At 69.7% G+C, this 56,810-nt stretch carries 47 protein-coding genes and 2 pseudogenes; 30 read left to right on the plus strand and 19 right to left on the minus strand.

The window, feature by feature from the left end; genetic code table 11:
* Positions 1 to 172: 172 nt before the first annotated feature.
* Positions 173 to 457 carry a hypothetical protein gene (locus tag ACIBVQ_RS17075; RefSeq protein ID WP_352010557.1) on the minus strand — a complete coding sequence of 95 codons (285 nt, stop codon included), beginning with the start codon at positions 455 to 457 and terminating at the stop codon, positions 173 to 175.
* Positions 458 to 685: 228 nt separating this feature from the next.
* On the opposite strand from ACIBVQ_RS17075, the gene ACIBVQ_RS17080 reads away from it, so the two are divergent.
* From ACIBVQ_RS17080 to ACIBVQ_RS17090, 3 genes are read left to right on the plus strand one after another with little or no spacing between them, the layout of a single operon-like run.
* Entirely contained in the window at positions 686 to 2,143 is a 1,458-nt protein-coding gene (locus ACIBVQ_RS17080) for an XRE family transcriptional regulator (RefSeq protein WP_352010558.1), read from the plus strand.
* Positions 2,143 to 3,048: an aminoglycoside phosphotransferase family protein gene (locus tag ACIBVQ_RS17085; protein ID WP_352010559.1), complete on the plus strand. Its 906-nt coding sequence runs from the start codon at positions 2,143 to 2,145 to the stop codon at positions 3,046 to 3,048. The genes ACIBVQ_RS17080 and ACIBVQ_RS17085 overlap by 1 nt, the downstream gene beginning before the upstream one ends.
* 24 nt (positions 3,049 to 3,072) lie before the next feature.
* Positions 3,073 to 3,507, plus strand: coding sequence for an SRPBCC family protein (locus ACIBVQ_RS17090; protein WP_399178401.1), 435 nt, complete (start codon positions 3,073 to 3,075; stop codon positions 3,505 to 3,507).
* A 127-nt stretch (positions 3,508 to 3,634) separates the two neighbouring features.
* On the opposite strand, the gene ACIBVQ_RS17095 is transcribed toward ACIBVQ_RS17090, so the two are convergent.
* Entirely contained in the window at positions 3,635 to 3,886 is a 252-nt protein-coding gene (locus ACIBVQ_RS17095) for a hypothetical protein (protein ID WP_399178403.1), read from the minus strand.
* Between the two features lie 447 nt (positions 3,887 to 4,333).
* On the opposite strand from ACIBVQ_RS17095, the gene ACIBVQ_RS17100 reads away from it, so the two are divergent.
* From ACIBVQ_RS17100 to ACIBVQ_RS17110, 3 genes are all read left to right on the plus strand, one after another.
* Positions 4,334 to 5,167, plus strand: a complete 834-nt coding sequence (locus ACIBVQ_RS17100; protein ID WP_399178405.1) for an SDR family oxidoreductase — start codon at positions 4,334 to 4,336, stop codon at positions 5,165 to 5,167.
* A gap of 82 nt (positions 5,168 to 5,249) precedes the next feature.
* Entirely contained in the window at positions 5,250 to 5,729 is a 480-nt protein-coding gene (locus ACIBVQ_RS17105) for a MarR family transcriptional regulator (RefSeq protein WP_352010563.1), read from the plus strand.
* A gap of 10 nt (positions 5,730 to 5,739) precedes the next feature.
* On the plus strand, positions 5,740 to 6,954 hold the full coding sequence (locus tag ACIBVQ_RS17110) for an alpha/beta fold hydrolase (RefSeq protein WP_362773621.1): 1,215 nt from the start codon (positions 5,740 to 5,742) through the stop codon (positions 6,952 to 6,954).
* 43 nt (positions 6,955 to 6,997) lie between these two features.
* On the opposite strand, the gene ACIBVQ_RS17115 is transcribed toward ACIBVQ_RS17110, so the two are convergent.
* Positions 6,998 to 7,972 carry an aldo/keto reductase gene (locus tag ACIBVQ_RS17115; protein WP_386186852.1) on the minus strand — a complete coding sequence of 325 codons (975 nt, stop codon included), beginning with the start codon at positions 7,970 to 7,972 and terminating at the stop codon, positions 6,998 to 7,000.
* Between the two features lie 346 nt (positions 7,973 to 8,318).
* On the opposite strand from ACIBVQ_RS17115, the gene ACIBVQ_RS17120 reads away from it, so the two are divergent.
* On the plus strand, positions 8,319 to 9,047 hold the full coding sequence (locus tag ACIBVQ_RS17120) for a DUF998 domain-containing protein (protein WP_399178408.1): 729 nt from the start codon (positions 8,319 to 8,321) through the stop codon (positions 9,045 to 9,047).
* A 109-nt stretch (positions 9,048 to 9,156) separates the two neighbouring features.
* On the plus strand, positions 9,157 to 10,599 hold the full coding sequence (locus tag ACIBVQ_RS17125) for a WGR domain-containing protein (protein WP_399178410.1): 1,443 nt from the start codon (positions 9,157 to 9,159) through the stop codon (positions 10,597 to 10,599).
* Positions 10,600 to 10,723: 124 nt separating this feature from the next.
* On the opposite strand, the gene ACIBVQ_RS17130 is transcribed toward ACIBVQ_RS17125, so the two are convergent.
* Positions 10,724 to 13,060, minus strand: coding sequence for a Tex family protein (locus ACIBVQ_RS17130; RefSeq protein WP_399178412.1), 2,337 nt, complete (start codon positions 13,058 to 13,060; stop codon positions 10,724 to 10,726).
* Positions 13,061 to 13,146: 86 nt separating this feature from the next.
* A complete protein-coding gene (locus ACIBVQ_RS17135) occupies positions 13,147 to 14,865 on the minus strand; it encodes a sialidase family protein (RefSeq protein ID WP_399178414.1) in 1,719 nt (572 codons plus the stop codon).
* Between the two features lie 155 nt (positions 14,866 to 15,020).
* On the opposite strand from ACIBVQ_RS17135, the gene ACIBVQ_RS17140 reads away from it, so the two are divergent.
* Positions 15,021 to 16,634, plus strand: a complete 1,614-nt coding sequence (locus tag ACIBVQ_RS17140) for a beta-N-acetylhexosaminidase (RefSeq protein ID WP_399178416.1) — start codon at positions 15,021 to 15,023, stop codon at positions 16,632 to 16,634.
* A 47-nt stretch (positions 16,635 to 16,681) separates the two neighbouring features.
* On the opposite strand, the gene ACIBVQ_RS17145 is transcribed toward ACIBVQ_RS17140, so the two are convergent.
* On the minus strand, positions 16,682 to 17,158 hold the full coding sequence (locus ACIBVQ_RS17145) for a GNAT family N-acetyltransferase (RefSeq protein ID WP_362909130.1): 477 nt from the start codon (positions 17,156 to 17,158) through the stop codon (positions 16,682 to 16,684).
* Positions 17,159 to 17,273: 115 nt separating this feature from the next.
* Here ACIBVQ_RS17145 and ACIBVQ_RS17150 point away from each other — a divergent pair, with 115 nt between their 5' ends.
* Positions 17,274 to 17,492, plus strand: a complete 219-nt coding sequence (locus tag ACIBVQ_RS17150) for an EF-hand domain-containing protein (protein WP_362773604.1) — start codon at positions 17,274 to 17,276, stop codon at positions 17,490 to 17,492.
* 185 nt (positions 17,493 to 17,677) lie between these two features.
* A complete protein-coding gene (locus ACIBVQ_RS17155; protein WP_362773601.1) occupies positions 17,678 to 18,079 on the plus strand; it encodes an ATP-binding protein in 402 nt (133 codons plus the stop codon).
* A 35-nt stretch (positions 18,080 to 18,114) separates the two neighbouring features.
* Here ACIBVQ_RS17155 and ACIBVQ_RS17160 read toward each other — a convergent pair whose 3' ends face one another.
* The 4 genes from ACIBVQ_RS17160 to ACIBVQ_RS17175 all read right to left on the minus strand — a co-directional run bounded on the left by ACIBVQ_RS17160 (position 18,115) and on the right by ACIBVQ_RS17175 (position 20,236).
* The gene (locus ACIBVQ_RS17160; protein ID WP_352010574.1) at positions 18,115 to 18,384 is read right to left on the minus strand and encodes a hypothetical protein; all 270 of its coding nucleotides are present in this window, start codon (positions 18,382 to 18,384) and stop codon (positions 18,115 to 18,117) included.
* Positions 18,385 to 18,501: 117 nt separating this feature from the next.
* Entirely contained in the window at positions 18,502 to 18,870 is a 369-nt protein-coding gene (locus ACIBVQ_RS17165; protein ID WP_399178419.1) for an STAS domain-containing protein, read from the minus strand.
* Between the two features lie 128 nt (positions 18,871 to 18,998).
* Positions 18,999 to 19,799 carry a hypothetical protein gene (locus ACIBVQ_RS17170; RefSeq protein ID WP_399178421.1) on the minus strand — a complete coding sequence of 267 codons (801 nt, stop codon included), beginning with the start codon at positions 19,797 to 19,799 and terminating at the stop codon, positions 18,999 to 19,001.
* Positions 19,800 to 19,933: 134 nt separating this feature from the next.
* On the minus strand, positions 19,934 to 20,236 hold the full coding sequence (locus ACIBVQ_RS17175) for an isoamylase early set domain-containing protein (protein ID WP_362909126.1): 303 nt from the start codon (positions 20,234 to 20,236) through the stop codon (positions 19,934 to 19,936).
* Between the two features lie 310 nt (positions 20,237 to 20,546).
* Between ACIBVQ_RS17175 and ACIBVQ_RS17180 the strand changes: the two genes are divergently transcribed.
* On the plus strand, positions 20,547 to 21,176 hold the full coding sequence (locus ACIBVQ_RS17180) for a uridine kinase (protein WP_399178423.1): 630 nt from the start codon (positions 20,547 to 20,549) through the stop codon (positions 21,174 to 21,176).
* Positions 21,177 to 21,238: 62 nt separating this feature from the next.
* On the opposite strand, the gene ACIBVQ_RS17185 is transcribed toward ACIBVQ_RS17180, so the two are convergent.
* Both ACIBVQ_RS17185 and ACIBVQ_RS17190 read right to left on the minus strand, forming a co-directional pair.
* Positions 21,239 to 21,550: a hypothetical protein gene (locus tag ACIBVQ_RS17185; protein WP_399178425.1), complete on the minus strand. Its 312-nt coding sequence runs from the start codon at positions 21,548 to 21,550 to the stop codon at positions 21,239 to 21,241.
* 82 nt (positions 21,551 to 21,632) lie between these two features.
* Positions 21,633 to 21,845 carry a hypothetical protein gene (locus ACIBVQ_RS17190; RefSeq protein ID WP_352010580.1) on the minus strand — a complete coding sequence of 71 codons (213 nt, stop codon included), beginning with the start codon at positions 21,843 to 21,845 and terminating at the stop codon, positions 21,633 to 21,635.
* Positions 21,846 to 21,960: 115 nt separating this feature from the next.
* On the opposite strand from ACIBVQ_RS17190, the gene ACIBVQ_RS17195 reads away from it, so the two are divergent.
* Complete coding sequence (locus ACIBVQ_RS17195) at positions 21,961 to 22,866, plus strand: hypothetical protein (protein ID WP_399178427.1); 906 nt, start codon at positions 21,961 to 21,963, stop codon at positions 22,864 to 22,866.
* A 210-nt stretch (positions 22,867 to 23,076) separates the two neighbouring features.
* Positions 23,077 to 23,988 (plus strand): helix-turn-helix domain-containing protein, encoded by a 912-nt coding sequence (locus ACIBVQ_RS17200; RefSeq protein ID WP_386186827.1) that lies wholly within the window; start codon positions 23,077 to 23,079, stop codon positions 23,986 to 23,988.
* On the opposite strand, the gene ACIBVQ_RS17205 is transcribed toward ACIBVQ_RS17200, so the two are convergent.
* A complete protein-coding gene (locus ACIBVQ_RS17205; protein ID WP_386186825.1) occupies positions 23,989 to 24,795 on the minus strand; it encodes an SAM-dependent methyltransferase in 807 nt (268 codons plus the stop codon).
* 209 nt (positions 24,796 to 25,004) lie between these two features.
* Between ACIBVQ_RS17205 and ACIBVQ_RS17210 the strand changes: the two genes are divergently transcribed.
* The 7 genes and pseudogenes from ACIBVQ_RS17210 to ACIBVQ_RS17240 all read left to right on the plus strand — a co-directional run bounded on the left by ACIBVQ_RS17210 (position 25,005) and on the right by ACIBVQ_RS17240 (position 37,544).
* The gene (locus ACIBVQ_RS17210) at positions 25,005 to 25,784 is read left to right on the plus strand and encodes an SGNH/GDSL hydrolase family protein (RefSeq protein ID WP_399178429.1); all 780 of its coding nucleotides are present in this window, start codon (positions 25,005 to 25,007) and stop codon (positions 25,782 to 25,784) included.
* Positions 25,785 to 26,084: 300 nt separating this feature from the next.
* Positions 26,085 to 32,108 carry an amino acid adenylation domain-containing protein gene (locus tag ACIBVQ_RS17215; protein WP_399178431.1) on the plus strand — a complete coding sequence of 2,008 codons (6,024 nt, stop codon included), beginning with the start codon at positions 26,085 to 26,087 and terminating at the stop codon, positions 32,106 to 32,108.
* 72 nt (positions 32,109 to 32,180) lie between these two features.
* Positions 32,181 to 32,360: pseudogene (locus ACIBVQ_RS17220) on the plus strand (MbtH family protein); the annotation flags it as partial.
* Positions 32,357 to 34,027, plus strand: a complete 1,671-nt coding sequence (locus ACIBVQ_RS17225; RefSeq protein WP_399178433.1) for a condensation domain-containing protein — start codon at positions 32,357 to 32,359, stop codon at positions 34,025 to 34,027. The pseudogene ACIBVQ_RS17220 and the gene ACIBVQ_RS17225, both read left to right, overlap by 4 nt.
* Before the next feature lie 256 nt (positions 34,028 to 34,283).
* Positions 34,284 to 35,792 carry an MFS transporter gene (locus ACIBVQ_RS17230; RefSeq protein WP_362773574.1) on the plus strand — a complete coding sequence of 503 codons (1,509 nt, stop codon included), beginning with the start codon at positions 34,284 to 34,286 and terminating at the stop codon, positions 35,790 to 35,792.
* A 313-nt stretch (positions 35,793 to 36,105) separates the two neighbouring features.
* A complete protein-coding gene (locus ACIBVQ_RS17235) occupies positions 36,106 to 37,239 on the plus strand; it encodes an esterase-like activity of phytase family protein (RefSeq protein WP_362909110.1) in 1,134 nt (377 codons plus the stop codon).
* Positions 37,240 to 37,301: 62 nt separating this feature from the next.
* Entirely contained in the window at positions 37,302 to 37,544 is a 243-nt protein-coding gene (locus ACIBVQ_RS17240) for a hypothetical protein (protein ID WP_352010588.1), read from the plus strand.
* Between the two features lie 39 nt (positions 37,545 to 37,583).
* Here the strand turns inward: ACIBVQ_RS17240 and ACIBVQ_RS17245 are convergent, their stop codons facing one another.
* Complete coding sequence (locus tag ACIBVQ_RS17245) at positions 37,584 to 39,092, minus strand: GMC family oxidoreductase (protein WP_399178436.1); 1,509 nt, start codon at positions 39,090 to 39,092, stop codon at positions 37,584 to 37,586.
* Positions 39,089 to 39,928 carry an SDR family NAD(P)-dependent oxidoreductase gene (locus ACIBVQ_RS17250; RefSeq protein WP_399178438.1) on the minus strand — a complete coding sequence of 280 codons (840 nt, stop codon included), beginning with the start codon at positions 39,926 to 39,928 and terminating at the stop codon, positions 39,089 to 39,091. Before ACIBVQ_RS17250 ends, ACIBVQ_RS17245 begins: the two co-directional genes overlap by 4 nt.
* A 193-nt stretch (positions 39,929 to 40,121) precedes the next feature.
* Here ACIBVQ_RS17250 and ACIBVQ_RS17255 point away from each other — a divergent pair, with 193 nt between their 5' ends.
* From ACIBVQ_RS17255 to ACIBVQ_RS17280, 6 genes and pseudogenes are all read left to right on the plus strand, one after another.
* Positions 40,122 to 41,180: an ABC transporter permease gene (locus ACIBVQ_RS17255; protein WP_352010591.1), complete on the plus strand. Its 1,059-nt coding sequence runs from the start codon at positions 40,122 to 40,124 to the stop codon at positions 41,178 to 41,180.
* Between the two features lie 143 nt (positions 41,181 to 41,323).
* Complete coding sequence (locus ACIBVQ_RS17260) at positions 41,324 to 42,442, plus strand: sugar ABC transporter substrate-binding protein (RefSeq protein WP_399178441.1); 1,119 nt, start codon at positions 41,324 to 41,326, stop codon at positions 42,440 to 42,442.
* 106 nt (positions 42,443 to 42,548) lie between these two features.
* Positions 42,549 to 44,051, plus strand: coding sequence for a sugar ABC transporter ATP-binding protein (locus tag ACIBVQ_RS17265; protein ID WP_399178443.1), 1,503 nt, complete (start codon positions 42,549 to 42,551; stop codon positions 44,049 to 44,051).
* 371 nt (positions 44,052 to 44,422) lie between these two features.
* Positions 44,423 to 45,607, plus strand: coding sequence for a hypothetical protein (locus ACIBVQ_RS17270; RefSeq protein ID WP_399178445.1), 1,185 nt, complete (start codon positions 44,423 to 44,425; stop codon positions 45,605 to 45,607).
* Between the two features lie 150 nt (positions 45,608 to 45,757).
* Positions 45,758 to 45,811: pseudogene (locus ACIBVQ_RS17275) on the plus strand (hypothetical protein); the annotation flags it as partial.
* A gap of 223 nt (positions 45,812 to 46,034) precedes the next feature.
* Positions 46,035 to 46,940: a methyltransferase domain-containing protein gene (locus ACIBVQ_RS17280; protein WP_399178447.1), complete on the plus strand. Its 906-nt coding sequence runs from the start codon at positions 46,035 to 46,037 to the stop codon at positions 46,938 to 46,940.
* Positions 46,941 to 47,089: 149 nt separating this feature from the next.
* On the opposite strand, the gene ACIBVQ_RS17285 is transcribed toward ACIBVQ_RS17280, so the two are convergent.
* Positions 47,090 to 48,343, minus strand: coding sequence for a transcriptional regulator (locus ACIBVQ_RS17285; RefSeq protein ID WP_399178449.1), 1,254 nt, complete (start codon positions 48,341 to 48,343; stop codon positions 47,090 to 47,092).
* Between the two features lie 833 nt (positions 48,344 to 49,176).
* On the opposite strand from ACIBVQ_RS17285, the gene ACIBVQ_RS17290 reads away from it, so the two are divergent.
* Positions 49,177 to 49,401 carry a hypothetical protein gene (locus ACIBVQ_RS17290; RefSeq protein ID WP_399178451.1) on the plus strand — a complete coding sequence of 75 codons (225 nt, stop codon included), beginning with the start codon at positions 49,177 to 49,179 and terminating at the stop codon, positions 49,399 to 49,401.
* Between the two features lie 31 nt (positions 49,402 to 49,432).
* On the opposite strand, the gene ACIBVQ_RS17295 is transcribed toward ACIBVQ_RS17290, so the two are convergent.
* Positions 49,433 to 50,386: a tyrosine-type recombinase/integrase gene (locus ACIBVQ_RS17295; RefSeq protein WP_399178453.1), complete on the minus strand. Its 954-nt coding sequence runs from the start codon at positions 50,384 to 50,386 to the stop codon at positions 49,433 to 49,435.
* 157 nt (positions 50,387 to 50,543) lie between these two features.
* Between ACIBVQ_RS17295 and ACIBVQ_RS17300 the strand changes: the two genes are divergently transcribed.
* Together ACIBVQ_RS17300 and ACIBVQ_RS17305 are read left to right on the plus strand one after the other, a co-directional pair.
* Positions 50,544 to 50,936 (plus strand): hypothetical protein, encoded by a 393-nt coding sequence (locus tag ACIBVQ_RS17300; RefSeq protein ID WP_399178455.1) that lies wholly within the window; start codon positions 50,544 to 50,546, stop codon positions 50,934 to 50,936.
* Positions 50,937 to 51,071: 135 nt separating this feature from the next.
* On the plus strand, positions 51,072 to 51,413 hold the full coding sequence (locus ACIBVQ_RS17305; protein WP_399178456.1) for a hypothetical protein: 342 nt from the start codon (positions 51,072 to 51,074) through the stop codon (positions 51,411 to 51,413).
* A 14-nt stretch (positions 51,414 to 51,427) separates the two neighbouring features.
* On the opposite strand, the gene ACIBVQ_RS17310 is transcribed toward ACIBVQ_RS17305, so the two are convergent.
* Positions 51,428 to 54,469, minus strand: a complete 3,042-nt coding sequence (locus ACIBVQ_RS17310; RefSeq protein ID WP_399178458.1) for a Tn3 family transposase — start codon at positions 54,467 to 54,469, stop codon at positions 51,428 to 51,430.
* Between the two features lie 252 nt (positions 54,470 to 54,721).
* On the minus strand, positions 54,722 to 56,326 hold the full coding sequence (locus tag ACIBVQ_RS17315) for a hypothetical protein (RefSeq protein ID WP_399178460.1): 1,605 nt from the start codon (positions 56,324 to 56,326) through the stop codon (positions 54,722 to 54,724).
* Between the last annotated feature and the right edge of the window lie 484 nt (positions 56,327 to 56,810).

Raw genomic sequence — 56,810 nt, forward strand, 5'->3', positions numbered from 1 at the left:
ATGGCACTGAAAGGGGTCAAAAAGGGAGGGCTCTGCCCGAGGGGGTGCGCAGGTCGAGCGGAACCGGCTCACGCGGGGGCCGGGGGCGCTGGATGAGGTGGATCCTTTTCACGTTCCCGCTCCTTTCTGGGCTTGATCATCGGGTGTTACCCATGTGGAGCCCAAGAATCACCTATCGACGTATCACATGAAGCACACTGGCCACACGCTCCGCAGCCGTCGCGACGTCCTCGGCCTGACCGATACGCCCCGCCCACGAGAGCCAGAACCACCATTCGCCGTCCTCGTCGTGGGAGGCGAGGACGTCCTCCGTCATGGTGGGGGCCATCGGGTTGACCACGTGGAGGCGGGGATAAGGTCCGTGGGACGACCTCAGGTGCACCTGGAAGGAATGGGCCTCCAGCTGGGAGGCGAGCCGGCGCAGATGGTCGACGGCCTCGCCGCGCTTTGCCGTCATGTGGATCACTCCTGGCGGACGGTGTTGGCTTTAATGTGCAGAGTGCGGTTCGGGGGCATGTGAGGCAATCGGCCTTCGGGCCGGATCGGCGCCGGATCAGTGGAATACCTGGGAAAGTTGTCGCCGTTCCGTGCGTAAACCGCGAATAAAGGGAAAGCAATGCATGAGCATGCTTACGCTGTGCTTCGCTCTCGTTAATCTTGTGTAAACAGCGACGGGGAGGGCGCCGTGGCCCGAGGTGAACATTCTCCCGCGTGTGCGCGCCGCTGGCGTGAGCAGGCCGGTTCCGAGCAGTGGACGCCATGGCAGACGGCGCAGGCCATCCACGGTTGCTGCGGGGTCAGCCTCCTGAAGGCCCACCGGCTGGCCAGGGGGTGGTCGGCCAGGCAGGCCGTACAGGAACTTGAGGAGATGTGCCTGCGCCAGGACCTGGGGGAGGCCCGGGCCAACATCGACCTCCTCAACGCCTGGGAGAACAAGCGCGCCCGTCCCCGCCCGCAGACCATCGACCTGTTGGCCCGGCTCTACCGGGCCAACGCCGTACGGCTCGGCCTGGCGGGTGACTACTGCGACGACGAGAGCGAGGCCAGGGTCGTCGTGCTCTCCGGGGGTGAGGGGCGCCAGCCGTACCGGGCCGAGGAACGGCGCGAGGGCGACGGCGCGGCTGACGGCAGGAACGACATGGAACGGCGGGCGCTGTTCCACCACGCGCTGCTCGGCTCCCGCTTCGTGATGAACGGGCGGCTGCTGGCCGAGGTCGAACGGACCCGCCAGGAGCTCGACCGCACCCTCGCCCGCGCCACCGTCACCGAGGACCAGCTCGACGCGCTCGACGAGCAGGTGCTCCGCTACCGCCGCGAGTACATCACCAGTGCCCCGCTGCCGATGCTCTACCGGCTGATGCTCGAACTGTGCGACGTGCGCGCGCTCGTCACCGCCCGCCAGCCCGCGATGGCCCAGCGCCGCCTGCTGAGCGCGACCGTGATGCTGGCGTTGCTCTCCGCGGACGCGCTGATGAAGCTCGGCGACACCCGCCAGGCCCACGCCTGGTACGGCACGGCGCGCACCGCCTCCGACGACATGGGTGACCTGCGGCTGCGAGCCCTGGTCAGGGCGCAACAGGCGATGCTGCCCTACTACTACGGGGACCTCGCCGAGACCGTACGGCTCGCCAGGGAGGCAAGGACACTCGCGGGGAACGCGCCCAGCTCTCCGGCGGCCCTCGGGGCGGCGGCCGAGGCGCGGGCACTGGCCAGGCTCGGCGAGCACAAGGCCGCCAGGGCGGCGCTGGCCGAGGCGGAGCGGATCTTCGCCAGGATGCCTCCCGAGGGGCACGACCACCTGGCCTTCCGCTTCTCCGAACGCCGCCTGCAGTTCTACCGGATCGGCACGCTGATCGAGCTGGGGGAGGAGGTCGACTGGACGCCGGGTCCCTCCGGGGCCTACACCATCGACCCGGTGCTGCTCCTGCTCGACCAGGCCGCGCACATGGCCCGCGGGGGCAAGGCCGACGACGCCTGCCACCTGGCCGAGAAGGCCCTGCTCCAGGTGCCGCCGGAGCACCGCACCTCCATCGTGCTCAGCCGCGCCAGGGTGGTGCTGTCGGAGGTGCCGGAGGGCAGGCGCAGAGCCGCGGCGGTGCGCCGCCTGACTGACCTGGTCGTCGATGCCCTGCCGGTGAGCTGATGGGCCCGCTCGCGGAGGGGGCGTTCCGGGTCCTGCGCGAGGTCTGCGAGGATCTCGGGATCGATCACCGGGACGCCGAACTCCTTCGTGTGCGAAGCAACGCCGTCTTCAAGCTGCGCGGCGGGATCGTGGTCAGGATCGCCACCGCGCCGAACGCGCGGACCAGGCTTCCACTGGTGCTCGCGGTCGCCCGCTGGCTCGCCCAGCAGGGCTTTCCCGCGGTGCGTCCCGCCGACGAGATCTCCGAGCAGCCGGTGACCCACGAGGGCGGCGTCGTGACCTTCTGGCACTACGTGCCCGCGAGCGGCCGTCCGACGACCACCGAGCTGGGAGAGATCCTGCGCAGCCTGCACCTGCTGCCGGTGCCCCCGGTGGCGTTGAAGCGCTTCGCCGATCCGCTGGCCGAACTGCGGGTGACGGTCGACGGGTCGGCGGTGCTCACCCCCTGCCAGCGGGCCTGGCTGCGCGACCGCATCGCCGAGCTCTCCGAGCGCTGGGCGGGGCTGGACATGGACGGCTCGCCGGTGCTGCTGCACGGGGACGCCTGGATCGACAACCTGCTGCGCTGCACGGACGGTCACGTGGTGCTGTGCGACTGGGACGGCGTCGCGGTCGGACCCCGTGAGTGGGACCTGGTGCACACCTACCACGGTCAGCGCCGGTTCGGGCTGAGCGCGGCCGAGGTGGACGCCTTCGCCGACGCCTACGGCAGTGACCTGCGCTCCTGGCCGGGCTACTCGACGCTCATGGAGATCCGGGACATGTACGCCGTGGGCATCCACATCCGCAACGCCGGGGCCGACCCGTTCTCCCGCAGCGAGCTGCCCCGCAGGCTCGACTCCCTCACCCGAGGTGAGCAACACACCCGGTGGTACATGTCGGAACCGGCTACTGTCTCCCCCTAAAGATCATGATTTGGGGGACATGTCATGCCGAAAGTCACGCTGCACAACACCTTCCATGTGCGTAACACCCCGGCGGCGCTCCGGGCGCACCTGAGCCAGCCGCAGAGCTACGTGGGGCTCTCGCCGCTGGTGGTCGCGGTCAGGGACGTCAGCACGGTGGACGGGGAGACGCGCTACGTCTCGGTCGAGCGGCTCAGGCTGCTCGGTCTCGTCAGGTACGAGAGCCTGGTGAAGGTGACGCTCAGGAGCACTCCGGAGACCGTCGAGGGGGAGGCCGCGGGTCCCGGCGGGGTCAAACTCGGCTACCGGTTCACCCTGCGAGACCGGGACGGCGGGACCGAGGTCGAGGACAGGCTCGTGGTGCAGGCCTGGAACCGTACGCTGCTGGGCCGGGCGGCGCGGAGGGCGCGCGAGGCGCAGCTCGCGCGTGCCGGGGTCCTCGTCTCACGCCTGGGCTGAGCCGGTCTCCGGGATCCTCACCGGGTCCTCATAGGGTCCTATGAGGACCTTCGTGGAGTCGTGGGTACTCATGGGTCTCATGCGGTCCTCGCGGGGTCTTTTGTGGGGGCGGAGCCGGGGTGCGGGATCAGTGCGTTCCGCGCCTGCCCAGGCCCGAGGGCTTCAGGGTGTTCGTCCATGAGATGCCCGGCTCGACCTCGCCGGGATCCACCGGTTCTCCCATGCCGGAGCCGGGCCCGGTGGCGGGGGCGGCGGTGGAGACAGGGGCGGAGGCGGCGGGGACGGCGGCGAGGGCGGGCAGGGGCGCGAGCGCCGCGAGGGCGACTCCCAGGGCGGTGACGGACAGGGCGCGGGCGGGTCTGTTCCCAGGGCGCATCATCACTCCATGAAAAATAGTCCGAAGGTGGAAAAACGCCGCGACATGCTTCCGGGCGCGAGTTCAATACTCCCCTGGTGCTCTTCTTGGTAAACGACACGCAGCCCGTATCAATGTTCGAGTAAAGTGCCACAATTGGCGTGAAAAATAATGATATTTCGTGAATTTTCGTGATGATGCGGCCTTTTCTGGGCGGTCCTCCGAGTTCGTCGGCCATGACCCTCGCGCCCATCGGTGTGACACCGCGGCCCGGAAGGATCGGGATGTCCCCGGGGGAGGGCGGGCTCGGGAAGGCCGGAGTTGACAGCGGTATACGGCCACCCGTCAAGTGATTCGGGTGGGCGATCTAATGTCTTATGGGGCATGCCGCCGGGGATTTGTCGCTTTCCGCTGAGTCGTCCGGGGGCATGCCTGCCCGGTGGCCGTGAGGGGCGCCAGTACCTTTCAAGCATGACCACCATCGCTGTCACAGGAGTAACCGGCAGGCTCGGCGGGCGTGTCGCCGCCAGGCTCGCCGCCGCGGGGACCGGCCAGAGGCTCGTCGTCCGCGATCCCGCCCGCGCGCCCCGGTTGGACGGGGCCCAGGTCGCGCGGGCGGACTTCGCCGACGGGGAGGCCGCGCGCCAGGCCCTCGACGGGATCGAGACCCTGCTCATGGTCTCGGCCTCCGAGGCCCCCGACCGCGTCGCCCAGCACCGGGCCTTCGTGGACGCCGCGGTCGCCGCGGGCGTCGGCCACCTGGTGTACGTCTCCTTCTACGGAGCCGCCCCCGACGCCACGTTCACCCTCGCCCGCGACCACTGGGCGACCGAGGAGCACATCCGGGCCACGGGGGTGCCGTTCACGTTCCTGCGGGACAACATGTACGCCGACCTGCTGCCCCTGATGGCCGGTCAGGACGGTGTGCTGCGCGGTCCCGCGGAGGACGGGCGGGTGTCGGTCGTGGCCCTCGACGACATCGCCGACGCCGCCGTCGCGGTCCTGGGCTCACCCGGCGAACACGCGGGCGCGACGTACGACCTGACCGGCCCCGAGGCGATCACCCTTGAGGAGGCCGCCGCGATCATCACCGAGGTCACCGGGCGTCCCGTCACCTACCACCGGGAGACCGTCGAGGAGGCCTACCGTTCCAGGGCGCACTACGGCGCCCCCGACTGGGAGGTCGACGCGTGGGTCTCGACCTACACGGCCATCGCCAAGGGTGAGCTGGCCGGGGTCGGCGACGCCGTACCGCGGCTGACGGGGCATCCGGCGACCCCGCTGGCCACCGCGCTGGCCCGCTGAGTCCCGTGGTTCCCTCGGGAGGGGGTTCGCCCCCTCCCGAAATAGATAAGCAACTTATATAAGTCGGTGATACAGTCCTGCCGTGTCGCCGCACGAGTCATCGGACGGCCTCGACGTCGAGGCCCTCGCCCTCGCCGTGGAGAGGTTCACGGGAGTCTTCATCCGCCTCGCCTCCGTTGAGCGGATGAGCTTCACCACGCTGGGGGTGCTGCACACCCTGGCCGGCAGAGGGCCGTTGCGCCTGTCGGAGCTGAAGGAGAGCGAACAGGTCACCCAACCTGCGATCACCCAGCTCGTCACCCGTCTCGAACGCGACGGCCTGGTCAGGCGGCGGCCCGACCCGACCGACGGCCGGGCCGTGCTCGTGCACATCACCCCCGCGGGCGCCGAGATCGTCCACAGCCGCCGCGAGAACCGGATCGCCAGGCTCGCCGAACTGGCCCGGCACCTGGACGCCGGGCAGCGACGGGCGATCGCCGAGGCGCTGCCCGCGCTGTCGGAGATGTCCGCCCTCGCCGTACGGCCGCCGGACGAACCGCCGCCCGCCGCCGGTGACCGGTGAAAGGAACCGCATGATTCCCCTCGAACCGACCCCGATCCACGTGCCCGACCAGGTCCTGGACGACCTGAGGGTACGGCTGAGCCTGACCCGCCCACCGCTGGAGGAGGACGGCGACTGGTCCTACGGCGTCCCCCGCGGCTACCTGAACGAGCTGGTCACCTACTGGCGCGAGGAGTACGACTGGCGGGAGGCCGAGGCCGCGATCAACGCCTACGAGCACTACCGGGTGACCGTGGACGGCACCCCGGTGCACTTCATGTACAAGGCGGGGGCAGGACCCCGGCCGGTTCCGCTGATCCTCACCCACGGCTGGCCGTGGACGTTCTGGCACTGGTCGAAGGTCGTCGACCGGCTCGCCGACCCCGCGGCCTTCGGCGGCGACCCGGAGGACGCCTTCGACGTCATCGTGCCCTCCCTGCCCGGGTTCGGGTTCTCCGGTCCGCTCCCAGGGAGCCACGACGTCAACTTCTGGAAGGTCGCCGACCTGTGGCACAGCCTCATGACCGGTGTCCTCGGCCACTCCAGATACGCCGCAGGCGGGTGCGACATCGGCGCCCTGGTCTGCGGTCAGCTCGGCCACAAGTACGCCGCCGAGCTGTACGGCATCCACATCGGCTCCGGCCAGAAGCTCACCCTCTTCAACGGCGACCGGGCCTGGGACCTCGCCCAGGGCGCGCCCATCCCCGAAGGGGCGCCCGACTCCGTCCGCGAGCGGATCCTCGCCCTCGACCGGCGCTTCGCGGTGCACCTGGCCGTGCACATGCTCGACTCAGGCACCCTCGCCCACGCGCTGAGCGACTCACCCGCGGGCCTGCTGGCCTGGCTCCTGGAACGCTGGACGGCCTGGAGCGACAACGGCGGCGACGTCGAGACCGTCTTCGACCGGGACGACCTGATCACGCACACGATGATCTACTGGGTCAACAACGCGATCGGCGCCTCGATGCGCTACTACGCCAACGCCAACCGTCACCCCTGGGCGCCCTCCCACGACCGAGAACCCGTCGTCGAGGCCCCGACCGGCATCACCTTCGTCGGCTTCGAGAACCCGCCCGGTGTCACCACCGACCGGCGGGTGCGCTCCTTCCTCGACGGCGACAGGGCGGGCTGGTACAACCACGTCAACCTCACCGTCCACGACCGGGGCGGTCACTTCATCCCCTGGGAGATCCCCGGCGCCTGGGTCGACGACCTGCGCCGCACCTTCCGCGACCGCAGGCCCTGAGGCCCGTGCCCGGCACGGGCCCGGGACCGTGCGACGGTACGGCTCAGCCCTCGATCAGTGCCATGCTCGGGTAACGATCACCCTTGACGCTGTCCGGGGGCACGGCCGCGTCGAGCGCGGCGAGCTGGTCGGCGGTCAGGGTGACGTCAACCGACGCCGCGTTCTCCTCCAGATAACGCAGCCGCTTGGTGCCGGGGATGGGGATGACGTCCTCACCCCGGCCCAGCAGCCACGCCAGGGAGAGCTGGGCCGGAGTGCAACCGGCCTCCTCAGCGATCTTGCGGACCTCGGCGGCGAGCTCCTCGTTGCGCGAGCCGTTCTCCCCGGCGAAGCGGGGGAGATACCTGCGGAAGTCGTCGTCGGGAAGCCGGTCGCCCGTGCCGAGGCCGCCGAGCAGTCCCCTGCTGATCGGAGAGTAGGCGACGAGCGCGACGCCGAGCTCCCTGGCCGCGGGCAGGATCTCCGTCTCAAGGCCCCGGGTGAACAGCGAGTACTCACTCTGCAGCGCGGCGATCGGGTGCGTGGCGTGGGCCCTCCTCAGGGTGTCCGCGCTCACCTCCGACAGGCCGATCCGGCCGACCTTGCCCTGCGCGACCAGCTCGGCCATCGCCCCGACGGTGTCCTCGATCGGCACCTGCGGGTCACGGCGGTGCAGGTAGTACAGGTCGATGTGGTCCACGCCGAGCCTCCTGAGCGAGGCCTCGGCCGCCTGCCTGACGTAGGCGGGGCTGCCGTCGACCCCGCGCTCCTCGCCCTCCCCTCTGACGACGCCGAACTTGGTGGCCAGCACCACCTCGTCCCTGCGGCCCCTGATCGCCCGGCCGACCAGTTCCTCGTTGTGGCCCCTGCCGTACATGTCGGCGGTGTCGAGGAAGTCGATCCCCAAATCGAGCGCGCGACGGATGACCGCGACCGACTCGGACTCGTCGGCCTGACCGTAGAATTCCGACATCCCCATGCAGCCGAGTCCGATGGCCGAGACCTCCGGGCCGTTCTGACCAAGACGACGCCTGTTCATGTGAACTCCTGTGCCCTGTAGAAGTCGATCAAGTGATCGAGGCCCCTGTGTTCGGGGCGGCCCCGGTGTCCCACGATGTCTCTTCGAGCGCGCTCAAGGTCAAGTCCCGGGTGGCCCCGACCCCACCCTGAGGAGGGCTACCCTGATGAGGTCTGCCCTACCCTGGGTGGTCTTCTCCCAGTTCAGCGCCCTGGGGTGACGAACGGCCCCCTGAAGGTAACCCCACCCCGCCCCGGGGTTCCTCCGGGAAGGCTCAGGGATCACTGGGGACCGTCTCCGGTACTGCGGAACGAGGCCGCTCGCCAAGGTTGAACCCATGGCACGTCAGGCTTTTGCGGGATCGAAGATGCTTGTGGGCGGTTACGTGGCGATCGGCGCCGGGACCGTGACGATGACGGGACTCCACCTGGTCACCGGGCTCGACCCGGTGCACACGGTGATCAGTGAATACGCCTTCCAGACCGACGGCTGGCTGCTGCCCGTCTCCCTGGGCCTCTTCGCCGCGGCCGCGACCACGTTCGGCGTCCTGCTCGCCCGGCGCGGTGAGGACCGGGGGGCCGCGACGCTGATCGCCGTCTGGGGGCTGTGCATGCTGCTGATCGGCGCCTTCCCCACGGACAAGCCCGGTGTGCCGCTGTCGATGTCCGGCGGCATCCACAGGTACGCGGCGTTCGTGGCCTTCCTGGCGATGCCGCTGGCGGGCCTGATCCTGGCCAGGAGGTACGCGAGCAGCCCGTACTCCCGCCCGGTCCGGCTGCTGAGCCTGGCCTCCCTGGGCGTGCTGGTCCTGGTGGTCGCCCCCTACGTCGTACGGATGCTCGGCATCGACCTGACCAACGACGACATCCCGGCCGGGGTGACCCAGCGGCTGGTCGTGCTCTTCGAGGTCGGGGTGCTCGTGATGCTCGGCCCGGTGCTGCGGGCCTGCCACAGCCGGGAGCGGGCCACCGCCAGGGACGCAGTCAGGGCCACCGTCCAGGCCACCGTTCCGGCCACGGTCCCGGCCTCTCCGGCGGGCGTGGCCGTACGGGGTGGCAGGGGGCAGGGCGCGCCCGCTTCCATGGTGCTTCGATAGGCGGTTCTTGAGTGGGTGACCTGCGGTTCAGCGGAAAACATCTGTTTTGTCGCCCATCTGCCGTACGCTCCCGGAAAATCGATCGACCGAATCGACCGAGAGGTGTGGCATGGCGGCGCGGAGCACGTACCTGGAGCTGTCCGAGGACGGCGGAGGCTCCCACAAGTTCTACGAGGTCGTGCACGACGGGCTGCAGGTGACCATCAGCTACGGCCGCATCGGCGACTCGGGCCAGACCAAGATCTCCTCGTTCACGACCGAGGAGAAGGCCGCGGCCGCGGCCGCCAAGAAGATCGCGGAGAAGGTCAGGAAGGGCTACGCCCCGGCCGTGCGCGGGGTGCGGCAGCGCCGCTCGGTCACCCGGCGCAGCGTGGAGAGCGTCCGCTCGACCGCCTCCCAGGCCCCGGTGCTGTGGCGCTTCGCCAGTGGAGCCGCGGCCTTCGGCATCTTCGTCGACTCGGAGCGCTGCTGGGTCGGCAACCAGAACGGCGACGTCTACACCGTCACCCACGGCGGCACCGTCACCGGCCGTTTCCGGCTGCCCGACGGGGTGAAGTGCATCGTCGCCGACGACTTCTGGATCTACGCGGGCGCCGACGACGGCAAGGTCTACGACCTCAGCGGGAAGGTGCCCAGGGTCGCCTACGAGATCGCCGACGACGTCGACATCTACTGGCTGGACATCCACGACGGCGTGCTCGGCGTGTCGGACAGGGCGGGCCGGATCACCACGATCGACCACGAGGACGAGTTCCAGTGGGCACGCAAGGGGCGGGGCGAGTACGCCTGGATGGTCCGCTGCGACGACGACGCCGTCTACCACGGTCACTCCACCGGCGTGGCACGCTACGACGCCGCCGACGGCAAGCCGGTCTGGGAGACCGGTGTCGCGGGCGCGGTGCTGTTCGGCTGGCAGGAGGCCGACTCGGTCTACGCGGGCACCGGCCGGGGCGCCGTGCACAGGCTCGCCAAGTCGGACGGCAGGACCGAGGCGGTCTACCGCTGTGACGCCACCGTCTTCTCCTGCGCGACCGCCCCCGGCGGCCGGTACGTCTTCGCCGGCGACAACCACTCCTCGATCTACTGCTTCGACCAGAGCGGCGAACGCCTGTGGAAGCTGGGTACGGGCTGCGGCTCGGCCTTCTCCATGCAGTACCTCGACGACCGCCTCTACATCGTGACCACCGACGGCACCCTGGCCTGCATCGACGCCACCGAGGAGGCGATCAGGGCGGCCCAGGCGGGCACCATCCCCCAGGCGGTCGACGTCAAGGCCGCCGCGAGCCTGGCCGCGGTCGAGCCGGTCGCGACGCTGGAGACCGTGGTGTTCGACGCCGTCACGGACGCCGCGGGCGGCGTGGTCGTCGAGTGCTTCAGGGAGGGCGACCGGCTGCGGGTGCGGGTCGTCAGCGAGGGCTACGACCCGCGCTGGAACGTGCAGTTCCCCAAGGAGGTGCGCGAGGCGGGTGCCCGCTACCTCGTCGAGGGCGTCCGCCAGTCGGCGCGGGGTGGCTTCTACCGTGCCTACGGCGACATCAGGCGCCTGCTCTGACCTCACCGCCCGCGGGCCCGGCGGGGAGACGCAGCGGGCCCGCGGGAACCAAACAGCCGCGGACTCGGCGGGAAGGGCACAACGGGCCCGGCGGAAGAGCCGCCGGGCCCGCGTGGCCGTACGGCTAACGCCCTGAGTCGGAGCCGCCGAGACCGGCCCGGCGCAGGGCGTCGGCCATCGCGCCGCCCGGCGCGCTCCGCCGGTCGCCGCCGCGCTCCTGCCGCTGTCGGCCGCCGCCGTTCTCCCTGCCGCCACGCTGACGGTCGCCACCCTGCCCCCTGGGGGCGCCGCCCTTCGCGGTCCCCTGGGCGGGCTCGTCCTCAAGGCGGAGGGTGAGCGAGACGCGCTTGCGCGGGATGTCGACGTCGAGCACCTTCACCCTGACGATGTCGCCGGGCTTGACCACCTCGCGCGGGTCCTTGACGAAGTTGCGCGACAGCGCGGAGACGTGCACCAGGCCGTCCTGGTGCACGCCGACGTCGACGAACGCCCCGAAGGCCGCCACGTTGGTGACGACGCCCTCCAGCAGCATGCCGGGCTTGAGGTCCGACAGCTTCTCCACGCCCTCCTTGAACGTCGCGGTCTTGAAGGCCGGACGCGGGTCACGGCCCGGTTTCTCAAGCTCGGACAGGATGTCGGTGACGGTCGGCAGACCGAAGGTCTCGTCAACGAAGTCCTGCGGCCGCAGCGAACGCAGCACGGTGCCGTTGCCGATCAGCCGGGTGATGTCGCCACCGGTCGCCGACAGGATGCGCCGTACGACCGGGTAGGCCTCCGGGTGCACGCTTGAGGCGTCGAGCGGGTCGTCGCCACCGGGGATGCGCAGGAAGCCCGCGCACTGCTCGAAGGCCTTGGGGCCGAGCCTGGCGACGTCCTTGAGCGCCTTGCGGGAGCGGAAGGGGCCGTTGGCGTCGCGGTGCTGGACGATGTTGTCCGCCAGCGTCGAGCCGATGCCGGAGACCCGGGTCAGCAGCGGGGCCGAGGCGGTGTTGACGTCGACGCCGACCGCGTTCACGCAGTCTTCGACCACCGCGTCGAGCGAGCGGGACAGCTTGGTCTCCGCGAGGTCGTGCTGGTACTGCCCGACGCCGATCGACTTGGGGTCGATCTTGACCAGCTCGGCCAGGGGGTCCTGCAGGCGGCGCGCGATCGAGACGGCGCCGCGCAGTGAGACGTCCAGCCCGGGAAGCTCCTGGGAGGCGAAGGCGGAGGCGGAGTAGACCGAGGCCCCGGCCTCGGAGACCACGATCTTGGTGAGTCCCGGGACCAGCTTGACCAGCTCGCCGGCGAGCTTGTCGGTCTCCCGCGAGGCGGTGCCGTTGCCGATGGCGACCAGCTCGACGTCGTGCCGCTTGGCCAGTGCGGCCAGCGTGGCCAGTGACTCGTCCCAGCGCCTGCGCGGCTCGTGGGGGTAGATCGTGTCGGTGTCCAGCACCTTGCCGGTCGCGTCGACGACCGCGACCTTGACGCCGGTGCGCAGCCCCGGGTCCAGGCCCATGGTGGCGCGGCTGCCCGCGGGGGCGGCCAGCAGCAGGTCGCGCAGGTTGGCGGCGAAGACGCGCACCGCCTCGTCCTCGGCCGCCTGCCACAGGCGCATCCGCAGGTCGATGCCCAGGTGCACGAGGATGCGGGTGCGCCAGGCCCAGCGGACGGTGTCGGCAAGCCACTTGTCGGCGGGCCTGCCCTGGTCGGAGACGCCGAAGCGGTGCGCGACGCGCCCCTCGTAGGTGCCGGTCGGCTCGGGCTCGGGCTCAAGGGTGAGGGTGAGCACCTCCTCCTTCTCGCCCCGGAACATCGCCAGGATGCGGTGGGAGGGAAGCTTGGTGAACGGCTCCGCGAAGTCGAAGTAGTCGGAGAACTTCGCGCCGCCCTCCTCCTTGCCCTCGCGGACCGCCGCGACCAGGCGGCCCTTGGACCACATCCGCTCACGCAGCTCGCCGACCAGGTCGGCGTCCTCGCTGAAGCGCTCGACCAGGATCGCCCGCGCCCCGTCGAGCGCGGCGGCGGTGTCGGCGACCCCCTCGCCGACGAACGCGGCGGCGGCCGCCTGCGGATCGACGGACGGGTCGTTCAGCAGGCCGTCGGCGAGCGGTTCGAGCCCGGCCTCCCTGGCGATCTGCGCCTTGGTGCGCCGCTTCGGCTTGTAAGGCAGGTAGATGTCCTCAAGGCGGGCCTTGGAATCGGCCGCCGCGATCTGCGCCGCCAGGGCGTCGTCGAGCTTGCCCTGGGAGCGGATCGACTCCAGGATCGCGGCACGCCGTTCCTCAAGCTCACGCAGGTAACGCAGACGCTCCTCAAGCGTGCGGAGCTGCGCGTCGTCGAGCGCCCCGGTGACCTCCTTGCGGTAGCGGGCGATGAACGGCACGGTGGCCCCGCCGTCGAGCAGCTCGACCGCCGACTGCACCTGCCGCTCGCGCACCCCCAGCTCTTCGGCGATCCGCTGATGAATAGACGTCGTCACGATCTCTCTTCCCTTGTGATGGCAGCCACCAAGCTACCGCGTGACGGGCGGCGCCGACCTCGGGGAAGGCGGATCGAACGGGACGGTCAGAGCCGGGCGCGATCCCGGCGGAAAGGGGTCAGCCGTGTCCACTCGACGGTCGCCTCGGCGGCGTTCCCGCCGGGCGTCCCGGTCACCCAGTGGGCGAGCTGGGGCCGTTCCCTGCTGTCCTGGACGACCCAGGTGACCCCGGTGTCCGCGCCGTCGCGGAACAGGCGGGCGACCCCGGCGCTGTCCACGTCGACCCGCCACGTCGCGAGCGCTCCCGCGCCGCCGAGGGGGTGGACCCGTTCCCAGACGGCCGAGCCCTTGCGCATCGTCCAGACCCCGCCGCGCTGGACGGTCAGCATCAGCCTTCTCGCGCCGTTGGCCACCTTCGCGCCGAGGCAGACGCCGGCGCCGGTGCGCGGGTCGAGCGCGCTGTCGTCGTCGACCCGCCCCCTGAACTCCAGGGTGAAGTCGCACCCTCTGGAGACGTCGAGGGGGCGCCAGGCGTGGGAGGGCACGGGGCCGGTGCTCCTGAGGCGGATCCGGCCCGCGTCGATCCGCGCCCCGCCGGTGAGCGTCCAGTCGCCGGTCGGCAGGTCGCCGTCCGGGAAGGGGCGGGAGATGTCGAGCCTGGCGACCTTGATGTTGGTCTGGTTGTGCTCCCAGACGACCACGAGGCGGCCGGGTTCGTACTCGTCGGCGCTGGGGTAGACGTCCCACCCCCTGGCCGCCCCCCTGGTCAGCCTGGGGCCGTCGGCGAAGAGCCGTCCGGGCTCCCACGGTTCGCCGGGACGCCTGACCTTGTAGTGCAGGACCTCGCGGTACTGGTCGGGCTTGGCGGCCGAGGGGCCGGTGAACGGCCCGGCGAAGGTGTTGTAGATCGCGAGGTGGCGGCCCTGGGAGTCGCCGCAGAAGAACGTCTTGACGTAGTAGTTGGGCAGTTCGGGGTCCGGTCTCATCGGCGACCACGTCAGCCCGCCGTCCCGGCTGACGGCCGTGGCGCAGTAGGCGGCGTTCGCGCGGTAGTGGGCGTCCCGTTCGGCGGGGGAGGTCCCGCCGGTCAGGTCGAGGGTCCTGGCCACCATCACGATCGCGCCCGGCTCGTCCTGGGACGGAGCGATCTGCGGCTCCTCGACCGCGACGCCCGGCGGGTTCTCCGCCAGGCCGCCGGAGGTCCAGGTGACCAGGTCCGCCGAGCGCAGCACCCCCGCCCTGGTCGTGTTCCCCGCCCGCCGCCAGTACGGCACCAGCCACAGTCCGTCGTGCCTGAGCGGTCTGCCCGCGACGACCACCCCCCTGGCGTTGCCGGGCACGTCGACGACGACGGGGAGGTCGGCCCAGGTCACGCCGCCGTCGAGGCTCCGCTTCGCGGTCATCGTGACGGGGAAGCCGTCGAGGTCGCCGGAGGGGTCGCGGTCCTCGGCGACCGTGATCCGCCCGAGCAGCGCGTACAGCGCGTCCCCGTCCTTCAGGAAGATCACGTAGTGGTAGCGGTGGACGGCGGTCGCTCCGGCCAGCGTGCCGACCGTCCAGGTCCTCCCGCCGTCGGCCGACCTGGCGTACATGATGGAGCCCTGGTCGGTCGGCGCCGGGTCGCGGGGGTCACCCACCCCGGCCCGCCAGGCGACCACCAGGCGCCGGGCGTCGAGGGCGACGATGTCGGGGACCCGGTTGCCCTCGTGCGCCAGCTCCCCGTCGGGGGTCCGCTCCGCGACGCCGTACACGATGACGGGGGTGGTGACGTCCGATCCGACGGCTTCGGTGTCCGGCCAGGCCATGGAGCACAGCGAACAGGTGCCGGATGGCCGGGGGGTTGCCGGGAGGTTACGTCCCGGTGGTCATGATGGCTTCCCCTGGGCGCCGTGTCCTGCTTGACGCCGATCGTCCCGTCGGCGAGGGTTGTCAGCCAGAGATCATCCGGTGAGGGGACGCCATGGCACCGACTCCGGCCCGCCTGTGGCGTTCCAGGCCCGTACGTCTCACCGCCGTCGCGGCTCTCGTGCTCGGCGCGGGCGTGGTGGCGCTGACCACGGGTGCCCGTACGGCCCCCGCCCCGATGGGGGAGGTCCTGCCGGTTCCCGTCTCGGTACGGCCCGCGGCGGACGCCTCCTACACGCTGCCGCCGGACGCGGTCGTCCACACCGAGGCGGGCTCCGCCGAGGCGGCGAAGGTGGGCGCCTACCTCGCCGGGCTGCTGCGCCCCTCGACCGGCTACGCCCTGCCGGTCGTCCAGGACGGGGGAGGTAAGGGAATCTCGCTGCTGCTCACGGGGGCGGACCCGGTCGTCGGTTCCCAGGGCTACCGGCTCGACGTGACCGGCGAGGCCGTGGTCATCCGCGCCAGGACGGGCGCCGGGCTCTTCAACGGGGTGCAGACGCTGCGCCAGCTCCTGCCGCCGAAGGTCGAGAGCCCGACCGCCGTGCCGGGGCCGTGGACGGTACGGGGCGGGCGGATCGTGGACTACCCGCGCTTCCCCTACCGGGGCGCGATGCTGGACGTGGCCCGCCACTTCCTCCCGGTCGAGACGGTCAAGCGGTACATCGACCGGATCGCCCTCTACAAGATCAACTACCTGCACCTGCACCTCTCCGACGACCAGGGCTGGCGCATCGCCGTGGACAGCAGGCCGAGACTGGCCGCGTACGGCGGGCGCACCCAGGTCGGCGGCGGCCCGGGCGGCCACTACACCAAGGCGCAGTACAGGGAGATCGTCGACCACGCGGCGCGGCGGTACGTCACGGTCGTCCCCGAGATCGACCTGCCCGGCCACACCAACGCGGCGCTGGCCTCCTACGCCGAGCTGAACTGCGACGGCAGGGCCAGGCCGCCCTACACCGGGACCGACGTCGGGTTCAGTTCGCTGTGCACCACGAAGGAGGAGGTCCACACCTTCGTCAAGGACGTCCTGGGGGAGGTCGCCGCGCTGACCCCCGGCCCCTACCTGCACATCGGTGGCGACGAGGCACGGGCCACCCCGACCGCCAGGTACGCCGCGTTCATGAACCGGGTCCAGCCGATGGTCGCCGCGACGGGCAAGACGGTCGTGGGCTGGCACCAGATCGGCGAACCCGGGGTGCGCCACCAGGAGGGACGCGTCCTGCAGTACTGGGGGCGAACCGGCTCAGACCCGCTGGTGGCCGAAGCCGTGGCCCGGGGCGCCCGGGTGGTCATGTCACCGGCGAACCGGGCCTACCTCGACATGAAGTACGACCCGGAGACCGTGCCGGGCCAGAAGTGGGCGGGCTACGTCGAGGTGCGCGACGCCTACGACTGGGACCCGGGCTCCCACCTGGAGGGCGTGCCCGCCTCGGCCGTGCTCGGCGTCGAGGCGCCGCTGTGGACCGAGGCGATCTCGACGGAGGAGGAGATCGAGTACATGGCCTTCCCCCGGCTGCCCGCCGTCGCCGAACTCGGCTGGTCGCCCGGGGCCACCCACGACTGGGCGGCCTTCGCGCGCCGTCTCGGCGCGCAGGGGCCCCGGTGGGCGGTCATGGGCATCGGCTTCCACCGATCACCGCAGGTCGGCTGGGACGAACAGGGCGACTGAGCCCGTTCCCGCCGGAGGCCGCCCGGGACGAACAGAGTGGCCGAGCCCTACCGTGCGGCGAGCTTCTCAAGCGCCTGCCCGGTGATCCGGTACGGGATCCACTCCTGCTGGGGCCCGGCGCCGAGCGAGACGTAGAACTCCGCGGCCGGGGTGTTCCAGTCGAGCACCTGCCATTCGAGCCTGCCGTACCCCCGCGCCACGCAGAGGCGGGCCAGCTCGGCCAGCAGCCGCCTGCCGTACCCCCGCCCCCTGGCGGACGGGAGGACGAAGAGGTCCTCAAGGTGGATGCCGTGCCTGCCGAGCCAGGTCGAGTAGGTGACGTACCAGATCGCGAAGCCCACGACCCGTCCCTCGTCGGGGTCCTGCGCGACGTGGCAGAACACCGCGGGCTCGGGGCGGAAGAGGGCCTCGTGCAGCTGCTCGGGCGTGGTCTCGACCTCCCGCAGGGCCTTCTCGTACTCGGCGAGGCCGCGGATCAGGTCGACGATCGCCGGGACGTCCTCCGGCGTTGCGGGACGAATCATGCCCGCAGTCTAGGGTCACGGGCCGGGCGGCCCGGCGTGGCCGTACCGGGGGTGCGTCCCGTAGGTTGTCTGGTCACACACGGGATGTCGGAAACGTCGGGAAAGGCGGGCAACCATGCGGGAAGAGCCGACCGGTGAGCGGTTGACGGAGCTCAGGCGGAGGTTCGACGCCATCGACGCCGACGGGGACGGCTTCGTCACCGAGGAGGAGTTCGGCGCTCACTTCCCCGGCCTGCCCGCGGAGGCCCTCGGCTCGCTGAACCGGGACGCGGACGCCGACGGCGACGGGCGGCTGTCCTTCGAGGAGTTCGTCAGGATCGTCGCCGGCGACTGACGGGTGGCCCTTCGAAGATCGCTTTCAGGGGGTCGGGTAGTGTGACGATACCTGGACCACCAACGGATCTCTCGGTGAGGACATGGCCATTCGCCCGGACAGACGGACGGACCTCGACGGGTCCCCCGTCCTCGTCCCGGCCGGTGAGCCGGGGCGGACGGTCCGCGCCGCGGGGGACGACCCCCGTGGCTGAGACGACCCGTGGCGAGGCGCGCAGGACGTCCTTCCCGATCGGGGATGACCTGTCCGAGATGCGGCGCCGGGCCAGGGAGTTCCTCGCGGCGGCGGCGCTCGGCGAGCTGCGGGAGACCAACTTCGTCCTGGCCATCAGCGAGGCCGCGAACAACGTGCTCGACCACGCGGGCACCGAGGGCCTGGTCGTCCTGCGCTGTGACGCCGAGCGGGTCGTCGCGGAGATCATCGACGAGGCGGGACTGCTCACCGACACCGGGGCGGGACGTGTCCAGCCGCCGATCGGCTCCCGCAGGGGCTACGGGCTGTGGCTGATGCGGGAGATGTGCGACTCGGTGGAGATCCTCACCGAGCGTGGCGCCTCGACGGTACGGCTGACCATGCTGCGTTCCTGAAGGTTCCTGAAGGTTCCTGAAGGCCACCGGGAGGGTCAGTCGCGGGAGAGCGGGTCGCGTCGTTCGCTGATCAGCGTCGCGCACCTGCGCACCCGGGCCTCGTTGAACGTGCGGGCCCCCGGGATCTGCAGCAGGCTCGCGCGCAGCGTCTCGTAGACCTCCTCGACGGGGTGCCCCTCGTGTGAGGCGCCGACCCGGCGGATCACCTGGGAGGCCCGGACGTCGAAGCCCGCCTCACGCGCGGCGGCGCCGGGTACCACGTCGCGCAGCGCGGCGTTGTCCATCGTGATGCGGACACGACGCATCCCTGGCTCCCCCTGTGGGCTCGGCCTACCTGGCCCGATCACCCTAGGAAGCCGTGCGGGGCCCGCGACGTCGTCGTTGCCGTGTCACGGCCCTTTCGTCGACGGGTCTTTACCCGTTCAGCGGGGGGTGGGGACGCTCTCCCCGAACACCCTCATCTGGGACTCCTGCACGTCCCGGTCGATGGGGAACGCCTCGGCCAGCCTGGTCAGTTCGAGCATCCGGCCGAGCACCCCGTGCACGCCCGCCAGACGCAGCCAGCCGTTGAGCTCGTAGGCCCGCCGCAGCGTCGTGAGCAGGGTCCAGACGCCGCTTGAGTCACAGAAGCCGAGTCTCGTCGTGTCGATGATGACGCGCGACTGTCTCCGCGTCAGCACCTCGGTGAGCGTCTCCTCAAGCCGTGGGGCCGATGTTTTGTCGAGATCGCCGTCGAGCGAGACCACGGAGAACCGTGGATGGTCGTTCACGGTGACGGAAAGCCGTGTCATGATGCCCCGCTGTCTACCTCAGCCTGAGACAGCGCCCTTATGGGAGCCGTGCGAAGACGGAAACCACTCCAACCACCGTACGCCCATGGCTGAGGACAGTTCAACGGGCGGGCAGGAACGGCGGACGGTCAGCGGACGGCCCGTCCCCGGCGGGAACCCGCGTAGGCGGCGAGCCGGGTCGCCTGCAGCCGCTCCGAGGGCCGCAGCGCGGGGTGGCTGTTCAGGACCGGGTCGAATCCCGGCGGATCACCGGCCTGGTCCGGCAGGGGGGTGTGGACGCTCAGCCGTACCAGGGGACGTCTGTCCGCGCCGTCGACGCCGAGGGTGAACTCCAGCGGCCCGTCCGCGACGGCCTCCCCGAGGAAGGCGGGGACGGCGGGCACTCCGGCGGCCGGGCCGTGCCCGACGGCGAGGAAACGCAGCGGTTCCCCCGCGCGGTCGTAGGCCAGGATCGTCGAGTAGACCCCGGGGACGAAACGGCGCCGGGGCAGGGGCAGCAGGCCGGGCCACAGCGCCGAGCACAGCAGCAGGTCGAGGTCGCCCCCCGCCCCGCCCGCCCCGGGCAGCCGTACGGCCAGGCCGAGCACGTCGGGCAGGGGAGCGGGCAGGAGCCCGGCCCTGGACAGGCGGACCAGCGCGGGGTGGTCGCCGGGTCCGTCGAGGGCGGGGACGCCGAACATCGGATGGTCAAGCGGGCGGAGCGTGGCGTGGAAGGTGGCGCCGTCCGCGAAGATCGCGCGTTCGCCGCGCGCGGAGGCGAGCCCTCGTGCGAGGGCCCCGGCGGCGGCCCTGAGGGTGGCCCTGGCAGTGGCTCCGACGTTGGCCCCCACGTTGGCCCCGACAGTGGCCCCGACGGTGGCTCCGGTGACGGTTCCCGTGACGGGTCCGGTGGCGGTGCCGGCCGCCCGGCCGGTGTGGGTCGTCCGCATCCGCTCCCCCTGTCGTCGTGCCCACCGTTACGGATACCCGCCGGTCGGGCGTGAAACAGGCGGGACGTGCGGGGGGAGGCCGTCTCGCCGGAGGTGACCGTGGAGACGGCGAGATCCCGTCGTACCGTCCGTCCCTAGGCGCCGGCGAGCTGTCCGGCGGGGTGGAGGTGGCCTCCCTGCTCGTCGTGGTGGTCGGCGTCCGCGTCGTCGAACCAGACCCCGCCGTCGGCGAGGTAACGGAAGCGGATCGGCTGCTGGGACGGGACGGTGAGGGTCACCTGGTAGGTGCCGTTCTCCTTGCGCTCCATCGGGTGGGCGTAAGGGTCCCAGCCGTTGAAGTCGCCGACCAGTGAGATTCCGCCGACGGCCCGGTCGGACGGCACGGTGAAGGTGAGTCTGACCTTCCCGTTCTTGGTGGGCTTACCACGCTTGATCATCGAGTCTCTCCTGACATCACTGTCTCCGTAGGTAACCGACCGTGATCGGCCAGGCGGCACGGGCCTCGGCCGCGACCCTCACCTGTGGGCCGCGATCAGAAAGCCGACATCCGGGTCACGACTGGCGGTAACGATCCACATGGATGGTTACCGCCAGTCATCGATCGGCAACATGGGGTGGTGAGTTTTGGCCGGGTTCACGTCCGACCTTGACTGGATCGTGATGCTCGGGTGGTTCGGGTTAACCTGCCGATGCTCGTGGAGATGGTCGGCGGAGTCCACGGTGCGGGTGGTTCGATAAAGATGTCCCGTGGACATCACTCCTATCTCGCCATCACACCTCGTCGAGGACCTCGCCGACCGGATCGCCGCGGGACCCCGTGCCTCCTGGGTGCGGGTGGCTCTCGACGGCGCGCCCGCCGCGCGCCCGGAACGGCTGGCCGAGGAACTGGTCGCCCCGCTGCGGTTGCGCGGGCGCGAGGTCATGCGGGTGTCCGCCGGTGACTTCCTGCGTCCGGCGTCGCTGCGCTTCGAGTACGGCAAGACCGACCCCGACGCCTTCTACACCGACTGGCTCGACGTCGGGGCCCTGGGCAGGGAGGTGCTCGGCCCGCTGGAGCCGGGGCGTTCGGGCAGGGTCCTGCCCACGCTGTGGGACGTCAGGACCGACCGGGCGACGCGTGCGCCGTACGTCACCGTGCCGCCGGGCGGGGTGCTGCTGCTGGACGGCGCCCTGCTGCTCGGCAGGGGGCTCGCCTTCGACCTGACCGTGCACCTGTGGCTCTCGCGGGGCGCGCTGGCCAGGCGGACGGAGGAGGGGGCGCGCTGGACGCTGCCCGCCTACGAGCGTTACGAGCGGGAGGTCGGGCCGGTCGGTGCCGCCGACGTCGTCGTCCGGATGGACGACCCCCGGCATCCCGCGCTGGTCGGGCAGAGATGAGACGGCAGAGGTGAGACAGGGGTGGGGGCGGGCGGTGGTCGGCCGCCCGCCCGGCCGGGTCGTCAGACCCCGGTGCGCGAGGGCATCCTGCCCTCGGCGTAGCCCGCCTCGATGAGTTCGTCGCGCGTGCCGTGCGTGTCCCTGGAGGAGATCTCCGGGCCGTGGGTCTCTTCGATGCGCAGGGCGACGCCCAGCGCGAAGAAGGTCGGCGCCCACTGGCCGACGAAGATGCCCCAGCGGTCGGCCCGGTCGATTCCGGCGTGCTCGGCCGAGCGGGACGCCGCCCAGGACGCCACCGACAGGCCGATCGACGCGAAACCCGCGGCGTACATGGTGCCGGACTTCACGCCCATCTTGCGAAGTATGTTGATCATTGTTCCCCCCCGATGAGTGTTCGCTGGTATCGGTACCCTTTCGGGTTTTGTGTAACCAAATGTCCCGATCGGGGGGTGTCTTCTAGAGGTCGCCGACCTGTTTGAGCAGGCGCTCCCGCCGTTCCTCAAGCTCGTCCGCGAGGGCCTCCTGCTGGTCGGCCATGGAGATCAGCGCCGACCGGTCCATGGCGTCCGTCGGGCCGAGGTCGCCGACCTGTTCACGCAGCCCGGCGACCTCGGAACGCAGCCTGGCCAGGTCCTCTTCGACCTGGCGGAGTTCATCGTGGATGCTCATCCGCTGTCCATACCCCCATCCGGGGGGCCGATTCCACGCCCTACTCCACGGGGCGTAGCCGAGGGGCCCTCCCCGGTGGGATTCCCGCACCGGGGAAGCGGACGAGGCTTGGACCATGCGCCCTCATCAACGGTTCTGGTACGGCGTCGCGGCTCTGCTGCTCGCCGGGAGCGCCTTCCACCTGGCCGTCTACGCCGTGGACGGCGGCGGCTGGGCGGGGCCGGTCTCCTGGCGCAAGCCGATCCTGTTCGGCTTCTCCTTCGGTCTGACGCTGGCCTGCCTGGTCTGGGTCACCGGCAGGCTCAGGCCGCCTCCCGCGCGGCCCCGGCTGCTGCTGGGCGCGCTCGGCACGGCCTGCGTGGTCGAGGTGGCGCTGATCGACCTCCAGCGCTGGCGCGGGGTGCCCTCCCATCTGAACTTCGGCACCCCGCTCGACACGGCCGTCTCGGCCGTGCTGGCCGTGACCGCGTTCGCCGGGCTGATCCCGCCGATCGTGGTCATCGCGGTCCGGGCCTTCCGGGGGCTCGACGCCTCGCCGAGCATGAGCCTGGCGATCAGGGCGGGGCTGGCCGTACTGCTGCTCAGTCAGGTCGCGGGCGGGGCGCTGATCGCCAACGGCAGGATCATCGGGCTGCCGCCGGACCGAACCGACCTGTCGATCCTCGGCGCGGCCGGTCAGCTGAAGGTCCCGCACGCGGTCACGCTGCACGCCCTGCAGGCGCTGCCCGCGCTCGCGGCGCTGCTCACCCTGACCTCCTGGGGTGAGCGCGCCAGGACGCGCCTGGTCGCCCTGGCCGTCGCGGGGTACGGCGGGCTCGTCGTGGTGAGCGTGCTCCAGGCCGTCCAGGGGCTCGCGCCGGCCGACCTCACCCCGCTCTCGGGGGCCGTGCTGCTGGCGGCGGTGGCGGCCCTCGGCGTCGCGGCCGCGGCGGCACTGGTACGGCTGGACGCGCACCGGGTCAGGGTGCTGGTCAGGCCGCCGGCGGGGACATTGGTCGGACGAAACGCCCGAAATGCATAGAACGCATGGAATATGCGAGGTTTGCACGACATGCGAGGCGTAGGGGATTAACGAAAAAGACGAACGCTTTCGAACACCACCTTAAGTCTCCATTAGGGAAAGATCCCATGTCATCCAGATATCCAATGTGTGGACAAGGCTGCCAAAGTTGTACTATCCGCGTCTGGAACAGAAGCCGTTGCACCGTCCTCGGGTGACAGGGAGCAAGCCATGGGCATACAGCATGCCGAAGACGGTGCGATGGGTGGTGTCCTCGCCTACTCGGGCGGGAGCAGTCCGACCATCCTGAGAATCCTCCTCGGCACGCAGCTGCGGAGACTGCGCGTGGCCAGGGGCGTCTCCAGGGAGGACGCCGGGTACGCCATCCGCGCCTCCCATGCCAAGATCAGCCGTCTTGAGCTCGGGCGGGTCGGCTTCAAGGAGCGCGACGTCGCCGACCTGCTGACCCTGTACGGCGTGATCGACCCCGCAGACCGGGACCCGCTGCTCGCGCTGGCCAGGCAGGCCAACGCCCCCGGCTGGTGGCACAAGTACGGTGACCTGCTGCCCGGCTGGTTCCAGGTCTACGTGGGCCTGGAGGAGGCCGCCTCCGTCGTCAGGAGCTACGAGGTCCAGTTCGTCCCCGGACTCCTGCAGAGCGCCGACTACGCCCGCGCGGTCATCATGCTCGTCCACGGCACCGCCTGCGCCGAGGAGATCGACCGCCGGGTCTCCCTCAGGCTGGCCAGGCAGGAACGGCTCAGCAGGCCGAACGCGCCCATCCTGTGGGCCGTGGTCGACGAGGCCGTGCTGCGCCGTCCCATCGGGGGGCCGCAGGTCATGGCCGCCCAGCTCGACCACCTGCTCCGGGTCACCGAGCTGCCCAACGTCAGGCTGCAGATCATGCCCTTCCACCGGGGCGGGCACGCGGCGGCGGGCGGCCCGTTCTCCATCCTGCGCTTCCCCGACAAGGACCTCCCCGACGTGGTCTACATGGAGCAGCTCACCAGCGCGCTCTACGTGGAGAAGCGGGAGGAGACCGACCACTACACGCAGGTCATGGACAGCCTGTGCGTGCAGGCCTACTCGATCTCCGACAGCAGGCGCTTCCTCGGCGAGCTGCGCGAGCGGCTGCCGTACTGATCAGGCCGGTTCCGCGCCGCCCTTCCTGGCCACCCCGCCGAGCACGATCATGCTCGTCGGGCGGGACGGCATCCGGGGGTGCCACGTCGTCACGTCGACCAGGCCCGGTTCGACCAGGTCGAACCCGTCGAAGAACGGCAGGATCTCCTCGTGCCTCCTCAGGGCGACCGTGACCGGACCGCCGGCGAGCGCGGCGCGGGCCCGCGCGACGGCCTCCTGGTCGCCCTCCGCGCTCGGGTGGCTGACGGCCAGGAGGCTCCCCTCGGGCAGGCGCTCACGCAACGGTCCGAGGACGCGTTCCGGCGTCTCGCCGGGGAACAGCTGCAGCACCGAGAGCAGCAGCACGCCGACCGGTTCGCCGAAGTCGATGAGCCGCAGCAGGTCGGGGTGGTCCAGCACGGTCCCGGGGCTCCCGAGGTCGGCACGGATGGAGACCAGCAGGGCGTCGGTGGCCAGGAGCACGTCGTTGTGGACCGAGACGACGGGGTCGTTGTCCACGTAGACGACCCGCGCGTCCGGGTGGGTCTCGCGGGCGACCTCGTGCACGTTCGGTGAGGTGGGGATGCCCGCGCCCAGGTCGAGGAACTGCCGGATTCCCGCCCGCGCCATGTACTCGACCGCCCGGCTGAGGAAGCTCCGGTTCGCCCTGGCCAGCACGGGATAGTCGGGCATCTGGGCGACGATCCTGTCGGCGTACTCGCGGTCCGCCGCGTAGTTGTTCTTGCCACCCAGCACGTAGTCGTACACGCGCCCCACGTGGGGGGTGCCGGCGTCGATGCCGTCGGGCGGGGACTGGTCGCGGCTCACGCGGCGAGTGTAATCACCTCATCCTTAAACGATCTAGGGCGCCTCCGGGGTCTGACCTTCCTTACCGATCCGTGAGGAAGCAGTCGTTCCGCTTGTCAGGACTCGGGAAGCGGCCCACATTCTGAGCACCGGAACCGACGAATCCGCAGCTCAGGAGGCCTGGTTTGTTCGCCCCCCGTCTTTTTCCAGCTGTCGCCCTCTCTTTTTCCGTGGTCCTCGCACCCGCCCTCGCCCCAAGTGCGGCCACCGCCCGGACCCGGGCGCCGATCACCTCGATGGCCTCGCTCGGCGACTCCATCACCCGTGGCTTCAACGCCTGCGGCTTCTACCTCGACTGCCCCTCCCGATCCTGGTCGACGGGTTCGTCCTCGTCGGTGAACAGCCTCTACCTGAGGCTGAAGGAGGACAACCCCGACATCGTCGCGCACAACGACGCCAAGACGGGGGCCAAGGTCGCCGAACTGCCCGGCCAGGCCGAGAAGGCGGTCTCCCAGCAGGCCGGATACGTCACGATCCTGATCGGGGCCAACGACGTCTGCACCGCCTCCGAGGAGGACATGACCTCGGTCGCCGACTACGAGGCCGCCTTCCGTACGGCGCTGCGGACCCTGAGCGGCGGCCTGCCCGAGGCGGAGATCCTCGTCGCCAGCATTCCCGACGTCCGGCGGCTGTGGGAGGTCGCCAAGGACAAGACGGCCGCCCGCGTGGCCTGGGCCACCCTGCACATCTGCCAGTCGCTGCTCGAACGGCCCCGCTCGAACGACCCGGAGGACGTGGCCAGGCGTGAGCGGGTGCACGCCAGGGTCGTCGACTTCAACCTGGTCGCGGAGAAGGTCTGCGCCGAGTACCCCACCTGCCGCCACGACGCCGGAGCGGTCTTCGACCGGCGTTTCGAGCTGTCCGACATCAACGCCTGGGACTACTTCCACCCCAACGCCGGCGGCCAGCGCCTGCTCGCCGAGCTGGTCCACGCGGCGGACGATCGGTGAGCCGGTGGGCCGGCCACACACCGTGACCGGCCCGGCGATCCGACCGTTCCGCGACGAGGCGAGGGCGTTCCCGGGGGAGTCATATTCCCCGGGGGCGCCCTCGCCGCTGTCAAAAGGCGTTCTTACTTGAAAGTGTCTTTAAAGTTGGCGCCGATTCGTCAATGCGGCACACCAGCGTCGAGAGAGAAAGTCCTGCAAAAAGGGGGCTTGTAACGCTCCAGCAACGCGTGGTTCACTGTCGCCGTCTCGGCAATTGTAAGTAAACTTTCCAGTAAGTGCGTCATAGTTGGGTGGTAAGCCATGGAACAGATCCAGCCGCTCTCCTACGGGCAGGAACGGCTCTGGTTCCTTCACCGCTTCGACCCCCGCGACCACTCCTACAACACCTGCCACGCCTACCGGCTACAGGGCGAACTCGACGTCCCCGCCCTCGAAGCCGCCTTCGCGGCGGTCGTGCGCAGGCACGAGACCCTGCGCACCCGCTTCGACGAGATCGACGGCAGGCCCGCCGCCGTGGTCCTGCCCGCCGAGACCGTGACGATCGACCGGTTCGAGGCCGGCTCGGAGGAGGAGGCCAGGCGGATCGTCGCCGAACGGGCCAACGCCCCCTTCGACCTGTCCGCGGCGCCGCCGGTGCGGGCCTCGCTCGTCCGCCTCGGCGCGCGGGACCACGTCCTGGCCGTGACGCTGCACCACATCATCGCCGACGGCGCCTCGGTCATCGTGCTGCGCGACGAACTGGCCCACCACTACGCGGGCCGCGACCCCCTGCCGCCGCTGGCCCTGCAGTACGGCGAGCACGTCCGTGAACAGCGCGCCAGACAGGACGAGGCCGACGTGACCGAGTGGGCCGCGCGCCTGTCGGGTGTCCCCGCGCTCGACCTCCCCACCGACAGGAAGCGCCCTCCGCAACGCAGCGGCGACGGCGCCGAACTGGTCTTCGGCCTGCCCCCGGAGCTGGTCGCGCGGGTCTCGGAGTTCGCCCGCGCCCGGCGGGCCACGCCGTTCATGGTGCTGCTGACCGCCTACCAGGTGCTCCTGTCACGGCACAGCGGCCAGACGGACTTCTGCGTCGGCACCCCCGTCGCGGGCCGCGACAGCACCGAGCTGGAACCGATGATCGGCTTCCTGTCCAGGATGCTCATGCTGCGGGCCGACCTGTCGGACGAGCCGTCCTTCGACGAGGCGCTCAGGCGCACCCGCAGGACCGTCATCCAGGCCATGGGCGCCTCCGACGTGCCGCTCGAACGGCTGCTCGGCGAACTCGGCCTCGAACGCGACGCCAGCAGGACCCCGCTGTTCCAGACGATCTTCGCCCTGCACACCCAGAGCGGCGAGGTGAGCGAGGGCCCGCTGCCCGGCCTGCGCGAGGAGTCCTTCCCGCCCGGCTGGGCCGCCGCCAGGACCGACCTGTCCCTCGACCTGTGGCCCCTGCCCGACGGAGGCCTGTCCGGCTCCCTCGTCTACAGCACCGACCTGTTCGACCGGGAGAGCGCGGAACGGCTCGCCGCCCGGCTGCCCGTCCTGCTCGCCGCCGCGCTCGACGCGCCGCACACGCCCGTCGGCACCCTGGACATCCTGCCCGACGGGGAACGCCGGTGGCTGCTGGACAGGGCGAACCCCGCGGAACGGCCGAGCGAGACGCTGGCCGACATGTTCCTCACCCAGGTGGCCGCCCGGCCCGACGCCGTCGCCGTCACCGCGGAGAACGGCCCCGGCCTCACCTACGCCGAACTCTGCGCGAGGGCGACCGCGCTGGCCGTACGGCTGCGCGAGGCAGGCGTCGGCAGGGGGTCGCTGGTCGCGGTCAGGGTGCGCAGGGGCCCCGGCACACTGGTCGCGCTGCTCGGCGTCACCCTGTCCGGCGCGGCCTACCTGCCCGTCGACCCCGCCTACCCGCAGGCGCGGGTGGACTACGTGACCGAGGACTCCGGCGCCGCGCTCGTCCTCACCGACGACGACCTTCTCGGCCTGCCCCCGGCGGACCCGGCCGTCGCCTTGCCCCGTCCCCACCTGGACGACACCGCCTACGTGCTCTACACCTCCGGCTCGACCGGCCGTCCGAAGGGCGTGGCCGTACCGCACTCCGCGCTGGCCAACACGCTGCTGGCCATCGGCTCCCTGGTCGGAGCCCGCCCCGAGCACGCCTGGCTCGCCCTCACCTCGATCGCCTTCGACATCTCCGCCATCGAGCTGTACCTCCCGCTGGTCACCGGGGGCAGGGTCGTCGTCGCCGAGGACGCCAGGGACGGCACCGCGGTCGCCGAACTGGCCCGCAGGGCCGGGGTCACCCACGTCCAGGCGACGCCGTCCGGCTGGCGCGTCCTGCTGACGGGCGACCTGCCAAAGGTCACGGGCGTGACCGCGGGGGAGCCGATCCCGCCGCAACTGGCCAGGGAACTGCGGTCCAGGACGAACCGCCTGATCAACGGCTACGGCCCGACCGAGACGGCGATCTACTCCACCACGTGGGACATCCCCGTGGAACCGTACGAGATCGTGATCGGGCGGCCGATCGCCGGGAACACCGTGCACATCCTCGACCCCGCGGGCGGCCTGGCGCCGCTCGGCGTGCCGGGCGAGCTGTTCATCGGCGGCCTCGGCGTCGCCGACGGTTACCTCGGCAGGCCCGCCCTCACCGCCGAACGCTTCGTGCCCGACCCGTACGGCGGGCCGGGGGAGCGCCTCTACCGCACCGGGGACGTGGGCCGCTGGCTGCCGGACGGGACGATCGAGTTCCTCGGCAGGACCGACAACCAGGTCAAACTACGCGGTCACCGGATCGAGCTCGGCGAGGTCGAGGCCGTCCTGGAGACCCACCCCGCCGTACGGCAGGCCGTGGCCACGGTGCACGAGGAGACCCTGGTCGCCGTCGTCGTCGCACCCGATCTGCCGGGCACCGGCGCCCTGCGCGAGCACATGGCCGCCCAGCTTCCCGGCTACCTGGTGCCGCAGTCGTTCGTCGTCCTGGAAGAACTGCCGCTGACCCCCAACGGCAAGGTCGACCGCAAGGCGCTGCCGGCGATCCTGACCGGGGCCATGCGGGAGCTGACCACCGCGGACACGACGCCGCCGCGCACCCCGAACGAGCGCCTGGTCGCCGAGGTGTTCGCCGAGGTGCTGGGGCGCGAGACGGTCGGCGCGCACGACGACTTCTTCGCCCTCGGCGGCCACTCCCTGCTGGCCACCATGGTCACCGCCCGGCTGCCGGTGCGCGTCCCGGTGCGGGAGGTGTTCACCAGGCCGACGGTCGCGGCGCTCGCCGAACTGCTGGACACCGAGGACACCGGCCTCGGCGACGTGCCCGTCCCGCGCCCCGCGGGGATGACACCGCCGCTGTCGCCCGGGCAGGAGCGGCTGTGGTTCCTCAACCGGTTCGACCCCGCGGGCAACGCCGCCTTCAACATCAACCTCGTCCTGCGGCTGACCGGTTCCCTCGACGTCGAGGCGCTCGGCAGGGCCTTCGACGGGGTCGTCGCCCGCCACGAGACCCTGCGCACCCGGTTCCCCGAGGTGGACGGCCAGCCGGTCGTGGTGATCGACCCGCCGAGGCCGGTGGAGATCGAACACCTCAAGGGGGACGCGACGACACTCGTCCCCGAGCGGGTGAACACCCCCTTCGACCTCACCGGGGAACCGGCCGTGCGGGTCACGCTCATCGAGCAGGGCCCCGACGACCACGTCCTGTGCGTGGTCGCCCACCACATCCTCGGTGACGGCTGGTCGCTGAACATCCTGCGCGACGAACTGGCCGTGCTGTACTCGGGAGGCTCGCTGCCCCCGGTGCCGCTGCAGTTCGGCGACCTGGTCGTGTGGCAGCGCGGGCGGGACTCCTCGAAGCTGTTCGACTACTGGAGCGCCCAGCTGGCCGACCCGACCCCGCTGGCCCTGCCGACCGACCGGCCGCACGCGGTCGGCGGCACCAGGCACGGCGCCGTCGTGGGCTTCAGGCTCGACCCGGCGGAGGCGGACGCGCTCGTCGCGATGGGCCGCCGCAGGGGCGCGACGCTGTTCATGACCCTGCTGGCCGCCTACCAGGTCCTGCTGTCCCGGCACAGCGGCCAGGACGACATCCTGGTCGGCACCTCGAACGCGGGCAGGGACACCGTCGAGCTGGAGTCGGTCATCGGCTACATCACCGACGTCCCGGTGCTGCGCGGCGACCTGTCGGGCGACCCGACGTTCACCGAGTTCCTCGCCGCGACCCGCGCGACCGTGCTCGACGCCTTCGCCAACCAGGGGCTGCCGTTCGAGGAACTCGTCGGCTCGCTCCAGATCGAACGCGACCTGACCCGCACCCCCGTCTTCCAGACGATGGCGGTCCTGCACACGGAGAACTCCGGGCGGGTGCCCAAGCCCTTCCCCGGGCTGTCGGCGGGCCAGTTCTCCGGGGGCCGCGCGCAGGCCAAGTTCGACCTGATGCTTGAGGCCTGGCACGACGCCGGGGACCTGTACGTCGAGCTTGAGTACGACACGACGCTGTTCGAACGGGCGACCGCCGAGGCGTACGCCACCCGCCTGGAGACCCTGCTGCGCGGGATCATCGCCGACCCCGACCGGCGCCTGTCCGAGCTGCCCATGCTCACCGAGGCCGACGAGGCCTTCCTCGCCACCGCCTCGCGCGGACCGGCGCTGACCGCCCCGGTGCCGGTGCCCGAACTGCTCGCGCGGGCCGTGCGGGAGCGCGGGGACGCCCCGGCCTTCGGCTGCGCCGGACGGGTCGTCACCTACCACGAGCTGGACGAACTCGCGGAGAAGGCCGCCGCGGGCTTCGAGAGGGGACGGATCGCCGTCGTCCCGGTCGACCGCACCCCGGAGGGCGTCGCGGCGCTGCTCGGGGCCTGGCGTGCGGGCGCCGCCTACCTGCCGCTCGACCCGGCGCTGCCCGAGGAGCGGCGCGCCTTCGTCGAGGAGGAGATCGAGGGCGTCGCGGCCGAGGGGGTCGCCTACGTGATCTACACCTCGGGCTCCTCGGGGACGCCGAAGGGCGTGCTCGTCGAACACGACGGCCTGGCCGCCCGGGTCGCCTGGATGACGGGGGAGTACGGCCTCGGCCCCGACGACCGGGTCGTGCAGTTCGCGACCCTGAGCTTCGACACCCACGCCGAGGAGATCTACCCGGCGCTGGCGGCGGGGGCGCGCCTCGAACTGCTGCCCGAGGGCGCGGTGACCCTGCCCGACCTGCTCGCCACGCCGGAGGGGAGCAGGGTGACCGTGCTCGACCTGCCCACGGCGTACTGGCACCACCTGGTCGGCCAGATCGACGAGATCGCCTGGCCGCCCGCGCTGCGGCTGGTCATCCTGGGCGGGGAGGAGCTGAAGGCCGACGCGGTCGCCAGGTGGCGCGAACGCTTCGGCGACCGGGTGCGCCTCGTCAACACCTACGGCCCGACCGAGGCGACGATCATCGCGACCGCCGCCGAGATCGCCGGGCCGGGCGCGCGCGTGGGGGAGGCGGGGGAGCGGCCCCCCATCGGGCGGCCCATCGGCGGCGTCCACGCCGCGATCCTCGGCGAGGACGGCTCGCTCGTGCCGCCCGGCGCCCCCGGCGAGTTGTGCCTTGGCGGCGCGGGCCTGGCCAGGGGCTACCTGCGGCGCCCCGGCCTGACCGCCGAGCGCTTCGTGCCCGACCCGTACGGCGCGCCGGGTGAGCGCCTCTACCGCACCGGCGACCGCGCCCGCTGGCGTCCCGACGGGAACCTGGAGTTCCTCGGCCGGATCGACGACCAGATCAAGGTGCGCGGTTTCCGGGTCGAGCCGGGCGAGGTCGAGGCGCGCCTGCTGGCCCACCCCGCCGTACGGCAGGCCGTGGTCACCGCGGTGGAGGACACCCTCGTCGGCTACGTCGTGGTGGCTGAGGACGGAGGCGCGGACCCGGTGGCCGAGCTGCCCGGCTTCCTCGCCGGGAGCCTGCCGTCCTACCTGGTCCCCTCGGTGTGGGTGACGCTCGGCGAGCTGCCCCTGACCCGCAACGGGAAGGTGGACAGGAAGGCGCTGCCCGCGCCGTCCATCGACCGGCGCGCCCCCTCGGTGCCGCCGAGGACCGACGCCGAGCAACTGGTCGCCGAGGTCTTCTGCGAGGTGCTCGGCGCCGCGGAGGTCGGCGCGCTCGACGACTTCTTCGCCATCGGCGGTCACTCGCTCCTGGCCACCCGCGTCATCGCGCGGATCAGGGCCATCACCGACATCGACATCCCGATCCGGGCGATGTTCGAGAACAGCACGGTCGCCGGTCTGGCCGGTCTCGTCGAGGAACTGCTCCTGGCGGAGATCGCCGGGCTCTCCGACGAGGAGGTCGCCCGCCTCGCCCAAGGGGCCTCCTGACCGGCCGGGACCCCATCCACGGAAAGGCCGCCGCCCGGTCCGGCGGCGGCTTTTCCGCACAACCACAGCAAGGAGCATCCCCCCGTGACCTACCAAGTCGTGGTCAACCACGAGGAGCAGTACTCGATCTGGCCCGCCGAACGCCCCCTCCCCGGAGGCTGGCGGCCGGACGGGACCTCGGGCAGTAGACAGGAGTGCCTGGAGCACATCGAACAGGTGTGGACCGACCTGCGGCCGAAGAGCGCCCGATGAGCGCGGGCGGGCAGGTCGCCGAGGCCCTGCCCGGCAGCCCCGCCGGGCTCGTGGTCCGTTTCCAGGGCGGGCGCACGGCCAGCGGGCCGCCGACCTCCGGTCAGGCCAACATGATCCGCTGCGTGCTCACCGACCCGCCGGAACACATGAACTACGGTTTCGTGCTCACCGTCCCGCCGGGGAAGACGCTCGACGACGTGGTCGCGGCCGTGGTCCTGCTCATCTCCCGGCACGAGTCGCTGCGCACCACGTTCCGCGACGGCCTCCAGCACGTCGCGGGCGAGGGCGAACTGGTCATCGGGGTGCACGATTCACAGGGCTCCGCCGACCTCGCCGACGAGGTGGCCGCCAGGCTGCAGGCCGTACGGTTCGACCCGGAGGGGGAGCTTCCCGTGCGGGCGGCGGTGACCCTCTCCGACGGGGTGCCCGAGCGCGTCATCCTGGTGCTCACGCACACCACGGTTGACGCCGTGGGGCTGAGCCTGCTGCGGGTGGAGCTGAACCGCCTGCTGTTCGGGGAGACCCCGGAGCCCGTCACCGCCCCCCAGCCGCTCGACGTGGCGTGGACGGAGCGGAGCCCGGCGAGCCTCAAGCGGGCGCAGGCCGCCATCGAGTACTGGCGGACCAACCTGGAGCGGATTCCCCGCTCGACCTTCACCGCCTCCGTGGACGACGGCGACAACGACTGGCTGATGCCCAGGTTGCAGGTGCGTTCGACGGTGGCCGCCCGGGCGCTGGGACGGATCGGGGCCCGCACCGGCGTCAGCCGCTCGGCCGCCGTGCTCGCCGCCTACACCCTGCTCGCCGGGCTGCGGTCGGGACAGCGTACGGCCGTCGCCCTGGCGATCTCGGGCAACCGGTTCCGTCCCGAACTGCGGGACTACGTCGGCCCGCTCGCCCAGGACGCCCTGGTCCCGATCGACCTCGACGAGCCCACGTTCGACGGTGTGCTGCGGCGTACCAGGGCGGCGGCGCTGGCCGCCTACCAGAACAGCCGGTTCGACTCCGACGCGCTCATCCAGGTCATGGAGGAGGTGCAGCGGTCGAGGGGGGTCTTCTTCGCCAGGGACATCGTCTTCAACGACATGAGCGTCCACGGCCAGGGGCGCCGGGCGGGCCGTACCGAGGAGTACGAGCAGGACGTGCGCTCCCACTGGCTGCCCAAGGCGACGATGCCGACCCGCGTCTCACTGTGGGTGCGCACCGTCGAGGGGGAGGTGGACTTCACCCTCTGGGCCGACCCGCGCTGCCTGCCGCGCGCGGACGCCGAGGCGTTCGGCGAGGGGATCGTACGGCTGCTCATCGAGGCGGCGGACCGGGACGTGCCGCTGTCCGAGGTGTCCGGGCTGACCGGGGTCGTTCCCCTGGAACGGGGGGAGGGGTGGACGACGATCGACGCGTGCTGGGTCCATCTGCCGGAGGTCGAGCGGCTCGTCCGCGACGCGGTCGGGGACCGTCCCTTCCACGTGACCGAGGACGGCGGGCGGCTGGTGTGCCACCTCGCCGGGCCCGTCTCGCCGGTCGAGGTCCACACCGCCTGCGTGGGGAGGCTGTCAGGACGGATGGCGGCGATGGCCCCCCACCACTACGTGGTCCACGACGGCGCGCCCGCCTCCCCGGACGGCTGGGCCGCCCTGCCGGTGCTCGAAGAGGGGACGGGCCGGTGAGGCGCCGCTCCTGTGGAGGCCCCTGGTCCTCCTGGTGCTGGCCGGACCGCGACACACGCCGAAAGTCGTCCTGACGTGCGGTGACATGTCGTGATGTGAACTTCCGGCCGGTGCGGTGGCCGCGCGCCGCACCGGCCGGAAACCCCCATCGGAAGGGAGCGGGTAAGGGCGTCGATTAAGAACTCGCACGATGTGCGAGTTCTATAGTACGGTGTGCGAGAAAGGTCTCGAACACCGTACGAGTCATGGAGTAGTCATGTCGTCCCCCCACCCAAGACGGTGGTTGATCCTCGGTGTCCTCTGCCTGAGCCTGCTCGTGCTGGTCGTCGACAACGGCATCCTCAACCTCGCCATCCCCTCCCTCATGCGGGAGCTCGGCGCGACCCCGGCGGACATCCAGTGGATCATCAACGCCTACATGCTGGCCTTCGCCGGTGTGCTGCTCACGGTCGGCGCCCTGTCCGACCGCTACGGCAGGCGGCGCTTCCTGGTCATCGGCCTGGCGCTGTTCGGCGGGGCCTCGCTGATCGCGACGTTCGCCCAGAACCCCGCCCAGCTCATCGCCTGCCGGGCGCTGATGGGGTTCGGCGGATCGTTCCTCATGCCGAGCACCCTGTCCATCATCATGAACGTCTTCGACCAGTCCGAGCAGCGCAAGGCCATCGCGGCCTGGAGTTCGGTGCTCATGGCCGGCGGGATCGCCGGGCCCTCGCTCGGCGGCTTCCTGCTCGACCACTACTGGTGGGGCTCGGTCTTCCTGGTCAACGTCCCGATCAGCGTGATCGCGATCGCCGCGGCGCTGCTGCTCATGCCGGAGTCCCGCGGGCAGGCCAGGCCCATCGACCTCCTCGGGGCGGTGCTGTCGACCGCGGGCATGGTCGCCCTGGTCTGGATGATCATCTCGGTGCCCGAGCGGGGCTGGACCTCGCCCGCCGTGCTGGCCTCCGGGCTGGCCGCGATCGTGCTGCTGACCGTCTTCTTCCTCTGGGAGCGGCGCAACCCGCACGCCATGCTGCCGCTCGGGCTCTGGCGTGAGCGCAACTTCAGCGGCGCCAGCTTCTCGATCGTGCTGCTGGCCTTCTCCGCGGGCGGCCTGCTGCTGATGCTCACCCAGTACCTGCAGTTCGTCCTGGGGTACGGGGTCCTCCAGGCGAGCCTGGCGCTCATCCCCTACATGATCGCGGCCATCGTCTTCAACGGCCTGGGCGCGACGCTGGGCAAGAAGCTGTCCAACCGCACCCTGGTGACGGCGGGCATGCTGGTGTTCGCGGCGGGCTTCGTGGTGCTCACCCGGCTGACGCCGGACAGCGGCTACGGCCTGTTCATCTGCGGCCTGATGGTGATGGGCGTCGGCGGCGGACTGGTCGGGCCCGCGGCCTACGCCTCACTGATGAGCGCGGTGCCGCCGGACCGGGCGGGCATCGGCTCGGCGCTCAACGACACCGTCCAGCAGACCGGTGGCGCGCTCAGCGTCGCCCTGCTCGGCAGCGTCCTGGCCGCGGCCTACTCCTCGGGCATGCCGGAGGGCGCGCCCGCTCCGGCCAAGGAGTCGATCGCCGTCGCGCTCTCCCTCGGCGACCCGTCGCTGGCGAGCGCCGCCAAGGCGGCCTTCGTCAACGCGATGTCCTCGGGCATGATCGTCGGCGCCGTCGGTTCGGTGGCCGCCGCGTTCATCGCCTGGGCCCTGTTGCGCCCGATCGCGACACCCGTCATGGAGGGGGCCGGGTCTCCGGCGGATTCCCGGGAACAGGTGGAGCAGGTCTGAGCCTCGCTCACCTTAGAAAAGGGCCGATAAATATACATTTATCGGCCCTTTTTTCTGTTCTTGAGTTTTCTTCGTATTTAAGGGGGTTGCGGCCCTTGTTGGGTCGCTGACCAGGTCAATCACGGCCTCCGCCGTCGCCGGGAAAGTGATTCGACGCGTGTTCTGCCGGGTTCTCCGTGGCCTCCTCCGGCCAGCCGTACACCCGGATTCCGATTTCCGTGGACAGTCGTCGCGTTTCGCGGTCTCATGTCTCCGCCAGTTCTGTATGAGGCATTTTCGGGATTCGGAGAAACGCATGAAGAATCGGCGAACAATGACGCGAGCCCTCCTCGCGGTCGTGATGATGGCCGGGCTGGGAACCGTCCAGGCGCAGCCCGCGGCGGCGGCGCCCGCCGACGGGATCCGCATCACCCACTTCCTCGGTGAGCGGGACCTGCCGCACAGGGCCCAGTTCCAGGGGACGGTCGTCGGTGGCCTGTCCGGCATCGACCGCGACCCGCTCACCGGAACGTGGTACTTCATCTCCGACGACCGGGCGCGCTACAACCCCGCCCGCTACTACACCGGAAAGATCGACATCAACCCGCTCACCCGGCGCTTCGAGGGCGTGAGCATCACCGGGGTCACCACCCTCCTGCGCCCCGACGGGACGCCCTACCCCGGCTACGGCCAGCCCGAGGCCGCCGACCCGGAGGCCATCCGCTTCGACCCGTGGAGCCGCAGGATCCTGTGGAGCAGCGAGGGGGACAGGCCGAGGGAGGGCACCACGGGCAACCCGGTCGTCCAGATGTCGCTGCGCTGGGTCGACCGGGGCGGCCACGACCGCGGCGGCCTGCCGATCCCCGGCAACCTCACGATGACGAACACCACCTCGGGCCCCCGCCACAACGCCGGGTTCGAGGGCCTGACCTTCACCCCCCACGGCATCGCGGCCATCGTCGAGGGACCCCGCTTCGAGGACGGCGACATCATGACGACCGAGCGCGGCGCGCTCTCCCGCATCACCGTGTGGGACAGGAACGGCAGGACCCGCGCGCAGTACGCCTACCCGATCGACCGGCTGCCCGCCGCCCCCGTCCCGGAGACCGGCAGGTACGACGGCGGCGTCTCGGAGATCCTGGCCGTCGACGACGACCGGCTGCTGTCCCTCGAACGGTTCTGGATCGAGGGCGTCGGCTACCGGGTCAAGCTGTACGAGATCGACCTGCGCGGCGCGACGAACGTGCTGGGCAGGGACAGTCTGACCGGCGGCGCGCCGTACCGGGCCGTCACCAAGCGCCTGGTCCACGACTTCAACGCCGGCGGGGCGACGGTGCAGAACCTGGAGAGCCTGGGCTGGGGGCCGCGCCTGGCCTCCGGCGAACGCGTCCTGGTCGTCGGCTCCGACGACAACTTCGACGAAAGTGAGATCACCCAGTTCCTGGCCTTCGCCGTCCGGGACCACTGAGCGGTCGCCGGAGTTAGCCTGGTTGCGGGTGACATATCCCATACCGGGTCGAGGAGGTCGCGGTGGCGCGGGAGGACGAGAACACATGGGTTCCCGAGGCGGTCCGCAGGTCGGGTGACCACACGGACCAGAGCCACGAACACGTCGTCAAGGAGGTCAGGGACATCACCAGGGGCGGCAAGAAGGTGGTGTTCGAGATCAACCCCGGCGGAGGGGTCGACACGGCCCTGCGGCGCCTGTTCCCGGTGACCTACGACATCGACCTCGACCACGCCGAGGTCAGGGAGACCGGCGAGGACAAGTGACGCGTCCCGGCGGCGGTCGCCCGCCGCCGGGACACTCCCTCAGGAGGTCATGAACTCCGCGGCCCGCTCCGCGATCATGATGGCCGGGGCGTTCGTGTTGCCCGTCGTCACCGCGGGCATGATCGAGGCGTCCGCGACCCGCAGCCCGGTGACGCCGTGGACCCGCAGCCTCGGATCGACCACCGCCGCCTCGTCCACCCCCATCTTGCAGGTGCCCGACTGGTGGTGGTAGGTGACCACGCTCTCCCTGATGTAGGCGTACAGCCCCTCGGTGGTGTCGGCCAGCGCCCCCGGGTAGAGCTCGTAGGCCCCCAGGTCCTCCCGCAGCGCGGGAGCCGCCGCGATCTCCTGGCACAGCCGTACGGCCGCCGCCAGCGCCTCGACGTCGGCGTGCTCGGCGAGCACGTTGGGGTCGATGAGCAGCGGGTCCGCCGGTGAGGGGCCGGAGAGCCGGATGTCGCCGTGACTGGCCGGGCGGACCAGACCGGCCATGAGCGAGACGCCGTCCGGCGGCCCCTCCATCCACCGCTCGTACAACGGCGCGTCGAAGTGCAGCGGCTGCAGGTCGGGCACCGCCAGATCGGGCCTGCTACGCCAGAACAGATGGCTCTGGGTGCGCGGCAGCCCGTGCGAGACGGGAAGCTGCCGCTCCATCCCGGCGATCACCGGGACCAGCCAGTGGTCCTGGAGGTTGCGCCCGACCCCGGGCAGGTCGGCCAGTACGGCGATGCCGTGCGCGCCCAGCTCCCCGGCGTCGCCGATGCCCGAACGCAGCAGGATCTCCGGCGAGCCGATGGCCCCGGCGCTCAGCACGACCTCGTGCCCGGCCAGACCCCGTTCGAGCACGCCGTCGCGCTCCCACTCGACGCCGACACAGCGCTCGCCCTCGAACAGCAGCCGGTGGACGTGCGCGCCGGAGACCAGGGTGAACCCGTCACGCCCGGCCAGCGGCCCGAGATAGGCGTCCGCGGTCGTCAGCCTGCGGTGGTCCTGGATGGTGAACTGCATGAAGGAGACGCCGTCCTGCGACGCCCCGTTGTAGTCCGGATTGAACGGCAGCCCGGCCTGCTGGGCGGCCTCGACGATCGCCAGGTGGGCGGCCGAGGGCTCGTAGCCGGTCAGGATGTGCAGCGGGCCACGCGGCCGGCTCTGCGCCGAGTCGACGGCCTCGATCCTGGCGAAGACCGGCCGCACGTCCTCCCACGCCCACCCCGGGTTGCCCCTGGCGGCCCAGTCGTCGTAGTCGGCCGGGTTGCCCCGCACCCAGATCATGGCGTTCAGGTTGTGCGACCCGCCGACGGCCCTGCCGCGCGGCAGGTGCAGCCGGCGGCCGTGGGCGTGACGCTGCGGGACCGTACGGTAACCCCAGTCGAGGGGGGAGTCCCACAGCTCATGCATCCGCGTCGGGTCGTCGACCGCGGGGAAGCGTCCCTGCGGCCCGGCCTCGACGAGCAGCACGCTCGCCCCCGCGTCGGCGAGCCTGCGCGCGAGCACGGACCCGGCGGAACCGGCGCCGACCACGATCACGTCGGCCTGGAGTCGGGTCATGCGATCACCAGGCCGCCGTTGGGGCTGAGCGTCTGACCGGTGAAGTAGCTCCCGCCCTCCCCGGCGAGGAAGGCCACCGTGTCGGCGATCTCCCTGGGCAGTCCGAACCGGCCGAGGGCGATGCGCTCCTCAAGGTCGGCGCGCATCCGCCCGCCGATGACCGACCCGAGCGGGGTCTCGATGTAGCCGGGCGCCACGCAGTTGACGCGGATGCCGTACGGCGCGACGTCGCGGGCCACGGCCCTGGTCAGGGCCTGGATGCCGCCCTTGGCCGCCGAGTAGTGCGGCAGGTGCTCGCAGCCGGTGAGGCCGCAGATCGAGGAGACGTTGACGACCACCCCGGAGCGCTGCCCGGTCATGACCCGCAGCGCGGCCCTGGTGCAGTAGAACGTGCCGTCGAGGTGTACGGCGAGCATGTCCCGCCAGGCCTCGTCGGAGATGCTCACGGTGGCGTCGACCGTGGTGGCCGCGGTGCCGTCGGTCCGCAGCTCGTCGAGACGGGTGTCGAGCCTGGCGAAGGCGTCCTCGGCCTCCTGCCCGCCGCGTACCCCGGCGTTGTTGACCAGAATGTCCAGGCGGCCGTGGGTGGCGGCCACCTCGGCGACCGCCGAGTCGACCGAGGCCGAGTCGGACACGTCGGCGACCAGCGCGTGGGACTTACGAAGCGTCCCCGCGGTCAGCTCCGCCGCCGACCTCACCCGGTCGAGCACGACCACGGTCGCCCCGTCCGCGTCGAGGCGCCTGCAGATCGCCTCACCGATGCCCGAGCCACCTCCGGTGACCAGGGCGACCCTGTCTTTCAAGGGGCCTTCCAAGGGGTTCACGAGTGTGCTCACCTCTATGTCCTTCTTGAGTCACGCCAGGCGCGATGACAGTCACGCTAACCACGGGTAAGCTCCGCGCACCTCGCCGGAGAGGGACAGGGTGAGCGAAAGACAAGGAGTGGTCACTCAGGGTCAAGTACGTTCACCTCCCTGTCCGGGAGCCTTAGCGGAAGTCCGGTACCACGACAAGAGACGGAGGGACGCCGTGAGTGTCGACGATGTCGGAACTAAGGGGACGCCCGCGCTGGACGCCCCGGATGTTCCGGGGGAGCGTCCTGGCGGTGGACTTGCCGCCCTGGCGCGCCGCGTTCCCGCGATGGAGTCCATGAGCGTGCTGGTCGCGACGATCGCGCTGGTCGTCGTCATCGGCATCCTGCACCCGGACTTCCTGTCGGCCGCGCAGCTGCTCGACACCCTGCAGGCGTCGGTCTACGTCGGCCTGCTCGCCGGAGGCATGGCCTTCCTGATCTCCATGCGGGAGATCGACCTCTCGGTCGGCTCGATGTTCGGCCTGTCACTCATCAGCATGGGCCTGCTGATCAACCAGGGGCTCTCCCCGTGGCTGGCGGGGCTGCTCGGCGTCGTGCTCGGCGGCGTCCTCGGCCTGGTGAACGCGCTCGTCGTGCAGTACATCGGCATCCCGACCATCGTGGCGACGCTGGCGACCCTGTCGGTCTACCGAGGACTGTCCCTGGCCCTGAGCGAGGGCCAGCAGGTGACCGGCATGCCGGTCGAGGACTCCTTCTTCACGATCCTGGGCGGCAAGATCTTCGGCGTCTACACGAGCGTGTGGGTGCTGATCATCTTCGCGATCGTGCTCACGGTCGTGCTGCGCTTCACCTCCTTCGGCTACCGGGTGCGCTCCATCGGCTCCAACCCCGACGCCGCCACCTTCTCCGGCATCTCGGCCAACCGGGTCAGGATGCAGGTCCTGGTGCTGGTCGGCCTGCTCGCGGGTGTGGCCGCAGCCCTCGGCCTGGCCTTCTTCACCTCCGGTGACCCCAACATCGGCACCGGGTTCGAGCTGCAGGCGATCGCGGCGGCCGTCATCGGCGGAACCCCGCTGCGCGGCGGCACGGCGACGGTGGTCGGCGCGATCTTCGGCGCGATCCTGCTGGCCGTGGTCGGCAGCGGCCTGCAGTACTTCAACATCCCGGTCAACTGGAGCTCCTTCGCCACCGGCGCGGTGATCCTGCTGGCCGTCTCGCTGGACAGCCTGCTGCGCAGGCGCCGCAGGCGCAAGGACGAGGCGCTCGGCCTGTAGGGCCTTCCGGCCTGCGGGGACCCGCGGGGAACGGCCTGTGGGGACTGTTCCATCCACCTCTAACAAAACCCGGTGAGCCGAACTCGGCTATCCGGAGAAACCTGATTTATCCCATAAAAATAGAAATTAAGAGGAGCCAACCCATGACCGCTGGACCGAGGCGCCGCCGCCGTACGTTCACCGCCCTGTCGATTCTCACCGCCTCGGCCATCGCGCTCACGGCCTGTTCCTCTGGCCCGTCCGGCTCGTCCGGTTCGCAGGAGACGGCGGGCGCGAGCGGGGGAGGGGACGCCAAGAAGCCCCTGAAGATGGGCTTCATCTACGCCACGTCCACCCAGAACCCGTTCCAGGAGATGGCGTTCGGCGCCAAGGCAGCCGCCGACCAGGACGGCAACGTCACCCTCAACCAGGCCGCCCCCGTCGGGGTCAACGGCCCCGCTCAGGTCCAGCTCTTCCAGTCCGCGATCAGGAACTCCCCCGACGGCATCGGCCTGGAGACCCTCACCCCCGACCTGTTCGTCCGGCCGATCAACCAGGCGACCGACCAGAACATCCCGATGGCGGCCGTGGACACCGCGCCCCCGCCCGGGACCAAGGTCGGCCTCTTCGTCGGCAACAGCAACACCGAGCTGGGCGTCGCGCTCGGTGAGGAGTTCATCAAGCACGTGCCCGAGGACGCCACCGGCGACGTCGTGATCGGCAACGACATCCCCGGCCTCCAGCTGCTCAACCAGCGCATCGAGGGGCTCGTCTCGGTCATCAAGGCCAAGCGTCCCAAGTTGACGATCAAGGGCCCGTTCGACGCCAAGTCCGAGCCGACCGACAACTTCAACGCCTGGCAGGGCATCGTCAAGGCCAACCCGAAGGCCATCGCCTTCCTCGGCGTCGGCGGCCAGGACGGCGTCTCGCTGCCGCTGATCAAGCAGCAGACCGGCCGCGACTTCCTCGCGGGCTCGGCGGACATCCCGCCGGAGGCGCTGCAGGCCGTCAAGAAGGGCCAGCTGTTCGCGCTCTCCTCGCCCGAGCACTGGCTCAAGGGCTACATCGCGATGCGCCTGCTCATCGACAGCAAGCGGACCGGCAAGCCGGTGCCGACCGGCTGGTGGAACCCCGGCACGCTGGTCGTGAACAAGGACAACGTGGACGAGATCATCAAGCGGCAGGCCGACGAGACCAGCCGGGCCGCCTACTTCAAGGCGGTCGTGGACAAGCAGCTCGCCGACCCGAACACCTACCTCAAGCCCATCGGACAGGCCAACTGATTCCGCGGGGCGGTCGGCCACCCCGCTCTTTCGGCCCGGCCGCCCCGCCGTACCCCCTCTCCCCGACAGTCAGCCCGCAGCATCCGCAGTAGGAGGAGCGCACACCATGGCGATCCTGGAGGCCAGGAACATCGGCAAGACGTACGGGGGCGTCGTCGCCCTCAAGGACGCGGGCATTCACATCGAGGCGGGCTCCGTCCACGCCCTCCTCGGTGAGAACGGCGCGGGCAAGTCGACGCTGATCAAGATCATGTCCGGTGCGGTGACCCCCGACCGGGGCGGTATCACCCTCAACGGCAAGCAGGTGCGCTTCCGCAACACCGGTGACGCCGCGCGGCACGGCGTCGCCGTCGTGTCCCAGGAGCTCAACCTCTTCCCCGACCTGGACATCCTGGCCAACCTCTACCCGGTGACCGGCCCGCGCAGAGGACCCTTCCTCGACCGCAGGGCCATGGCGGAGGCCGCCGCCCCGGTGCTCGACCAGCTCGGCCTGAACGTCCCGGTCAGGACCAGGCTCGGCGACCTCTCCCTGGCGCAGCGCCAGCTCGTCGAGATCGCCAGGGCGCTGCTGACCAAGCCGCGCGTCCTGATCCTGGACGAGCCGACCTCCGCGCTCGAACAGGCCAGCGCCGACCGGCTGCTGAACGTCGTACGGGTCCTGCGCGAACACCAGGTCGGCGTCGTCTTCGTCTCGCACATCCTCGAAGAGGTCATGGCGCTCAGCGACGTCATCACCGTCCTGCGCAACGGCCAGGTCGTCATGGAGGCCCAGGACAGGAAGTCGCTGTCCATGGCCGAGGTGGTCACGGCCATGCTGGGGGACAAGACCGTCCAGGTCCAGGAGAAGGCGGCGCTCACGGCCTCCCCCGAGACGGCCGGCGGCGAGCTGAGGATCGTGAACGCCGGATCGCGGGGCGCGCTGTCCGAGGTGTCGCTGACCGTACGGCCCGGGGAGATCCTCGGCCTGGCGGGCCTGGCCGGCTCCGGACACCAGGCGACGCTCGAACTGGTCGCGGGCCTGCGCAGAGCCGACAGCGGCGAGGTGCGGCTCCCCTCAGGACGCCGCGCCCCCAACGGGCTGCGCCGCAGCATCGCGGCGGGCGTCGCCGTCGTCTCCGGCGACCGCCGCAGGTTCGGCCTCATGCTGGACAAGCCCATCTGGGAGAACATCGCCCAGGTGCGGGCCGTGGCCCTCAACCGCGACGGACTCTTCCTGCGCCGTACGGCCCTGCGCACCCGGGCCCGTGACCACGGCGAACGGATGAGCCTGCGCTGTTCGAGCGTCGACCAGCGCACCGGCCTGCTCTCCGGTGGCAACCAGCAGAAGGTCGTGCTCGCCAAGTGGCTCGACGCCGACCCCTCCGTGCTGCTGCTCGACGACCCGACCCGGGGCGTCGACGTGGGAGCCAAGGCCGAGATGCACACGCTGATCCGTTCGGCCACCCAGACGGGGACCGTCACGATGCTCTGCTCGACCGACGTGGAGGAGCTGGCCTCCCTGTGTGACCGGGTGGCGGTCTTCTACCGGGGCAGGGTGGCGGCCATCCTCGAAGGCGAATCCCTGACCCAGCACAACATCCTGGAAACCATGAACACCGGCGGATCCTGATCCCTTCTGAGGGACGTTTGATCCTGGCCGAGGAAGCGATGGTCTTGAGCCAGGTGCGTCGATGGGACGGCGGCGATAGCTTTCTGCGGAGGCGTCGGGTCTTTGTCTGCCGCCGTCCCGCCGACCGCCTCTCTGTGGCTCCTGTTGACCACTTCTGCCTTGATGGAGATGCCGCAGGGCGATGGCCGCCCAGGCTCGATGTGAATTAGTGCTTCGAACTGAATTTCTCGTCTGGAGGCTCCAGAAAAGTCCTCATGCCAGGACGATGGTCCGGTCGCCGGGCCACCACAGGACAGAGGATTTTCTCGGACGAGTGTCGGCTGGGTGGGTGGGCGTTTTCAAACGCCCACCCACCCAGGTTCTTCTATTTGGTGGACGAGGTCATGGATTCACTTCGATATGAATACGCGGATGCCCGCGCGTATCTCCCTGACGACGGGTGCGTCAGCTGGATCAGCGGCCACACTCTGGACGAAGTGGTGCGGGTCCTCGGCGGTGATCCTTCGTCGATCTCACCGGCGTCGTTTCCAGAGGCTGAGGCGGAGGCCTGGGACTTGATCGACGAAGACGACGGGGAGAACGACTGGGTGGTGATGCTGGCGGCTCAGCACCAGGACTGGATCGTCCTGCTGGAGATCTTTCACGGTCACGTGCCGTCGCGCCTGCGGGATGTTTCGGTCGAGGGCGTCGCACTCACGGTGCGATGGATGCTGCACCGGCCGGTGGCGGTCTCGTACGCCGAAGCAGGGCGTGTGATCGCCGATTTCGACACCGGAAATCTGGACTCGATGACTCCGCAGACGGGTCTTCAATGGCTGAGCAACCTCCCCATAGAGGTGACGGACTGGAAGGACGACGGGTTGGTGACCGCATTGACGCTTGGTGAGCGGTTGAGTGGCGTCCGCATCGATAGGGACTGGCTGGGACGGCGGCATCTCATGGTGGTGTGCGGGAACACGCCTCCTCCCGCCAGGGCACAACCGTTCGAGGTTCCGTTCAAGGCGGATGATTCCCTGCGCCCTTATCTGGACACAATTCCCGGCCTGACGGCCATCGCGAGGAATCCCTCGTTCGGGCACCATCATGACCTCGTCAAGATGGTGATCGATATCGCTCTTCGTTATTCGCCCGCGACAACGGCTCTGGAGACGGAGGCGCTCCGTCTGGTTGAGAGCGGGATCAGGAACGAACACTCCAGGCGCCTGCGGGACGATCTGCTGGTGGCGGCTGACCAGGTAGGCGACGCGTTGCGTCATGCGGAACGGTCGTTGTTCGCGAATCGTGTCCGAAACGGGGAGCCGTACCGCAAACCCATCTCGCCCGGCGACTCCGACGGGGACATCTACCTCACACACGTCGATCATCCGGCCCACGTGGAGCAGACGCGGCATCTCACCCTGCTGAGAATTCTGCGGCTGGCCCTCGACGAAGACCGCGACTCTGCGCAACGGGCCGCTGAAGAGTTGCCCGCTTTACGGCTTGAACCGGAGGACATGATGAAAGCGTCCCTGCTGCGGGACCTCGCATATTACATAGCTCACGGAAAGAACGTCTGACCTGCCGACCGATGTCCGCTCCTCCTTGGACATCCCGTCTCGCCATGGCGGTTACTGTCCTACCTGTCCGGCCTCATTCGCCGCCACCGCCAGGCGATCAATTCGCCCTGACGTCTTTTCAGCCCCAGCCGCCGAGCTCTGCTCGTTCTCGTGCGTCTGCGCAAAGGAGAGACGCTCGCCGAGGTCGCGGACGTTTTCGAGGTCGGCGTGGCCACCGTCTGGCGCTATACCCGTGAGGCGATCACCCTGTCCGCCCATCGATCGCCGCTCCTGAATCAGGCTCTGCAGGCCGCCAAGCGCGCCCGGTATGCCTTCGTCATCGTGGACGGCACTCTCGTCCTCGTCGATCGAGCGGCCACCGGCCGGTCCTGCTGCTGTGGTGAACACCGCCGGTGTGGGATGAACAGACGGGACGTGGGTGACCCAGGTGGACGGGATTCTGGCCGAGGAGGCGGCCGGGCCGGTGACCGGGGCACCCGGTTCGTCGTCCACGCTCCCGAGCCTGGTCGTGCGGATGCTGGAGGCCGCCGAGATCGGCGAGGGCGACACGGTGCTGGAGATCGGCACCGGGACCGGCTACTCGACCGCGTTGATGTGCCGACGTCTCGGCGACGACGCGGTGACCTCGATCGAGTACGACCCCGCTGTGGCCGAACGCGCCAGGAAGGCCATCGTCCGGGCGGGACACGCGCCCACTCTCGTCGTGGGGGACGGCCTGCACGGTCACGCCAACGGCACCGGGTACGACCGGCTGATCTGCACCTGCTCGGTCCGGACCATCCCCACCGCCTGGTTGGAGCAGACGAGTCCCGGAGGAACCATCACCGCCCCCATGTGGGGCTGGCTGGACGGCGTCGCCTCCGTCCACCTCATTCTCGACGGCGAGGGTACGGCCAGCGGACGTTTCCTGAAGCAGGGCTGGTACTTCATGCGTGCCCGCACCCACCTGCCGCCGCCCCGCCCGCCCGTGGCGACCGGCATCGGGCAGGCCCGGGAGAGCAGGATCGACCCGGCGATCCTGGACGACGAGGCCGCCCTGTTCGTCGCCCAACTGGCTGTACCGGCCGCTCAACGCTCGTCAGCGGGGGAGACAACGATCCTGTTGGACGTCTCCACCGGTTCCCGCGCCGACACCAGACCCGCCCCGGGTGGCGGGTGGATCGTCCACCAGCACGGTCCGGTTCGGCTGTGGGACGCGGTGGAGGAGGCCATCCTGTCGTGGCGGGAAGCCGGATCACCACACCAGTCCGCCTTCGGCCTCACCGCCACCCGCGAACGCCAGTACGTATGGCTCGGCGACCCCACCGGCCCAACCTGGGATCTACCCGCATGATTGACATGCGGGCTTTGGGGGTCCTTCCCGAACTGGGGATTCTTGCAGGTCTACGGCTCGGAGGGCTCACCGGTGATCCGCAAGAGCGCGCCCCGCCGATCACTGACCGGCGGGGCGTCGTCATGCTGGGAGGGGATCGGACTGAGCGATCATCTGTTGTTCGGCGGCATCGGATGATGGGCGAACAACTCCCGCACCTCGGGAAGGTCGCGATACGGCTGAAGATGCTCCAGGATGACGCGGGAACGCCGGGCGAGCCGGTCGCTGACCACCTCTCCCGACAGATTCAGCATGCGCCATGCCACACGAACGGCTTCCTCTGGTTCGCCATCGTCTGCCAGGGCGACCGCGAGCCACGACAGATAGAGGGCAAGTTCCCGGGTGTGTGAGGCGTCGTAGCGGCCGAGCACGTCAACCAGCAGGGGCACCGCCCTGAGCGGTCGGCCCAATTCGGTGTATACCCGGGCCTCCATGATCTGGAGTTCTCCGGTGTTCACCCAGTAGACGTAAGGAGGGTCAGCATCCCGAGAGCCGACGGCGAACGCCGTGGCGGCTTGCCCGAGTGCCTTCATCGCGGCTTGAGCCTCTCCCACACGAGTGTGGGCCCAGGCCAACCGATCCCAGGCGAGCGCGCGTACCCCAGGTGAAGGGTGTCGTTCGGCGGTCTTCAACGTCGCGTGGGCGAGTTGGACGCCCTCGCCGGGATCACCGGTGTTGGTTATCTGGTAGGCCAGCGACCCCAGGAGGTAGGACTCCAGGGCGGCGTCTCCGGCTTCCCGCGTCGCGTTGATACCGAGCCGGTAGGCCTGAGCTGCCTGTTCGTGGCGCCCGGCGTCGCTGGCGACCCATCCGGCGATCTGGGCGAACTCTCCGACGCTGACGAGTAGTGACCGGCCCACTTCTTCGGTGTGAACCGTCTCCCGGTAGAGCCGTACGGCGGTGTCCAGTTCACGGAACGCTGGTTCGATGAGGTCGCCTCCGGCGAGGACGTCGTCAGCCAGTCTCAGGCCGTGGACGCGCGCTGAAAGGTCGGTGACGGCGCCCATGCCGATCCGGCGCCCCGTCCCGGTGGTGAGCAACGCCTTGGGATCTCCCTCTGGTAGAACCCGCGCCAGGATCTCTTCGGGCGTCCTACGGGGCCTTTTGTATGGATCGCTGAACAAGCGGTCTTCGGCAATCCCGAAAGCGTGTGCATACAGGACACGATAGGGATCTTTGGGTTCATGTTTTCCCGCTTCCCAATTTCCGATATTTCGGACAATGCTCTCCCGCAAGGGAAGGGAGCGTCGAGTTTCCTCGTTGGCGACCTCCATCAGCCGTTTGGCCATGTCCCGCTGTGACCACTGACGACTGCGCCGCTCATCGCGTAGTCGCGCAGCCCAGGGGGGAATTTCGTCAGCCACGGGTGCACCTCTTCCGGGAAGGGGAAAGGCTCTTTCCTCTAGTTTCCTCCGTCCCCGACTAGGCGCACATGCTTTCGCTGCGATCTCATGAAGTCGTCTGAAAGCGGAACCCCACAGACTGGCAGGCCGTGTGGGGTTCCTGATCGCAACGGAGGTGCGATCGTGAACGATGGTAAGGCCGCTGCGCCTTCACCGACCATCCCGGGCTGGCGGTTGATTCTCAGTGATCAGAGCCGTTTCTGGGCTTTTCGCCGGAAACCTTTCTCCAATGCGGCACGAAGGGCCGGGGCCGAACCGGATGTGGACGCCGACACCTTCGACGAGATCCGGGCCGTCGTCGAACACCAGGAGGAGATCGCCCGGGGAGCCGCGTCGTGATCGGACGACCCCGGCACAGCGGGCGGCACCGGGACGGGCAACCGCTCACGCAGGTGTACCGGCGGCTGTGGGACGGCCCCGCCCGTTCCGAGGCGGAAAATATGGACCGTTCCATCCAGGGATGGAGCGTGTTCTACAGCCTGGGCCGGCGCCGCTTCTACGCCATCGCGGCCTGGCCGACCCCCGAACCACTCATCGTCTCCGACCCCGACGCAGAAGGGCTTCGGCAACAGATCCACCAGGTGGAGACCACCCTCATCCGGCGGACCCTCCCACCCATCCCCGAGCAGACACGACCCCCTGAACAGGCAGGATCTCCTGAGCAGGTACGGCCTCCCGGGCAGGCAGGGCCTTCTGGGGGTCCCAGTAGCAATGAAGAAATTTCCAACGAAGTTGCCTCTGAACTGCGGGGATGCCGAGCTCTATGACTGAGGTCTCGAGCGGAGGTCATCCGTATGGTGCTGCGCAACGCGGGCAGACGTGAGTTCGTAGACCGGCATGGTGGATTCGTCGTCGAGGGCGGGGACGGCGGGGCGCCCTTCGCCGTTACCTGCACCGATGATGCCGAGGTCTCCGCGCGGGAACTGGCGCGATATGAGCAGGCGCTGTGCGCGGCCGGTTATCGGGTCGAGTTCGATCCCGGCGACGATCAGGCGCTACGGGTGTGGCCGGTCGCGTAACCGGGTGAGACCCTCCGGCGGAGGATGGAGTTCAGCGGGGTCGGCGGCGCTGGACGGGGTCGGCTTCGGCGGTGATGCGGGCGGAGGTCTCCTCGCCCAGGCGGACATAGTGGCCGAGGCTGGCCAGGTGCTGGTGGCGGCTCTTGGCCTGCAGTTCGGGTGCGGTGCGTCCGGCCTGGGCCAGATGCTGCAGGGCGCTGTGGCGCAGCTGGTGCAGCGTCCAGCCGTGACGGTGCGGGTCGAGGGCGGCCGAGGCCGTTTTGAACAGGTATTCGGCGCGGGGGTAGGACAGCCGTCCGCGCCCGGTGGCGGGGTCGATGTCGGCGGCCGCGGGAGCGCGCCGCCCGGAGGCAGGGGCGCGGCGGTCGGCCAGGAACACCGGGCCCGTGGCGCGGCCGCGAAGCAGGCGGGGCAGCAGGCGTGCGCTGCCGGTGGCCCAGTGCACGTACTCGATCGCGCCACCCTTGGAGACGACGCGGGCGCGGCGGAACTCCAGGTCGAGGTCTTCGACGTTGAGGGTGAGGATTTCCTCGGCGCGGGCGGCCGTGTCGTACAGCAGCCGCCACAGCAGGCGTTCGCGTAGAGCGTGGGCGGGGTCGGTGAAGAGTGTCTCCAGCCGGGTGAGGGGGATGGCACGGTCGCCGTGGCGGGCGGGTTTGCGGCGTTGTAGCCGGCGGGCCGGGTTGGTGGCCAGCAGGTCCTGGCGCTGGGCCCAGGTGGTGAAGGAACACAGGGCCGACAGGTGGCGGTTCCAGGTGGCGGCAGCCGCGCTTTTCCAGCGGTCCATCACTGCGGCGTAGTGCTCGGGGGTCAAGGCGGCGACCGGGTGGTCGGGGCCGGTCACGGCGGTCAGGCGGGTGAGGGTCTCGGCGTAGCCGGCGCGGGTGGTGGCCGTGGTGATGGAGTCGACAAAGCGCTCGGCGGCGAGCGCGGTCGTCGTGCCGGGGACGGGGCCGGGCTGGCCGGGGAAGAGCACGACGGGCACGGAGGTCCTCCGAGCGGATTGATGTGACACATAATGTGGCCGAGTCGCCCTCGCCACGGCGAAGGCCGAGCTGGGCGGACACGCTCCGATGGCCGCCAGTGTGACAGATAATCCAAGTTCTGTGTCACACCATCGCTGGGCGGTTACCGTGACCGGCATGGGATTCTCCACTCCGGCGGGCAAGGACCTCGCCACGAACGTGTGGTGCGTGCTGGACTCGGTCGGCCTGGACGGCCTCGACGAAGAGAATGAGCCGGAAAGCGGCCGGGATCGCTCCGGCTACCGGTTGATCGGGCACGGGGACAAGGTGGAGGTTCGCTACGAGGCGGCTGATGAACTGTTCGTGCCGTCCTATGACGACGGCGTCGACCAGCCTGGCCACCGCGGGCACCAGTTGCTGCTGTTTCGCCGCCGTGTCGAGACGATCATGCTCGGGGCCATCACCGAGGTTCTGATGGCGGCCGGCTTCGGCTTCACCTTCCGCCCCGCCTGCGATCAGTCTGCGGCGATGCTGCTGGTCAGCTCCCATGCGAGCCAGGAAATCTGCTGAGCGCGACTCCTGCGGCCGGGCCTGTGCGCCGCAGGGCCCGGCCGCGCGGACGGCTCTGGCGCGGACCATGGCCCGCAAGAACAATTCGACGACCGGGCGCGACACGAGTGGTGGTGGCGGGTTACCGTCGGGCCCGTGGACACTTCACAGACCGCTGGTCTTGCTGACGAGCCCCACAGCGACCGGGCCACCGCCGAACGGCTGTATCGGCTTGCGCTGCAGGCCTTCGCTGGCAGCGACATGGAGCTGAGCGCGATGCGGCCCGCCGAACGCGCTCAGGTGCTCCTTCTCCAGGCGATCTACCACGAGCTGCGCCATGGCCGCGGTCAGGCGGGGGCGCAGAGCGCGGCGCTGGCGGAGCATTCCAGGGTGTTGAACACGCACTCCGAGGCGCTCACCGATCACGCCGATGAGATGGACCGGCTGCGCTCGGCGATGCTGGGCCACTCCGACGCCCTCGGCCGTTCACGCCGGTAGCGTCGGGTGGCGGCCTAGGGCGTCAGGCCCAGCTCGCGCAGCTGGGCGGGTCGCAACGGGCGCCATCCGCTGGTGTCGAGCTTGGCCAGCTCCGCTTCCACGTCGACGTTGATGACGCCGAAGAAGTTGATGTTGTCGCTGTGGCCGGGCGAGATGTGCGACAGGATCTCGTCCGGCACGTCCCGGCCCTGGGAGCGCAGCTCCAGCACCGCTCTGGAATAATATTCTGTCGTCCGGGCGACGACCGAGTTGGTCAGCAGGGTCAGGCACCACACCTGCTCGGTCTGCTGCTCCAGGTGCGGCCGGGTGATGGTGCCCTGCTGGGCGTAGTGCAGGTCCCGGCGCAGCGCGTGCAGACTCTCGCCCTTGTTCAACTGCCGTGAGATCTTCCGCCTGAAGGCCGGGTCCGACAGGTATTTCGCGAGGTGGACGGTCCTTCGGAGCATGCCCCACTCCTTCAGCGCAGCGGCCAGGGTGTTCTGCCGGGAGGCGGCCGACCACTTGCCGACGATGAGGGAAGCGGTGGCCTGGCCGTATTTCAGCGACCCGGCCATCCGCAGCAGGTCCGGCCAGCAGCCGGCCACCAGGTCCTCATTCCAGCGGGCGCCCAGCAGCGGCCCGGCGTGCGGGTAGCGCTTGGCGATCTCGGTCGGAGTGTCATCCCGGATCAGGGTCACCCGGGTCAGGTCCCGCATCCGCGGAGTGAGCGCCTTGCCGACCAGATCAAACAACGCGAAGTTGATCAACGTGGCGCCGTGTGTGTCGGTCGCGTGCTCGGTGATCGGAAGATCGGTGGCGTTGCCCAGGAAGTCGTCCAGGACGAAGTGCGCCTCCCGCGCCGTCGGCACGATGATCTTCGTGCCGTACGTCGACCACTGATCCGAGACGTGGGTGTAGGTCGACAGCACCTGACCGCCGTGGATGACCATGGTGCGGCCGGTCACGGTCTTGCCCCGTACGGGGAAGCGCTGGCCGTCGGAGGAGCTCATGGTGCCGCCGCCGAACACCTTCGCCAGCTCCAGGCCGTAGTGATGGTTGACGATGACCGTGTTGGCCTCGCGCAGCGTCTCCTCCCGCACGTACCACTCCATCGTCCAGGCCAGCACGTCGTAGGACACCCCGCACGCCTCCGACATCCGGGCCAGGCCCAGGTTCGTGGACATCGCGATGAGCACCGCCAGGATGTTGCGCTTGGTCTCGGTCGAGGTGCTCAGCTTGCGCCCACCGGCGTGGGTGAAGCAGTCCAGGAAATGCGTGCGCGCGTCCAGCTCGATCAGCAGCGAGGCGATCGGCGCGAACGGCAGCATCCCGGCCAGCTCATCCTTCAGCGCCCTGGCCTCGGCGGAGACGTCCTCGGCCGACAGCGGCGGCACCACCAGGTGCGCCTCCTCATCCAGCCGGACCATGCCGGTGTCGCCGACCGCGGTACCGGCCAGGGTCTGCTCCAGCTCCTGCAGCGCGGCGTGCAACTCCTCCTTGCCCTGCTCCAGCGCCTGCGCCGCGTTCGGCGGCTTGCCCACCAGGCGGCAGTACTCCCCGCGCCGCGGCGCCCACTGCTCGGGCGTGTACAGGTAGGTCACCGGATCGGCGTAGCGGCGCGAGCCCGGTACGAACACATCCCCCGAACGCAACCCGTCACGCAGGCACAAGATCACGCACAGTTCCCAGTAGTGACGGTAGGCGGTGTCCTGCTCTGATTTGCGGGCCTTGGCCAGGTAGTCGGCGTACCTGACAGGCACGAAACCGACCGGCGCCCCCGCAGGCACCTTCCGGCTGCCGACCCGGTTCATCTCCTTCAACACGGCCACCGCCTCCATCAACTCACCCGTGCCCGGCCCGCCTTGAAAATCGATCGCGGCCAGCACGTTCGGGGTGAACTGACGCAGATAGGTGTAGGAGGACTCCAGCTCCGACAACCGGCCGTGATCCCGGGGCAGCGGCTTCCACGCATCAGAGGTGATCTCCCGCAACCGCTGCATGCCGATCCGCTCGCGCAGCATCCCGCCCACCTCCTCATCAGGAACCAACGGGTCGGCCAGCACGGGCAGGATCTCCTCCATCAGCAGCTGCCGGGCCTCGCCCCTCTTGGCCCGCTCGACGAGCGCCTCATCGGTCTTGGACTTGGCCCGCGACTCCCGCGCGCTGACGGCCTGGTCGAACAGGGACACCACCTCATCGAGCTGGTCGACCGCGGCCTGGGCCACGAACGCCAGCAGGATGGGGAACTTGCGTTCTTTGCGCCGCTCCAAACCCTGGCTGGACGAGCGGCGCGCGATCTGTGCCAGGAACCGGCGCCGTTCGTTCGGCAGCACCGACACGTCCATCTGGTGGGCGTCGATCGCGCGCAGCCAGGCCAGCTTGTCGATCGCGGTCTTCACCGACGTGGCCGCGGCGTCCCGGGCCGGGCTGACCAGCCACTCCAGCCGGGTCATCCCCAGCCTCGCATCCATCACCAGCATCCGCTCCAGATCGGCGCGGACCTCCGCCGTCAGCAGGTGCCCCACCAGCTGAGAGGTCAGATCGGAGGCCGCCTTGCGGGCCGTGCCGACCATCTTGGCCAGAACGAGCACCCCGGGCCGGATCACCTTGGCCGCCATCAGATACTCGCGCGCCAGGTTGAACAGCAGCGTCGGCGAGTCGTGCTCCATCGCCCGGTCCAGCAGGAACTGCTCCAGCTCCTTCATCGCCTGGCTGGCCGCCGGGGCGGCCTGCCACTCCAGATACCTGGCGATCAGGCCCAGGTGATCCGAGCGGGTCTGATCGCGCTTGCCGTACAACCGCAGCGCCGCCGGCGACACACCCAGCCGCTGCGCGACCCGGGCCACTGCCGTCGGCGGGGCCAAAGACACATCGTCGGGCACGAACCCGAGCCAGGGCAGTGTACAGAGCTGAACCAGCATGCCCAACTGGTCCACCGACCGCCGTCCACGACCGGGATCGACGAACGCCACATCCGCCGCCGTCGGCGTGAAATACCGGATCAACTCATCGCTGGTGATCTCCGGGAACGAGCGCAGCTGCTCCAGCTGCTCCTCGGAGAACATCTTCTCGGACAACGCGCCACCTCTACCTGCCGTACCGGACGAAACCGGAACGAACGTAGCGGCAGTGATCATCAACCCGTCAAACGCGGGCGTTGCGCCTCGATTTGTCCGACTTATAGGTGTCTATCCAGCTCGGTCGACGCCTGGTTTTTGAACTTCGCAAGGCCGGTGCCCGTTCTCAATAGAGCGGGCTTGTCAGAGCCTTCAGAACTGGGTGGAGACCAGGTCGGTTGGGACAGAGACCCTGCGGTGCCCCAGCGGGGGCTACCTCGGCAACGTCACTTTTGTCACGGTGATCTGGCCAGGCTTTTTCCTGGCCTCACCCTCACAATCCACGGCGGAGTACAGCAAATCGGAATTCGCTGACTGTTCCAGGATGTCGATCGCACCGCTCAGACACCTTCCCAACGCTAGCTGGCCATAGAAGTTGGGATGCACGGACTCCTGCTTCAGATTTTCTTTCTCAAGATCCGCGACACTGGGAAAAACGGCGTTGTTGACATAACGAACCCACTCGTGCTCCCCCCAGCCCCCGAGGAAGTCTCTTCCTGTGGGAGCGATTATGTGCGGGAGGCCGTTCTTGCTCAGATTGGTTTTATTGCTGCATACTTCATGGCCGTTGAATAGTGAACCCAGCCGAAGGAAAGCTCTTTTTCTTCCTGGAGGCCAAAACGTTCCACTTGCATCTTTGGCCCATTCGTTCAGTTTTCTATTCAGCCTGGTATTGATGTCGTCAAATGCGTAGAACCCCTCGTTTTTGAGGGGGCAGCCGTACTTGTAAAGCCTCGGATCTATGTGCTCGCTGCCTGCGCGAAGATCGGGAACCACGTATTGCCCGTCCACTAGCCCAGCACGCGGAAATGGGCTCGGGTACCCCTGCATGATGATCCGCGCACTACTGGGCAGGATGGTGCTGATCTCGCTGATTAGTGATTTTAATGGAATTTCCAGAGCGGCGATCTTCTGATCGCTCGCGTATTCCGCAGCCTTGCTGCGACAGCTTATCGAAGAGTCGCCTGCAAGGCTTCTCGCACATACTTCGAGGAGCTCGGATAGGTTGAGGTCATTACCTCCAATGGACAAAACTACGTATTTGACTTTTTTGTGCTCGGTGTTCACTAGTTTTCGGAGCTGCTTGACCTGTGCGATCTCTCCCTTGAAGGTCGCGCTGGAGTCACGGAGATCTTTGATCGCGGCGCCCGAGCAGGCGATGTTTTTCACTGCTGGAATGATGGAGGTTCCCGCAGTGTTTTTCACCGTCGTTGTCTGTGCTCCGAACACCTCCGCCACATCGGACCGATGGCATCCCGGCCTCTTCGTGGATCCATCGGTATAGGTCCAGCTGTTGTCCAGGTAGATCTGGTCGATGCTCAATCCCATCCAGGTTCGATCGGTGACACGGTTATCCGCCGCTTTCGGCCTGAAAATTGTGGAGCCGATCTGATTGCTCGCTCCCCAAGCGTTTCCCATCCACCGCCCCCCCTCTCCTGAAATATAGGAGTCTCCCATGCTCACCACGTGAACCTCCTCCACGAACTTGACCGATTTCACTGTAGTGGAGGAGAAGTTCAAGACCGTTTCCGGGTTCACGGTTGTCACGGGGGCACCGGCGCAGCCTGCAGTCGTGTACAGGTTGGCTCTGAACAACGGGGAGTCATTTCGGGCGGACAGGGATTGAAACGAAGTTATGTCTTCACATTTTTCATGCTCAGGAACGGTTACCTGCTTGAGAGCACCGGTCTCCCCTTGACCGCTCCATAGCCTCAGGTAATGAGAGGTCAAGGAGGCGTGGCCCACGGCACCGTTGACCATGTAGGGCACAGTGGTCGACAGCGTGATCGGAACGAGCAGTGCAAGCGCTCTCTTCATTGCGGGCTCCATGAAATGAGGGGACCTGCAAAGGCAGACGGCCCTGGCCGATGGAAATGTCATGGGAACGGCTGAAGGTCTGGAAGGCGCGAGATGTGTGACGTCTGGCGCTCCGTCCCTGGGTCATCTCGACCGTGTCGGGGTGACGGTAGGGGACGGACTGGCTGCGGCTCGATAAGGCCCCAGAAACATGACCCCCGCCACCGCGGTCGCCTCGACAGGCCCGGGGGTGGAGGTCGGCCCGATGGGGTCGGCGAGGTCCAGCTTTCCCCCGGGGGCCACGACTCGGACAGCCACACCGGAGCAGTTGAAGCTGTCATACAACCCGGCGGTGAAATCCGAGGAAGTATTCTCAGCGGATTTTACGGTGGAGACGCTGGGCACCTGCACACAGCCCTCGGCAGTTGGCGCGGGGACATGTGTGACAAATCCCGACTGGCCGGTTCTGGTCCATAGGTTCACCGTGCCGGCGGTACTGGTGGAA

Origin of the sequence: Streptosporangium sp. NPDC049376 (assembly GCF_044466505.1) — a bacterium.
Classification (GTDB): domain Bacteria; phylum Actinomycetota; class Actinomycetes; order Streptosporangiales; family Streptosporangiaceae; genus Streptosporangium.

Excerpts from the sequence above, each read along its gene's own strand:
- ACIBVQ_RS17235 (WP_362909110.1), top strand. The coding sequence starts at position 36,106 with ATGACGCGAGCCCTCCTCGCGGTCGTGATGATGGCCGGGCTGGGAACC.
- ACIBVQ_RS17165 (WP_399178419.1), bottom strand. The coding sequence starts at position 18,870 with ATGACACGGCTTTCCGTCACCGTGAACGACCATCCACGGTTCTCCGTG.
- ACIBVQ_RS17115 (WP_386186852.1), bottom strand. The coding sequence starts at position 7,972 with ATGAACAGGCGTCGTCTTGGTCAGAACGGCCCGGAGGTCTCGGCCATC.
- ACIBVQ_RS17095 (WP_399178403.1), bottom strand. The coding sequence starts at position 3,886 with ATGATGCGCCCTGGGAACAGACCCGCCCGCGCCCTGTCCGTCACCGCC.
- ACIBVQ_RS17145 (WP_362909130.1), bottom strand. The coding sequence starts at position 17,158 with ATGATTCGTCCCGCAACGCCGGAGGACGTCCCGGCGATCGTCGACCTG.
- ACIBVQ_RS17140 (WP_399178416.1), top strand. The coding sequence starts at position 15,021 with ATGGCACCGACTCCGGCCCGCCTGTGGCGTTCCAGGCCCGTACGTCTC.
- ACIBVQ_RS17135 (WP_399178414.1), bottom strand. The coding sequence starts at position 14,865 with ATGGCCTGGCCGGACACCGAAGCCGTCGGATCGGACGTCACCACCCCC.
- ACIBVQ_RS17315 (WP_399178460.1), bottom strand. The coding sequence starts at position 56,326 with ATGAAGAGAGCGCTTGCACTGCTCGTTCCGATCACGCTGTCGACCACT.
- ACIBVQ_RS17160 (WP_352010574.1), bottom strand. The coding sequence starts at position 18,384 with ATGCGTCGTGTCCGCATCACGATGGACAACGCCGCGCTGCGCGACGTG.
- ACIBVQ_RS17110 (WP_362773621.1), top strand. The coding sequence starts at position 5,740 with ATGATTCCCCTCGAACCGACCCCGATCCACGTGCCCGACCAGGTCCTG.
- ACIBVQ_RS17090 (WP_399178401.1), top strand. The coding sequence starts at position 3,073 with ATGCCGAAAGTCACGCTGCACAACACCTTCCATGTGCGTAACACCCCG.
- ACIBVQ_RS17265 (WP_399178443.1), top strand. The coding sequence starts at position 42,549 with ATGGCGATCCTGGAGGCCAGGAACATCGGCAAGACGTACGGGGGCGTC.
- ACIBVQ_RS17215 (WP_399178431.1), top strand. The coding sequence starts at position 26,085 with ATGGAACAGATCCAGCCGCTCTCCTACGGGCAGGAACGGCTCTGGTTC.
- ACIBVQ_RS17175 (WP_362909126.1), bottom strand. The coding sequence starts at position 20,236 with ATGATCAAGCGTGGTAAGCCCACCAAGAACGGGAAGGTCAGACTCACC.
- ACIBVQ_RS17290 (WP_399178451.1), top strand. The coding sequence starts at position 49,177 with ATGGTGCTGCGCAACGCGGGCAGACGTGAGTTCGTAGACCGGCATGGT.
- ACIBVQ_RS17185 (WP_399178425.1), bottom strand. The coding sequence starts at position 21,550 with ATGATCAACATACTTCGCAAGATGGGCGTGAAGTCCGGCACCATGTAC.
- ACIBVQ_RS17200 (WP_386186827.1), top strand. The coding sequence starts at position 23,077 with ATGGGCATACAGCATGCCGAAGACGGTGCGATGGGTGGTGTCCTCGCC.
- ACIBVQ_RS17125 (WP_399178410.1), top strand. The coding sequence starts at position 9,157 with ATGGCGGCGCGGAGCACGTACCTGGAGCTGTCCGAGGACGGCGGAGGC.
- ACIBVQ_RS17300 (WP_399178455.1), top strand. The coding sequence starts at position 50,544 with ATGGGATTCTCCACTCCGGCGGGCAAGGACCTCGCCACGAACGTGTGG.
- ACIBVQ_RS17230 (WP_362773574.1), top strand. The coding sequence starts at position 34,284 with ATGTCGTCCCCCCACCCAAGACGGTGGTTGATCCTCGGTGTCCTCTGC.
- ACIBVQ_RS17100 (WP_399178405.1), top strand. The coding sequence starts at position 4,334 with ATGACCACCATCGCTGTCACAGGAGTAACCGGCAGGCTCGGCGGGCGT.
- ACIBVQ_RS17260 (WP_399178441.1), top strand. The coding sequence starts at position 41,324 with ATGACCGCTGGACCGAGGCGCCGCCGCCGTACGTTCACCGCCCTGTCG.
- ACIBVQ_RS17170 (WP_399178421.1), bottom strand. The coding sequence starts at position 19,799 with ATGCGGACGACCCACACCGGCCGGGCGGCCGGCACCGCCACCGGACCC.
- ACIBVQ_RS17190 (WP_352010580.1), bottom strand. The coding sequence starts at position 21,845 with ATGAGCATCCACGATGAACTCCGCCAGGTCGAAGAGGACCTGGCCAGG.
- ACIBVQ_RS17225 (WP_399178433.1), top strand. The coding sequence starts at position 32,357 with ATGAGCGCGGGCGGGCAGGTCGCCGAGGCCCTGCCCGGCAGCCCCGCC.
- ACIBVQ_RS17075 (WP_352010557.1), bottom strand. The coding sequence starts at position 457 with ATGACGGCAAAGCGCGGCGAGGCCGTCGACCATCTGCGCCGGCTCGCC.
- ACIBVQ_RS17195 (WP_399178427.1), top strand. The coding sequence starts at position 21,961 with ATGCGCCCTCATCAACGGTTCTGGTACGGCGTCGCGGCTCTGCTGCTC.
- ACIBVQ_RS17085 (WP_352010559.1), top strand. The coding sequence starts at position 2,143 with ATGGGCCCGCTCGCGGAGGGGGCGTTCCGGGTCCTGCGCGAGGTCTGC.
- ACIBVQ_RS17150 (WP_362773604.1), top strand. The coding sequence starts at position 17,274 with ATGCGGGAAGAGCCGACCGGTGAGCGGTTGACGGAGCTCAGGCGGAGG.
- ACIBVQ_RS17120 (WP_399178408.1), top strand. The coding sequence starts at position 8,319 with ATGCTTGTGGGCGGTTACGTGGCGATCGGCGCCGGGACCGTGACGATG.
- ACIBVQ_RS17245 (WP_399178436.1), bottom strand. The coding sequence starts at position 39,092 with ATGACCCGACTCCAGGCCGACGTGATCGTGGTCGGCGCCGGTTCCGCC.